General features: G+C 62.7%; 53 protein-coding genes and 3 tRNA genes. 16 read left to right on the top strand and 40 right to left on the bottom strand.

Annotated features, from left to right (window positions below; translation table 11 throughout):
• Positions 1-157: 157 nt before the first annotated feature.
• From DFS13_RS15200 to def, 9 genes are all read right to left on the bottom strand, one after another.
• A tRNA-Phe gene (locus DFS13_RS15200) sits at positions 158-233 on the bottom strand.
• A 60-nt stretch (positions 234-293) separates the two neighbouring features.
• The gene (gene esaR, locus DFS13_RS15195) at positions 294-995 is read right to left on the bottom strand and encodes a response regulator transcription factor EsaR (RefSeq protein WP_006495385.1); all 702 of its coding nucleotides are present in this window, start codon (positions 993-995) and stop codon (positions 294-296) included.
• On the bottom strand, positions 996-3410 hold the full coding sequence (gene esaS, locus DFS13_RS15190; protein ID WP_034178451.1) for a sensor histidine kinase EsaS: 2415 nt from the start codon (positions 3408-3410) through the stop codon (positions 996-998). It abuts the gene before it with no gap.
• Positions 3400-3990 carry a DUF4390 domain-containing protein gene (locus DFS13_RS15185; RefSeq protein WP_006477467.1) on the bottom strand — a complete coding sequence of 197 codons (591 nt, stop codon included), beginning with the start codon at positions 3988-3990 and terminating at the stop codon, positions 3400-3402. Before DFS13_RS15185 ends, esaS begins: the two co-directional genes overlap by 11 nt.
• On the bottom strand, positions 3987-5378 hold the full coding sequence (gene rsmB, locus DFS13_RS15180; protein WP_006485768.1) for a 16S rRNA (cytosine(967)-C(5))-methyltransferase RsmB: 1392 nt from the start codon (positions 5376-5378) through the stop codon (positions 3987-3989). Before rsmB ends, DFS13_RS15185 begins: the two co-directional genes overlap by 4 nt.
• A 220-nt stretch (positions 5379-5598) precedes the next feature.
• A complete protein-coding gene (gene htpX / locus DFS13_RS15175) occupies positions 5599-6456 on the bottom strand; it encodes a zinc metalloprotease HtpX (protein ID WP_006485774.1) in 858 nt (285 codons plus the stop codon).
• Between the two features lie 99 nt (positions 6457-6555).
• Positions 6556-7197, bottom strand: a complete 642-nt coding sequence (locus DFS13_RS15170; protein WP_034201221.1) for a LysE family translocator — start codon at positions 7195-7197, stop codon at positions 6556-6558.
• Positions 7198-7317: 120 nt separating this feature from the next.
• On the bottom strand, positions 7318-8310 hold the full coding sequence (fmt, locus tag DFS13_RS15165; RefSeq protein WP_105866524.1) for a methionyl-tRNA formyltransferase: 993 nt from the start codon (positions 8308-8310) through the stop codon (positions 7318-7320).
• Positions 8311-8344: 34 nt separating this feature from the next.
• On the bottom strand, positions 8345-8848 hold the full coding sequence (gene def, locus DFS13_RS15160) for a peptide deformylase (protein ID WP_006485794.1): 504 nt from the start codon (positions 8846-8848) through the stop codon (positions 8345-8347).
• Positions 8849-9033: 185 nt separating this feature from the next.
• Here def and dprA point away from each other — a divergent pair, with 185 nt between their 5' ends.
• The 3 genes from dprA to DFS13_RS15145 all read left to right on the top strand — a co-directional run bounded on the left by dprA (position 9034) and on the right by DFS13_RS15145 (position 13554).
• Positions 9034-10347, top strand: coding sequence for a DNA-processing protein DprA (dprA, locus tag DFS13_RS15155; RefSeq protein WP_166677916.1), 1314 nt, complete (start codon positions 9034-9036; stop codon positions 10345-10347).
• Between the two features lie 36 nt (positions 10348-10383).
• Positions 10384-10764 carry a thioredoxin family protein gene (locus tag DFS13_RS15150; RefSeq protein ID WP_006485786.1) on the top strand — a complete coding sequence of 127 codons (381 nt, stop codon included), beginning with the start codon at positions 10384-10386 and terminating at the stop codon, positions 10762-10764.
• A gap of 192 nt (positions 10765-10956) precedes the next feature.
• The gene (locus DFS13_RS15145; RefSeq protein WP_012492332.1) at positions 10957-13554 is read left to right on the top strand and encodes a DNA topoisomerase III; all 2598 of its coding nucleotides are present in this window, start codon (positions 10957-10959) and stop codon (positions 13552-13554) included.
• A 122-nt stretch (positions 13555-13676) separates the two neighbouring features.
• Here DFS13_RS15145 and DFS13_RS15140 read toward each other — a convergent pair whose 3' ends face one another.
• A complete protein-coding gene (locus DFS13_RS15140) occupies positions 13677-14726 on the bottom strand; it encodes a LysR family transcriptional regulator (protein ID WP_006485796.1) in 1050 nt (349 codons plus the stop codon).
• A gap of 427 nt (positions 14727-15153) precedes the next feature.
• Here DFS13_RS15140 and DFS13_RS15135 point away from each other — a divergent pair, with 427 nt between their 5' ends.
• Positions 15154-16167 (top strand): D-2-hydroxyacid dehydrogenase family protein, encoded by a 1014-nt coding sequence (locus tag DFS13_RS15135; protein WP_006495391.1) that lies wholly within the window; start codon positions 15154-15156, stop codon positions 16165-16167.
• A 50-nt stretch (positions 16168-16217) separates the two neighbouring features.
• Here the strand turns inward: DFS13_RS15135 and DFS13_RS15130 are convergent, their stop codons facing one another.
• Together DFS13_RS15130 and DFS13_RS15125 are read right to left on the bottom strand one after the other, a co-directional pair.
• Positions 16218-17084 (bottom strand): patatin-like phospholipase family protein, encoded by an 867-nt coding sequence (locus DFS13_RS15130; protein ID WP_006491411.1) that lies wholly within the window; start codon positions 17082-17084, stop codon positions 16218-16220.
• Between the two features lie 8 nt (positions 17085-17092).
• Entirely contained in the window at positions 17093-17497 is a 405-nt protein-coding gene (locus DFS13_RS15125) for a PaaI family thioesterase (protein WP_034190217.1), read from the bottom strand.
• A gap of 190 nt (positions 17498-17687) precedes the next feature.
• Between DFS13_RS15125 and DFS13_RS15120 the strand changes: the two genes are divergently transcribed.
• Both DFS13_RS15120 and DFS13_RS15115 read left to right on the top strand, forming a co-directional pair.
• Positions 17688-17763, top strand: a tRNA-Lys gene (locus DFS13_RS15120).
• 306 nt (positions 17764-18069) lie between these two features.
• Complete coding sequence (locus DFS13_RS15115) at positions 18070-19266, top strand: Fic family protein (protein ID WP_106352133.1); 1197 nt, start codon at positions 18070-18072, stop codon at positions 19264-19266.
• Positions 19267-20160: 894 nt separating this feature from the next.
• Here the strand turns inward: DFS13_RS15115 and DFS13_RS15110 are convergent.
• Both DFS13_RS15110 and DFS13_RS40315 read right to left on the bottom strand, forming a co-directional pair.
• Positions 20161-20898 carry a hypothetical protein gene (locus tag DFS13_RS15110; RefSeq protein WP_012431368.1) on the bottom strand — a complete coding sequence of 246 codons (738 nt, stop codon included), beginning with the start codon at positions 20896-20898 and terminating at the stop codon, positions 20161-20163.
• Positions 20895-21041, bottom strand: a complete 147-nt coding sequence (locus DFS13_RS40315; protein ID WP_012431367.1) for a hypothetical protein — start codon at positions 21039-21041, stop codon at positions 20895-20897. Before DFS13_RS40315 ends, DFS13_RS15110 begins: the two co-directional genes overlap by 4 nt.
• Before the next feature lie 338 nt (positions 21042-21379).
• Between DFS13_RS40315 and DFS13_RS15105 the strand changes: the two genes are divergently transcribed.
• Both DFS13_RS15105 and DFS13_RS15100 read left to right on the top strand, forming a co-directional pair.
• Positions 21380-21464 (top strand) — tRNA-Arg (locus DFS13_RS15105).
• Positions 21465-21748: 284 nt separating this feature from the next.
• Positions 21749-21940 (top strand): hypothetical protein, encoded by a 192-nt coding sequence (locus DFS13_RS15100; RefSeq protein WP_012431366.1) that lies wholly within the window; start codon positions 21749-21751, stop codon positions 21938-21940.
• Between the two features lie 383 nt (positions 21941-22323).
• Here DFS13_RS15100 and DFS13_RS15095 read toward each other — a convergent pair whose 3' ends face one another.
• Genes DFS13_RS15095 through DFS13_RS15080 form a run of 4 tightly spaced genes read right to left on the bottom strand, consistent with a single transcriptional unit; the run spans position 22324 to position 25871 of the window.
• Positions 22324-23136 carry a metal ABC transporter permease gene (locus DFS13_RS15095; protein WP_012431365.1) on the bottom strand — a complete coding sequence of 271 codons (813 nt, stop codon included), beginning with the start codon at positions 23134-23136 and terminating at the stop codon, positions 22324-22326.
• A 2-nt stretch (positions 23137-23138) separates the two neighbouring features.
• The gene (locus DFS13_RS15090) at positions 23139-24059 is read right to left on the bottom strand and encodes a metal ABC transporter permease (protein ID WP_012431364.1); all 921 of its coding nucleotides are present in this window, start codon (positions 24057-24059) and stop codon (positions 23139-23141) included.
• The gene (locus DFS13_RS15085) at positions 24056-24859 is read right to left on the bottom strand and encodes a metal ABC transporter ATP-binding protein (protein WP_223274387.1); all 804 of its coding nucleotides are present in this window, start codon (positions 24857-24859) and stop codon (positions 24056-24058) included. The genes DFS13_RS15090 and DFS13_RS15085 overlap by 4 nt, the downstream gene beginning before the upstream one ends.
• Before the next feature lie 22 nt (positions 24860-24881).
• Positions 24882-25871 carry a metal ABC transporter solute-binding protein, Zn/Mn family gene (locus tag DFS13_RS15080; protein ID WP_012431362.1) on the bottom strand — a complete coding sequence of 330 codons (990 nt, stop codon included), beginning with the start codon at positions 25869-25871 and terminating at the stop codon, positions 24882-24884.
• Between the two features lie 101 nt (positions 25872-25972).
• Between DFS13_RS15080 and DFS13_RS15075 the strand changes: the two genes are divergently transcribed.
• Entirely contained in the window at positions 25973-26959 is a 987-nt protein-coding gene (locus DFS13_RS15075; protein ID WP_012431361.1) for a GTP-binding protein, read from the top strand.
• A gap of 1127 nt (positions 26960-28086) precedes the next feature.
• On the opposite strand, the gene DFS13_RS15070 is transcribed toward DFS13_RS15075, so the two are convergent.
• The 6 genes from DFS13_RS15070 to DFS13_RS39900 all read right to left on the bottom strand — a co-directional run bounded on the left by DFS13_RS15070 (position 28087) and on the right by DFS13_RS39900 (position 32922).
• The gene (locus DFS13_RS15070) at positions 28087-28668 is read right to left on the bottom strand and encodes a hypothetical protein (protein ID WP_012431360.1); all 582 of its coding nucleotides are present in this window, start codon (positions 28666-28668) and stop codon (positions 28087-28089) included.
• An 863-nt stretch (positions 28669-29531) separates the two neighbouring features.
• Positions 29532-29894 (bottom strand): hypothetical protein, encoded by a 363-nt coding sequence (locus DFS13_RS15065; protein WP_039364538.1) that lies wholly within the window; start codon positions 29892-29894, stop codon positions 29532-29534.
• Between the two features lie 7 nt (positions 29895-29901).
• Positions 29902-31164, bottom strand: a complete 1263-nt coding sequence (locus DFS13_RS15060; protein WP_039364540.1) for an MFS transporter — start codon at positions 31162-31164, stop codon at positions 29902-29904.
• Between the two features lie 107 nt (positions 31165-31271).
• Positions 31272-32078, bottom strand: coding sequence for an endonuclease/exonuclease/phosphatase family protein (locus tag DFS13_RS15055; RefSeq protein WP_012431358.1), 807 nt, complete (start codon positions 32076-32078; stop codon positions 31272-31274).
• A 17-nt stretch (positions 32079-32095) separates the two neighbouring features.
• Entirely contained in the window at positions 32096-32659 is a 564-nt protein-coding gene (locus DFS13_RS15050) for a Chromate resistance protein ChrB (RefSeq protein WP_012431357.1), read from the bottom strand.
• Positions 32656-32922, bottom strand: coding sequence for a hypothetical protein (locus tag DFS13_RS39900; RefSeq protein ID WP_134163151.1), 267 nt, complete (start codon positions 32920-32922; stop codon positions 32656-32658). Before DFS13_RS39900 ends, DFS13_RS15050 begins: the two co-directional genes overlap by 4 nt.
• A 492-nt stretch (positions 32923-33414) precedes the next feature.
• On the opposite strand from DFS13_RS39900, the gene DFS13_RS15045 reads away from it, so the two are divergent.
• A complete protein-coding gene (locus tag DFS13_RS15045; RefSeq protein ID WP_223274388.1) occupies positions 33415-33645 on the top strand; it encodes a hypothetical protein in 231 nt (76 codons plus the stop codon).
• A gap of 773 nt (positions 33646-34418) precedes the next feature.
• On the opposite strand, the gene DFS13_RS15040 is transcribed toward DFS13_RS15045, so the two are convergent.
• From DFS13_RS15040 to DFS13_RS15015, 6 genes are all read right to left on the bottom strand, one after another.
• Complete coding sequence (locus tag DFS13_RS15040) at positions 34419-35549, bottom strand: FAD-binding oxidoreductase (protein ID WP_012431356.1); 1131 nt, start codon at positions 35547-35549, stop codon at positions 34419-34421.
• A complete protein-coding gene (locus tag DFS13_RS15035) occupies positions 35542-37179 on the bottom strand; it encodes a methionine--tRNA ligase (protein ID WP_083772027.1) in 1638 nt (545 codons plus the stop codon). The genes DFS13_RS15040 and DFS13_RS15035 overlap by 8 nt, the downstream gene beginning before the upstream one ends.
• Before the next feature lie 47 nt (positions 37180-37226).
• A complete protein-coding gene (locus DFS13_RS15030) occupies positions 37227-38288 on the bottom strand; it encodes an FAD-binding oxidoreductase (protein ID WP_012431354.1) in 1062 nt (353 codons plus the stop codon).
• 2 nt (positions 38289-38290) lie between these two features.
• Complete coding sequence (locus DFS13_RS15025) at positions 38291-38659, bottom strand: cupin domain-containing protein (RefSeq protein WP_012431353.1); 369 nt, start codon at positions 38657-38659, stop codon at positions 38291-38293.
• Between the two features lie 37 nt (positions 38660-38696).
• Complete coding sequence (locus DFS13_RS15020) at positions 38697-40022, bottom strand: lysine N(6)-hydroxylase/L-ornithine N(5)-oxygenase family protein (protein WP_012431352.1); 1326 nt, start codon at positions 40020-40022, stop codon at positions 38697-38699.
• A gap of 115 nt (positions 40023-40137) precedes the next feature.
• Positions 40138-41529, bottom strand: coding sequence for an MFS transporter (locus DFS13_RS15015; protein ID WP_012431351.1), 1392 nt, complete (start codon positions 41527-41529; stop codon positions 40138-40140).
• 116 nt (positions 41530-41645) lie between these two features.
• On the opposite strand from DFS13_RS15015, the gene DFS13_RS15010 reads away from it, so the two are divergent.
• Entirely contained in the window at positions 41646-42401 is a 756-nt protein-coding gene (locus DFS13_RS15010; RefSeq protein ID WP_012431350.1) for a helix-turn-helix transcriptional regulator, read from the top strand.
• 27 nt (positions 42402-42428) lie between these two features.
• Here the strand turns inward: DFS13_RS15010 and DFS13_RS15005 are convergent, their stop codons facing one another.
• The 3 genes from DFS13_RS15005 to DFS13_RS14995 all read right to left on the bottom strand — a co-directional run bounded on the left by DFS13_RS15005 (position 42429) and on the right by DFS13_RS14995 (position 45122).
• Complete coding sequence (locus tag DFS13_RS15005; protein WP_012431349.1) at positions 42429-43097, bottom strand: glutathione S-transferase family protein; 669 nt, start codon at positions 43095-43097, stop codon at positions 42429-42431.
• A 67-nt stretch (positions 43098-43164) separates the two neighbouring features.
• Positions 43165-44604, bottom strand: coding sequence for an FAD/NAD(P)-binding protein (locus DFS13_RS15000; RefSeq protein WP_012431348.1), 1440 nt, complete (start codon positions 44602-44604; stop codon positions 43165-43167).
• Between the two features lie 56 nt (positions 44605-44660).
• Entirely contained in the window at positions 44661-45122 is a 462-nt protein-coding gene (locus DFS13_RS14995) for a nuclear transport factor 2 family protein (RefSeq protein WP_012431347.1), read from the bottom strand.
• 1151 nt (positions 45123-46273) lie between these two features.
• On the opposite strand from DFS13_RS14995, the gene dinB reads away from it, so the two are divergent.
• Complete coding sequence (gene dinB, locus DFS13_RS14990; RefSeq protein ID WP_012431346.1) at positions 46274-47431, top strand: DNA polymerase IV; 1158 nt, start codon at positions 46274-46276, stop codon at positions 47429-47431.
• Positions 47432-47633: 202 nt separating this feature from the next.
• On the opposite strand, the gene DFS13_RS14985 is transcribed toward dinB, so the two are convergent.
• The 3 genes from DFS13_RS14985 to glyA all read right to left on the bottom strand — a co-directional run bounded on the left by DFS13_RS14985 (position 47634) and on the right by glyA (position 51223).
• Entirely contained in the window at positions 47634-48293 is a 660-nt protein-coding gene (locus DFS13_RS14985; RefSeq protein ID WP_012431345.1) for a hypothetical protein, read from the bottom strand.
• Between the two features lie 1170 nt (positions 48294-49463).
• The gene (locus DFS13_RS14980; RefSeq protein ID WP_012431344.1) at positions 49464-50078 is read right to left on the bottom strand and encodes a LysE family translocator; all 615 of its coding nucleotides are present in this window, start codon (positions 50076-50078) and stop codon (positions 49464-49466) included.
• Positions 50079-50116: 38 nt separating this feature from the next.
• Positions 50117-51223 carry a serine hydroxymethyltransferase gene (gene glyA / locus DFS13_RS14975; protein WP_223274391.1) on the bottom strand — a complete coding sequence of 369 codons (1107 nt, stop codon included), beginning with the start codon at positions 51221-51223 and terminating at the stop codon, positions 50117-50119.
• A gap of 239 nt (positions 51224-51462) precedes the next feature.
• Here glyA and DFS13_RS14970 point away from each other — a divergent pair, with 239 nt between their 5' ends.
• A complete protein-coding gene (locus tag DFS13_RS14970) occupies positions 51463-51924 on the top strand; it encodes an Lrp/AsnC family transcriptional regulator (protein WP_012431342.1) in 462 nt (153 codons plus the stop codon).
• Positions 51925-51990: 66 nt separating this feature from the next.
• Here the strand turns inward: DFS13_RS14970 and DFS13_RS14965 are convergent, their stop codons facing one another.
• Entirely contained in the window at positions 51991-53208 is a 1218-nt protein-coding gene (locus DFS13_RS14965; RefSeq protein ID WP_012431341.1) for a tyrosine-type recombinase/integrase, read from the bottom strand.
• A 54-nt stretch (positions 53209-53262) separates the two neighbouring features.
• A complete protein-coding gene (locus DFS13_RS14960; protein WP_175895004.1) occupies positions 53263-53982 on the bottom strand; it encodes a hypothetical protein in 720 nt (239 codons plus the stop codon).
• A gap of 119 nt (positions 53983-54101) precedes the next feature.
• Between DFS13_RS14960 and DFS13_RS14955 the strand changes: the two genes are divergently transcribed.
• Positions 54102-54320 carry a hypothetical protein gene (locus tag DFS13_RS14955; protein ID WP_012431339.1) on the top strand — a complete coding sequence of 73 codons (219 nt, stop codon included), beginning with the start codon at positions 54102-54104 and terminating at the stop codon, positions 54318-54320.
• Between the two features lie 103 nt (positions 54321-54423).
• Here the strand turns inward: DFS13_RS14955 and DFS13_RS14950 are convergent, their stop codons facing one another.
• Positions 54424-54852 (bottom strand): hypothetical protein, encoded by a 429-nt coding sequence (locus DFS13_RS14950; protein WP_012431338.1) that lies wholly within the window; start codon positions 54850-54852, stop codon positions 54424-54426.
• A gap of 365 nt (positions 54853-55217) precedes the next feature.
• On the opposite strand from DFS13_RS14950, the gene DFS13_RS14945 reads away from it, so the two are divergent.
• Both DFS13_RS14945 and DFS13_RS14940 read left to right on the top strand, forming a co-directional pair.
• Positions 55218-55514, top strand: coding sequence for an H-NS family nucleoid-associated regulatory protein (locus DFS13_RS14945; RefSeq protein ID WP_012431337.1), 297 nt, complete (start codon positions 55218-55220; stop codon positions 55512-55514).
• A 272-nt stretch (positions 55515-55786) separates the two neighbouring features.
• Entirely contained in the window at positions 55787-56665 is an 879-nt protein-coding gene (locus DFS13_RS14940) for a hypothetical protein (RefSeq protein ID WP_012431336.1), read from the top strand.
• Between the two features lie 53 nt (positions 56666-56718).
• Here DFS13_RS14940 and DFS13_RS14935 read toward each other — a convergent pair whose 3' ends face one another.
• Positions 56719-57573, bottom strand: coding sequence for a hypothetical protein (locus DFS13_RS14935; RefSeq protein ID WP_134163152.1), 855 nt, complete (start codon positions 57571-57573; stop codon positions 56719-56721).
• Between the last annotated feature and the right edge of the window lie 98 nt (positions 57574-57671).

Raw genomic sequence — 57671 nt, 5'->3', positions numbered from 1 at the left:
AGCCTGCCATGCGCATGAAGCGATGCGCTAAGTCATTGAGCGGGCACGGATTTTATCATGCCCCGGCGAATGCTGCCGGGCCCGCGGCCCACGACACGCGATACCCACCACAAACGAAAAACCCCAAGAACCTTCCGATTCTTGGGGTTTTAAATGCTGGTGGCCTGGGACGGAATCGAACCATCGACACGCGGATTTTCAATCCGCTGCTCTACCAACTGAGCTACCGGGCCAACGAAGAATGAAAGTATATCGAGCTATTCGCCCCCGAGCAAGTGCTTTCGCAAAATATTTTACAGCGCGCCTTCGGACGGCTTCTTGCCGAGCTCGACGCCGAGTTGCTTGAGCTTGCGATACAGGTGCGTGCGCTCGAGGCCCGTCTTCTCCGCGACGCGCGTCATGCTGCCGTTCTCGCGCGCGAGGTGATATTCGAAGTACGCGCGCTCGAACGCATCGCGCGCTTCGCGCAACGGGATGTCGAACGGGATCGCGGCCGTCTGGCCCGCGAGGCCGAGCGCCGACGCCATGTCGTCGCCGAGCGTCGGCAGCGCCGCCGCGGACGCGACCGCCGCCGGCCCCGCGGCCTGCCCGCCGCCCGCCTTCGCCGCCGCGTTCGCGGACACCGGCGCCGCGCCGCGGGCGAGACCGTGCTCGACCGACTTCAGCAGCTTCTGCAGCGCGATCGGTTTCTCGAGGAAATCGAGCGCGCCGATCTTGGTCGCCTCGACGGCCGTATCGATCGTCGCGTGCCCGGACATCATGATCACGGGCATCGTCAGCAGCCCCTGCGCCGCCCATTCCTTGAGCAGCGTGACGCCGTCGGTATCGGGCATCCAGATATCGAGCAGCACGAGATCGGGCGCCTGATTCAGCCGGTATTCCCGCGCGGCCTGCGCGTTCTCCGCCGCCTCGACGACATGTCCTTCATCGCTGAGGATCTCCGAGAGCAATTCCCGGATGCCCATTTCATCATCTACCACCAGGATGGTTGCCATTTACGCTGCCTTTGTCTGCTCACTTGCTTTTGTCTTGGCGGGTGTCGTCCCGTCCTGTGCGCCCGGTTCGGCGCCTGGCGTATCGCTCGCCATCTGCAGGAAGAGGATCGACACCTGCGCACCCTCGACGGTCTCGCCGTGCATGCGATTGCGCAGATCGATCCGCGCGCCGTGCTCGTCAACGATTTTCTTGACCGTGGCCAGCCCGAGCCCCGTGCCCTTCGCCTTGGTCGTCACGTAAGGCTCGAACGCACGGGTCAGGATGCGTGCCGGAAAACCGGGCCCGTTGTCGGACACGGTAAGACGTACCGCGACGCGCGTTTTGCCCTCGGCGTCGGGGTCGCCATATTCTACTGTCTTGGTTTCGATCAACACACGCGGATGCGCGGACTCCGCGACCGAATCCTGCGCATTCTGCAGCAGGTTGTGAATCACCTGGCGCAATTGCGTCGCGTCGCCGCGAATCACCGGCAGCGACGGCGCGAGCTCGGCGACGATCGGGCTCTTGCCCTCGCCGACGCCGTACAGCCCGAGCACCTCGCTCGCCAGTTCGTTCAACTGCAGGTTCGCGAGCACCGCCGGCGGCGTGCGCGCGTATTCGCGAAAATCGTCGACCATCCGCTTCATCGCGGCCACCTGGTTCACGATCATCGTCGCGCCGCGCTTGAGCACGTCCGCGTCGGGTGGTGCGAGCTTGTCCGACAGCTTCATCTGCAGCCGCTCGGCCGACAGCTGGATCGGCGTCAGCGGATTCTTGATCTCGTGCGCGAGCCGCCGCGCGACCTCGCCCCACGCGACCGAACGCTGCGCGGAAATCACGTCGGAAATGTCGTCGAACACGACCACGTAGCCGGACGTCTGCGGATCGTCGGCCTGCCCTTCGACCGTCGACACGAGGCGCGTGCCGCGTACGAGCAGCGTCAGCGGATCGGTTTCGCCCGGCACCTCGATCGCGAACTGCTGCTGCCAGTGGCCGCGATCACCGCTGCCGCCGTCGGACGCCGCCTCGCGATCGGCGAACGCCTTGCGCACCATCGCGCCGAACCCGGCGGCCACGCCGATCCGGTCGAGCGTCGTGCCGATCAGCGTGTTGAACGGCTGCCGGAAGATCCGCTCGGCGCCGCGATTGGCCGTCGTCAGCCGGAACTGGCGATCGAGCACGAACACGCCGGCCGTCAGGTTCGCGAGGATGCTCTCGAGATACGTCTTCGAATGCTCGAGCGCGATGCGGTTCTTCTCGACCGCGAGCCGCGCCTCGGACAACTGGCGCGTCATCGCGTTGAACGACTGCGTGAGGAAGCCGAGCTCGTCGCGCGTCTTGATCTCGCGCTTCGGCGTGTAGTCGCCTTCCGTGATCTCCTTCGTACCCTGCGCGAGCAGGAACAGCGGCCGTGCGAGCTGCTGGCCGAGCGCGAGCGCGAGCATCATCGCGATGAAGGTCGCGAGGAACAGCGCGAGCGTCAGCGTGCCGATGTACATCTTGCGCAGCCCCGTGCGGCCGAGCGACTTTGCCTGGTACTCGCTGTACGCGCGCTGCACGGCGTCCGCGTTGTGCGCGAGCGTCGGCGGCACCGGCTGCGTGAGCTGCAGGAACCGCTCCGCCGGCTGCAGCAGCGACGTCGTCGCGTCGGGAATCGGCCGCACGACGCGCAGCCGCAGCGCGCCCTTCGCGCCGTGTGCGCGCGGGTCGCCGTCGACTTCGCCCTCGATCGCCGCATACGCGCCGTGTTCGCGCGCCTGGCTCAACATCAGCGGCGTCGGCAGGTCGTCCGGAATCAGCGCCGCGAAATTGCCCGACGCCTGCGCGACGATGTGCAGGTCGGGCGCGGCGCCCGAGCCGCCGCGGCTCGGCTCGACGATCGTCGCGTCCTGCACGCCGAACTGGTCGCGCAGCCGCAGCAGCGTGAGCGTCGTGCCGTTCGTGTTCGCATCGACGCTCGCGAGCTGGTCGGACATCAGCCGCGCCTTCGTCTGCAGATCGGACAGCGACGCATCGAGCATCCCGCGGCCGAGGTTCAGGCCGGCCGTCAGCGCCGTCTCGACGTTCACGTCGAACCACGACTCGATACTGCGCGACACGAACTGGTACGACACGATGTAGATGATCCCGCCCGGCACCACGCCGACGAGCGCGAAGAACACCGCGAGCTTCGCGAGCAGCCGTGTGCCGAACTTGCCCTTCCTCAGGCGCACGACGATCATCCCGATCAGCCCGAGCACCACGAGCAGGAACACGAGCGCGACGACGATGTTCGTCGCGTACAGCCACGAGTAGTAGCGATCGAAGAATTCGGTGTTCGCGCTCGCGGCCGCCAGCAGCACGAGCAGCAGCAGCGCGGTCAGCGCGACGGTCGAAACGATCACGCGGACGAGGAGGCTCTTCCCGCTGGCCGCGCGGCGTACTTTATTTAGCACGTTCGGTCACCGTGAAGTTGAAGCGCTTCCAGTCCGACCCGAGCGTCCAGTCGCGATTGTTCACCGCGTCGACCTGGAACGGCTTCGGCATCAGCGCCGTATCGAGCTGCATCCGCACCGACGCCGTGTAGGTTTCGCCGGCACGCACCTGGTTACGGTCGATCACGTGCCACGACGTGATGTGCCGTACCACCGCGAGCGCATCCTTCAGCGACGGGAAGCCGAGCTGCAGGCCGCCCGTCGACACGCGGTACTCGCGCGTGAGCGGCTGGAACGACAGGCGGATCGTCTGCGTGACCGCCACCGGCTGCTCGTCGAACCAGTACCAGCGCGCGCGGCTCAGCTCGAAGTCGGTCGTGAAGTAAAGCGGGATGCCCTTGTTGACGGCATCCTCGAGGTTCGGATTCAGCTCGAAGTCGAACCGTGCGTCGAGGCTCCAGCCGCTTCCGTCGGACTGGAGCGACGCGCGTTGCACGGCGATCGATTCGGCATGCGCCGGCCGCACGACGGCCAGGCACAGCGTCAACGCGACCAGCAAGACGGCCGCGAGCCGAAAGGGAAAAAGGTGTTTGATCGTCACCGTTTCTGAAACCGCGCGTAGAAAAATCCGTCGTGATCGGTGTTCTGGTCGAGTGCGCCGGCGGCCGCCCGTCCCTGCACGCCGCCCGGCAGCAGTTGGCCGGGGGCGTCCAATCGTACCGCATCTTCACAGGCCGCTTCAAACCAGCGGGCCTGCCCTTCGCCTTCTTCGGGGAAGATCGAACAGGTCACGTAAAGCAGTTCGCCGCCCGGCTTCACGAGCGGCCACAGCGCCGACAGGATGCGACGCTGCTCCGCGACCAGCGCCGGGATGTCGGCCTCGCGGCGCAGCCAGCGGATGTCGGGGTGCCGCCGCACGATGCCGGACGCCGAGCACGGCACGTCGGCCAGGATGCGATCGAACGGACGCCCGTCGTACCACGCGTCCGGCGCGCCCGCGTCGCCGACGCACACGTTCGCCGCGAGCGACAGGCGCACGAGATTCTCGCCGATGCGCGCCGCGCGCGTCGCGTCGCTTTCGAGCGCCACGACTTCCGCGTCGGCGAGTTCGAGAATATGGCCGGTCTTGCCGCCGGGCGCCGCGCACGCGTCGAGCACGCGCATGCCGTCGCGCGCGCCGAGCCATTCGGCCGCGAGCTGCGCGCCGGCGTCCTGCACCGACACCACGCCGTCGGCGAAGCCCGGAATGCGGTCGACCGGCAGCGCCGACGCGAGCCGCACCGCATGCCGGCCGATCGCGACCGCTTCGATTCCGCTCGCACGCAGCGTGTCGAGATACGCATCGACGTTCGCGCGACGCGCGTTCACGCGCAGCGTCAGCGGCCCCTGGCGCTCGCCGGCCGCGAGGATCGCCTGCCACGCGTCGGGCCATGCGCGCTTCACCGCATCGACCCACCACGCACGGTAGTTCCAGCACGCAACCGGATCGTCCTGCATCGCCGCGACGAGTGCGTCGCGCTCGCGCAGGAAACGGCGCAGCACCGCGTTGACCATCCCCTTCGCGAACGCGAATTCGCGCCGCGCACCGATGACGGTGACGGCCTGGTCGACCACCGTGAACGCCGGGTACGCAGCTTCGTCAGGCGGGTCGAGCAGCAGCGCGAACGCGCCGGCGAGCACCGCGTGCACGTGCGCGGGCGGCGCCTTGCTGACGAACTTGCCGATCAGCCAGTCCGCGCTGCCGAGGCGACGCATCGTCCGGTAGGCGACGTCCTGCGTCGCGCCGCGTGCGAGCGCCTGCGCGCCGGACGGCATCTGCGCGAATACCGTCGACAGTGCCGCCGGCAACGCGGTGCCGCGTCGCACCGCATCGACCGCCTGCGCGGCCGCGTCGAGCGCGAAGCCGAGCGAATCGGGCGCCAGGTGCAGCGCAGCCAGGCGCGCCGGGCGGCCGGAAGAAGTCGGAGCGGAAGAACGGGGTCGTGTCATCGGTACGGAATCGGCAAGCAGGCGCGGCAAACAAATGCGGCAAACGGCGGGATCGCAGTCGCCGGATGGCCCGGCGATCCCAAACCGCGCATTGTAGCGTGCGACCATGCTGCCCCTTTGGCCCCTTTACGGCGAGCGCAAATGAAACACCCCGCAGCACGGCGCATGCGGGGTGGCAAGGGGGCCTCCGCGCGACATCAGCCGCGCGGTACACCGGAGGTCAATCGAAGCGGCCGGTGCGCGCCATCTCCATCAGGCGCGCGATGCGTTCCTCGGTGGCCGGGTGCGTCGAGAACAGGTTCTGCAGGCCGCCGCCGTGCAGCGGGTTCATGATCATCATCTGCGCGGTGGCCGGATGGGCCTCGGCCGCCTGGAACGGAATGCCCGCCGCATAGCGATGAATCTTGTCGAGCGCGGTGGCGAGCGACTGCGGATCGCCGGAAATCTGCGCGCCGCCGCGGTCGGCCTCGAACTCGCGGGCCCGCGAAATCGCCATCTGGATCAGGGCGCCCGCGATCGGCGCGAGCAGCGCGACCGCGATACCCGCGATCGGATTGGCCGGCCGGCCGTTCTCGTCGCGCCCGCCGAAGAACATCGCGAAGTTCGCGAGTGCCGAGATCGCACCCGCCATCGTCGCGGTGATCGTCGAGATCAGGATGTCGCGGTGCTTCACGTGCGCGAGCTCGTGCGCCATCACCCCGCGCATCTCGCGCTCCGACAACACGCGCAGGATACCCGTCGTCGCGGCGACCGCCGCGTGCTCGGGGTTGCGGCCCGTCGCGAACGCGTTCGGCGCATCCTCGTTGATCAGGTAGACGCGCGGCATCGGCAGGTTCGCGCGCGTGGCCAGCTCGCGCACCATCCGGTAGAACTGCGGCGCCGTGTTCTCGTCGACTTCCTGCGCGTTGTACATGCGCAGCACCATCTTGTCCGAGAACCAGTACGAGAAGAAATTCATGCCGAGCGCGAACAGCAGCGCGATCGTCATGCCGCGCGAGCCGCCGATCATCCCGCCGATCACGATGAACAGGGCCGTGATCGCGGCCATCAGCATCGCCGTTTTGACCCAATTGAACATACCCACTCCTTATCCGTCAGGGGACCGCCGCGCATCACAGGGCGCGGCGGAAAATTGTAAGCGATTTGTTAGATAAGGTCTTGCCGGAAAAATTCAATCTCAGCGTTGCGACGTTGCAAGACGAAGTCCGAGGCCGACGAACGCGCTGCCGACCGTGCGGTCGAGCCACTTCTTGACGCCCGGCTTGCCGGAAAAGCGCTGTGTGACGCTGCCCGCCACCCACGCGACCAGGCTCGTCCATACCGTGCTCATCGCGACGAACACCGCGCCGAGGGTCAGGAACGCCCATGCCTTGTGCGGACTGTCGGCCGAGACGAATTGCGGGAAGAACGACACGAAGAACAGCACGACCTTCGGATTCAGCACGTTGGTCCAGAAGCCCTGCATGAACAGCTGGCGCAGCGGCTTGGCGGCCGCGGCCTGCGCGGCTGCGGCGCCCGACGGCGCGGCGGCCTGCTTCGCGATGATCATCCGCACGCCGAGATAGATCAGGTAGGCGGCGCCGACCAGCTTGATCACCGTGAACGCGGTGGCCGACGCGGCCAGCAGCGCGGTCAGGCCGAACGCGCAGGCGAGCGCGTGAACGCAGCAGCCGGCCGAAATGCCGAACGCCGACATCAGCCCCGCGCCGCGCCCCTGCGCGACGCTGCGGCCGACGATGTAGGCCGTATCAGGGCCGGGCGTAATGTTCAGCAGGAAAACCGCGAACACGAAGAAGCCGAAATGGGTGATGCCGAACATGAAAACCTCGAAACCGGAGAGCGCAGGGAAATTCTACGCGCGCCTGCCGCACCGCGCGACTCGGCCGTCCGGCCAGTTGCGCCGGGCCGGCAGACCGGGTCGAATGGCACTCAGGCCGTGTCAGTCGACGTCGGGCAGCGCGAACCGCTGGCCCGCGGCGAGCGGCGAACCGGCGAGGAATTCGCGCGCGGGCAGCCGCTTGCCGCCCGGCTTCTGCAGCTGAGTGACGCGCAGCGCGCCGCTGCCGCATGCGACCACCACGCCTTCCGGCGCGGCTTCGACGATCGTGCCGGGCGCCTCGTTGGTCATCGTGCCGCGCGCCGCCACGGGCTCGGCCGCCCACAGCTTGATGGCCGCGCCGTCGAGTGTCGCGACGCCGCCCGGGAACGGATCGAATGCACGCACCTGGCGCGCGAGTACGTCGGCCGGCTTGCGCCAATCGAGCGCCGCTTCGTGCTTGCCGATCTTTTCCGCGTAGGTCACGCCGTCGGCGGGCTGCGGCGTCGCCGGCAGCGTGCCGTCGCGCTCGAGCCGAACGAGCGCGTCGACGATCAGCCGCGCGCCGTCGGCGGCGAGGCGGTCGTGCAGCGTCGCGGTCGTATCGTCGGGCGCGATCGCGATGCGCGCCTCCTCGATCATCGCGCCGGTGTCGAGGCCGACGTCCATCTGCATCAGCGTGACGCCCGTCTCGGCGTCGCCGGCCTCGATCGCCCGATGGATCGGCGCGGCGCCGCGCCAGCGCGGCAGCAGCGACGCGTGGATGTTGATGCAGCCCGCGCGCGGGATGTCGAGCACCTCCTGCGGCAGCAGCAGGCCGTACGCGGCCACCACCATCACGTCGTGCGGCGTCGTGCGCAGCAGTTCGATCGCGTCGGCCGCCTCCGCCGGGTACTTGCCGGCGCGACGCAGCGACGGCGGTTGCGCGACGGTCATCCCGTGCTCGACGGCGTAGCGCTTCACGGCACTGGCCTGGAGTTTCATCCCGCGGCCGGCCGGGCGATCGGGCTGGGTAAGCACGAGCGGCACCGGGAAACCGGCCTCGTGGATCGCGGCAAGGGCAGCCGCGGCGAATTCCGGCGTGCCGGCAAAAATCACGCGCAACGTATGGGTCATGACAGCGTTCGGGGTCGGGCTGGGTGCACGCGCATCACATCGCGCGTTCGAGTTTCTTCATCTTCGTCTTGATACGCGTCTGCTTGAGCGGCGACAGGTATTCGACGAACACGCGGCCCATCAGGTGATCCATCTCGTGCTGGACGCACACGGCGAGCAGGCCCTCGCAGTCGAGCTCGAACGTCTCGCCCTGCTCGTTGAGCGCACGCACGCGCACGTGGTCGGGACGCTCGACTTCGTCGTAGATGCCGGGCACCGAAAGGCAGCCTTCTTCATAAGTCTGCTTCGCGTCGCTCGACCACACGATTTCCGGGTTGATGAACGCGCGCAGCTCGTTCTTCTCCTCGGAGACGTCGATCACGATCACGCGCTCGTGCACGTCGACCTGCGTAGCCGCCAGGCCGATGCCGGGCGCCGCGTACATGGTCTCGGCCATGTCGGCGACGAGCTTGCGGATCCGGTCGTCGACCTTGTCGACGGGCTTCGCGACCTTGTGCAGCCGCTTGTCGGGGTAATGAAGAATATTGAGCAAAGCCATGGTGTTCGGTATTCGGTGGAGCGGCGTGCCGCATCGGCCATCCGGCCGGCTGGCGTCGCCGCCGGGATGCAATGAAGATGAGGCGGATGCGTGGCATATCAATGCCGCGGATCGCGCCTCCTGCAATCGGCCGGGCGTCTGCGCGCACGGCCCTGTCGAGTATTTCGGATGATGAAAATTTTATCATGGCGCCACGCGCTTCGCTGGCCGCCGCATTCGAGGGCCGCCTCATGTCGCCGCAAGCGCTGACGCCCGCCGCGCTGCGCGCATGGCTGCAGTTCGCGCATGCGCCCGGCCTCTCGCCTGCCGTGCTGCAACTGCTGCTCGCGGCATTCGGCTCGCCGGAGGCGTTGCTGCGCGCGTCCGACGAGGCGATCGCCACCGTGAGCAGCCCCGCCGCCGCGCAGGCCGTGCGCATGAGCGAGCGCGACGATCTCGATACGCGCACCGCCGCCGCGCTTGCGTGGCTCGACGGGCCGGGCAACGTGCTCGTCACGCTGAGCGATCCGGCCTACCCGCCGCGGCTGCGCGACCTGCACGATCCGCCGCCGCTGCTATATGTAAAGGGAGGGCTCGAGCTGCTGCACGCACGCGGCCTCGCCGTGGTCGGCAGTCGCCATGCGACGCCGCAAGGGCTCGCCGACGCCACGCAGTTCGCCCGCACGTTGTCCGACGCGGGCCTCACGATCGTCTCCGGCCTGGCGCTCGGGATCGACGGCGCCGCGCACCGTGGCGGGCTCGACGGCCGGTCGGGCACCGTCGCGGTGATCGCGACGGGCGCCGATCTCGTCTATCCGGCGCGGCACCGCGCGCTCGCCCACGAGATCGCCGCACGCGGCGCGATCGTGTCGGAATGGCCGCTCGGCACGCCGGCCCGCGCCGCGCATTTCCCGCAGCGCAACCGGCTGATCGCCGCGCTCGCGATCGGCGCGCTCGTCGTCGAGGCCGCCCCGCGCTCGGGCTCGCTGATCACCGCGCGGCTCGCGAACGAATTGGGGCGCGACGTGTTCGCGATACCCGGTTCGATCCACGCCCCGCTCGCGCAGGGCTGCCACGCGCTGATCCGCGACGGCGCGAAGCTCACCGCGGCGCCGCTCGACGTGCTCGAGGAATACGGGCTGGGCGAACCGGCGGCGCGCGCAACGAGCGGCGCAATGCGAGCCGGCAATCAGGGCTCGAACACCGACGCGCTCCGCGAACCTGAAACTGCCGGCATCGCGCAAGCGAATCGCACGGCGGCGACCACCGCACCGGCCTCAATCGAAGCCGCTCCACCAGGCAATCCGTCGGAACGAGCGGTGCTCGCCGCCCTGGGATACGGCCCCGTGACATACGAATGGCTGGCCGAACACAGCGGCCTGTCCGACGACGTGCTGCATGGCGCGCTGCTCGCGCTGGAACTGGCCGGCCGCGTCGCGAGCGTCGCCGGCGGCCGCTTCGCGCGGCTTGACGCAGCGCCCACCCCCTCCACGCGGGGCGTGCTACATTCCCCAGCATAGGGGCGGCCCGGCCGCCGACGCTACCCAAGGAATGCCATGCCCGCGCTGAATCTCGACACCGATGCCGATCGGATCGCCGAGCGCCTCGCCGATCCCGGCACGTTGCTGGTCGCCTGCCTGTGCGCCGAGTGGTGCGGCACGTGCCGCGACTACCGCACCGCCTTCGACCAGCTCGCCGACGCGCATCCGGACGCCTGCTTCGCCTGGATCGACATCGAAACCCATGCCGACCGGCTCGACGATCTCGACGTCGAGAACTTCCCGACCATCCTGATCGAGGATGCCCACACCGCGCGCTTCTTCGGCACGGTGCTGCCGCACGCGGCGATCGTCGAGCGCATGCTGTCCGACCTGAGCGCGGTGCCGGGTGCGCCGCACGCACCGAAATTGCGCGACGTCCTGAACGTCGAAGCCTGAATTCGCGGCCGGCCCGGCGGTTTTGCGCCCGTTTGCGCGCGCCGCCGCGTCGGACGCTTGCCGCCGTTGCGGCCCCCCTCTATGATGAGCCGCTTTTTACACGCCGAGCCGCCGTCGCTGCGGCGTGTGCTATAAAGCGGTCGTAAAAGGGACCCACAACCGGCGAACCCGGTCTACCAACACACACCTGTCATGTCCAAAGCACTGATCATTGCGGAAAAGCCTTCTGTCGCGAACGACATCGCACGCGCTTTGGGCGGCTTTACCAAGCATGACGAGTATTACGAGAGCGACGATTTCGTCCTTTCGTCCGCTGTCGGCCACCTGCTGGAAATCGCCGCCCCGGAAGAGTACGAGGTCAAGCGCGGGAAATGGAGCTTCGCGCATCTGCCCGTCATTCCCCCGCATTTCGACCTGAACCCGATCGCAAAAAGCGAGTCGCGCCTCAAGGTGCTCACGAAGCTGATGAAGCGCAAGGACGTCGACCGCCTGATCAACGCATGTGACGCGGGGCGCGAAGGCGAGCTGATTTTCCGCCTGATCGCGCAGCACGCGAAGGCCAAGCAGCCGGTCCAGCGCCTGTGGCTGCAATCGATGACGCCGCAGGCGATCCGCGACGGTTTCGCGAACCTGCGCAGCGACTCCGACATGCAGCCGCTCGCCGACGCCGCACGCTGCCGCTCGGAAGCCGACTGGCTCGTCGGGATCAACGGCACCCGCGCGATGACCGCGTTCAACAGCAAGGGCGGCGGCTTCTTCCTGACCACCGTCGGTCGCGTTCAGACGCCAACGTTGTCGATCGTCGTCGAACGCGAAGAGAAAATCCGCCGCTTCATCCCGCGCGACTACTGGGAAGTGAAAGCCGAATTCGCGTGCGCGGGCGGCTTCTACGAAGGCAAGTGGTTCGACCCGAAATTCAAGCGCGACGAATTCGATCCGGAAAAGCGCGATTCCCGCCTGTGGAGCCTGCCGGCCGCCGAAACGATCGTCGCCGCCTGCCGCGACCAGGTCGGCACGGTGTCCGAGGAATCGAAGCCGTCGACGCAGCTGTCGCCGCTGCTGTTCGACCTGACGAGCCTGCAGCGCGAGGCGAACAGCCGCTTCGGCTTCTCCGCGAAGAACACGCTCGGCCTCGCCCAGGCGCTGTATGAAAAGCACAAGGTGCTGACCTACCCGCGTACCGACGCGCGCGCGCTGCCGGAAGACTACCTGTCGACGGTCCAGTCCACGCTCGAGATGCTCAAGGAGAGCCACAACTACCTGCCGCATGCCAAGCAGGTGCTCGACAAGGGCTGGGTGAAGCCGAACAAGCGGATCTTCGACAACTCGAAGATCAGCGATCACTTTGCCATCATCCCGACGCTGCAGGCGCCGAAGTCGCTGTCCGAGCCGGAGCAGAAGCTGTACGACATGGTCGTGAAGCGCTTCCTCGCGGTGTTCTTCCCGGCCGCCGAATTCCGCGTGACGACGCGCATCACCGAAGTCGCCGGCCATCACTTCAAGACCGAAGGCAAGGTGCTCGTCGAACCGGGCTGGCTGCAGGTGTACGGCCGCGACGCCGAAGGCGCGGACGCGAACCTCGTGCCGGTGCAGAAGGACGAGAAGGTGAAAACGGACGAAATCGCCGCCGTCGCGCTCGTGACCAAGCCGCCCGCACGCTACTCGGAAGCGACGCTGCTGTCCGCGATGGAAGGCGCCGGCAAGCTGGTCGAGGACGACGAGTTGCGCGAGGCGATGGCCGCGAAAGGTCTCGGCACGCCGGCGACGCGCGCGGCGATCATCGAAGGCCTGCTCGGCGAGAAGTACCTGCTGCGCGAGGGCCGCGAACTGATCCCGACCGCAAAGGCATTCCAGCTGATGACGCTGCTGCGCGGCCTCGGCGTGAAGGAACTCACCGCGCCCGAGCTCACCGGCGAATGGGAATACAAGCTGTCGCAGATGGAGCGCGGCAATCTCGGCCGCGACGCGTTCATGCAGGAAATCGCCCGCATGACGCAGCAGATCGTCAAGCGCGCGAAGGAATACGATTCCGACACGATCCCCGGCGACTACGCGACGCTCGAGACGCCGTGCCCGAACTGCGGCGGCCAGGTGAAGGAAAACTACCGCCGCTTCGCGTGCACGAAGTGCGACTTCTCGATCTCGAAGATCCCGGGCAGCCGGCAGTTCGAGATTCCGGAAGTCGAGGAGCTGCTGCAGAAGAAGGAAATCGGGCCGCTGTCCGGGTTCCGCAGCAAGATGGGCCGCCCGTTCTCGGCGATCCTCAAGCTGTCCTTCGACGACGAGACGAAGAACTACAAGCTCGAGTTCGATTTCGGCCAGGACCAGGGCGGCGAGGAAGGCGAAGCGCCCGACTTCTCCGCGCAGGAACCGGTCGGCGCGTGCCCGAAGTGCAAGGGCCGCGTGTTCGAGCACGGGATGAGCTATGTGTGCGAGCACTCGGTCGCGAACCCGAAGACCTGCGACTTCCGCTCGGGCAAGGTGATCCTGCAACAGGAAATCACGCGCGAGCAGATGGGCAAGCTGCTGGCCGACGGCCGCACGGATCTGCTGCCGAACTTCAAGTCGTCGCGCACCGGCCGCAACTTCAAGGCGTTCCTCGTGAAGCAGCCGGACGGCAAGATCGGTTTCGAGTTCGAGAAGAAGGAGCCGAAAGCCGCCGCCGCGAAGAAGACGGCCAAATCGGCGACGAAGGACGCCGAAACCGTGACGGAAGGCGCCGAGGAGAAACCGGCACCGGCCCGCAAGACCGCCGCCCGCAAAACCACGGCGCGCAAGACGGGTTCGTGACGGCCCGGCCGCCGGGCGGCGCGTCCGGCGCCGGCACGCAGCCATAAAAAAACGCGGATCGAACGATCCGCGTTTTTTCTTTGTGCCGGCTGGGGCGCTGCCGGGCCTGGGCCGCCGAGCCGTTACAGCGGCGACGGCACCGCCACGCGCGTGCGCGGCGAACGCGCCAGACGCGGCTGCAGGTTCGGATCGGTCGATTCGGGCTGCTCGGCACGCATCTCGACGCCGATCGGCGGCAGCGTCGCGCCCTGCGCGGCCCACTGTTCGCCCATCATCGCGTCGGTCGAATGGCTGAAATGCTCGACGAGATGGTCGATGAACGTGCGCACCTTCGCCGGCAGATGGCGCCGGCTCGGGTAGGCGATGTTGATCTCGACCTGCGGCAGCCGGAAATCCGGCAGCAGCCGCACGAGCGCGCCGCGCGCGATGTCGCTGCCGATCAGGTAGCTCGGCAGGATCGCGACCCCCATCCCGAGCAACGCGAACTGGCGCAGCATCGCGGTGTTGTTCGCGACGATCACGTTGGTCGGGCGCACGCGCACTTCGCCGTCCGGCCCCGTGAACACGCGCTCGTCGCCCCAGTATTCGGTCGGCAGGCTCAGCGCCGGATGCTCGGCGAGCTGTTCCGGATGCGTCGGCACGCCGTGCTTCTCGAGATAGCTCGGCGTCGCGCACACGGTCATGCAGCCGGTGGTCAGGCGCCGCGTGACGATGCTCGCGCTGCGCATCTGGCGCGTGACGACGATGCCGACGTCGAAGCCTTCCTCGACGAGATCGACCTGCCGGTCGACCAGCGTGAGATCCGGCACCACCTTCGGGAAATTCTCCGTGTACGACTGCAGCACGGGCGCGAGGTTGTGCAGGCCGAACACGACCGGCGCAACGATGCGCAGCGTGCCGACCGGCTCGTGATTGCGTGCGACGACCATCTGCTCGACATCCTCGAGCTCGTCGAGGATCTGGCGGGCACGCTCCAGATAGACCTGACCCGACTCCGTCAGGGAGAGGCTGCGCGTGGTGCGGTTAAGCAAACGCGTGCCGAGCCGGCCTTCCAGATCGGCGACGTGGCGCGTCGCGACCGCGTTGGAGATATCCATTGCGCTCGCGGCCCGCGCGAAACTGCCGAGATCTGCAACCTTGACGAACACGCGCATCGACTGCAAATGATCCATAAACGACTCCTGCCGCTGTTACAACTTCAAAAAGATGAAGCAAATGCGTAATTCTCCTACGACAGCGGAAATGATGCAGAGTTGCTCAACAAGGGGCCGGTTGACGATAAAAATAGTCAAAAATCCTCGCCTTCCGCGGATAGTTGATCCAATTATTCTGCTTGGAGCAACAATTGGGTGAACCTCGTCGAGGAAGTGGCCGAATCAGGAAGGACCTATTTGATGCGACACAACAGCGCACCCCGTCGCACGGCGCAGGAGCGGCGCCGGGTGTGGCCGGCGCCGATTGCGGCGGAGCGTAACAACCTGTTAAAAAGACACCACGAAGGCGGCCGACGTTGCATCATGTCGGCCCCGGCCGGGCGGGACGGGCGCGCAACGTGCGCCACCGCCACGGCCGCTTTCAACGCGCGACACCCCGTTCACCATGAAAATTGCCATCCTCGACGACTACCAGGACGCCGTCCGCAAGCTGAACTGCTTCGAGATGCTCGCCGGCCACGACGTAAAGGTCTTCAACAATACGGTGCGCGGCCTGGGACAGCTCGCCAGCCGTCTGGCGGAAGTCGAGGCGCTCGTGCTGATTCGTGAACGGACCCCGATTACCTCGCAGCTGCTGTCGAAGCTGCCGAACCTGCGCATGATCAGCCAGACCGGCCGCGTGTCGAGCCACATCGATCTCGACGCGTGTACCGACCGCGGCATCGCGGTGCTAGAAGGCACCGGTTCGCCGGTCGCGCCGGCCGAGCTGACCTGGGCGCTCGTGATGGCCGCCCAGCGCCGCATTCCGCAATACGTCGCGAACCTGAAGCAAGGCGCGTGGCAGCAGTCGGGCCTGAAGACGTCGGCGCTGCCGCCGAACTTCGGCCTCGGCCAAGTGCTGCGCGGCCAGACGCTCGGCATCTGGGGCTACGGGAAGATCGGCCGGCTCGTCGCCGGTTACGGCAAGGCGTTCGGGATGAACGTGCTGGTATGGGGCCGCGAGCATTCGCTCGAAGCCGCACGCGCCGACGGCTACACGGCCGCCGCCAGCCGCGAAGCGCTGTTCGAGCAGAGCGACGTGCTGTCGCTGCACCTGCGCCTGCATGACGACACGCGCGGCATCGTGAAGCAGGAAGACCTGATGCGGATGAAGCCGACGTCGCTGCTCGTCAATACGAGCCGCGCCGAGCTGCTCGAGGAAAACGCGCTCGTCAACGCGCTGTCGCACAACCGTCCGGGGATGGTCGCGATCGACGTGTTCGAAAGCGAGCCGATCCTGCAGGGCTACAGCCTGCTGCGGATGGAAAACGTGATCTGCACGCCGCACATCGGCTACGTCGAACGCGAAAGCTACGAACTGTATTTCAGCGCCGCATTCCGCAACATTCTCGCGTTCGACGACGGCGACATGTCGAGCGTCGCCAACCCGGAAGCGCTGATGCCGATCCGCAAGCGCTGATCGCACGGGCCGCGCGCGCCGCGCGGCCCCACCGTTTCATTCCCCGCTCGTCAGGCGGCCACGCGGCCGCCCGTCATCGCGCCGACGCGCGCAAGGAAGTGCTCGCCGTCGCGCCGTCCGAGATCGTACGCATGCCGCATCTGCGACGGGCTCGTGTAGTCCCAGCTAGAAATCGGTACCTTGCTCGACGGCTGCACATACAACCGCCGCTGGTCGCCATGCGCGACCGTGAACATCTGCGGACGCGGATACAGCCGGGTGACGAGCACCAGCACGTCGCCCGGCGACGGATCGAGCGCATCGACCGGCACGTTGTCGACCATCCCGCCGTCGAGCACCGGCCGGCCGCCACGCCGCAGCACCGGCGTGAACGGCGGCGTGCAGGACGACTGCAGGATCAGGTCGGCGAGCTCGTCGACTTGCGTGCAGGCCTGCGCCCGCACGAATTCGGGCCGGAAACCGAGCGTGCGCCCGAGCGTCGGGTGCAGCGTCTTGCGCACGTACTTCTCGATGTTGTATGCGACGAGGCCGGCCGCGACGGCGCTGCGCGCGCCGAGCCAGCGCGGCACGTGCGACACGCCGATGCGGATCTCCGGCGCCGTGGCGAGCTTCGCGAACGGCTCGCCGTAAATGTCGAGCAGCGCCTGACGATAGATCCGGTAATGCGGAAACACGGGCTCGCGCCCGAACAGGTTGCCCCAGTACGCATTCTTCCGGTTGTGGCGCAGCGCTTCTTCGTAATAGCGCATCACCCACGCGGCGTCGCGTGTATACAGCATGCACGCGGTGGCCGCGCCGGCCGAGATGCCGGTGATCACGCGCGGGCGCAGGTCGAGGGCCGGCCGCGCGACGTCCCAGAAGCCGGCCTGCCACCAGCAGCGATTGCCGCCGCCCGCGAATACGATCTGGTCGAACATCGCGCCGCTCAGTTGACGAGCGCGTAGGTCGACGTCGCGTGAACGGCCATCTTGCCGTCCTCGTCGAACAGCTCGACTTCGCCGAACACGAGGTTGCGGCCCATCCGCAGCACGCGCGCGGTGACGAGCACGTCGCCCTTGCGCACGGGACGCATGAAGTTCGTGTTCAGCGACACCGTCGTCATCGGCCGGAATTCGCCGAGCGCCGACGAGATCGCGACCACCATCGCGGTGTCGGCGGCCGCCGTGAACACCTGGCCGCAGATGATGCCGCCCGAATGGCGGAACTCGCCGGAAAACGGCAGGCGCAGCGTGACGCTGTCATCGCCGATCGACACGGGGACCAGACCCAGCGAGCGGACCCACGGGGCCAGCAGGCGATCCAGCAATTCGCGGACTGCGTTTTCGTCCATCTTCGGATGTCCAGAAAACGTTGCGCGACCGCCGCGCAACGCGTGTGGCGTCATCATACCGGGAGCGCGCAAACTGCGATCGCTCGTTACCGCGCTGACAGCCGCGGTTGTCTTGACGAAATATTTTCAGGAAATTTGCACAAAGGGCTTGCCATGTCCTGAAAACCCCGGCATAATCTTTCTTCTGTTGGGGGCGTTAGCTCAGTTGGTAGAGCAGCGGACTCTTAATCCGTAGGTCGAGTGTTCGAGTCACTCACGCCCCACCAAAGAATTCAAGGGCTTAGCGAATGCTAAGCCCTTTTTCTTTGCCCGAAATCCGGCAAAGGTTCAACAAAGGTTCAACGGCCCAAAAATACCCCTTCAAAGGGTCAACGGGTTCAACCAAACCCGCATCCTGACTCCCGCCTTTCGGACACGCACATGTCCTGCCCGCTTGCTCCTATCTGGCGCGCGAGTCAATAGCTGTCCATCCGCGTCCAGTGCCGCCTATTTAAGGCCACTTACATTAGCCCCCCCGTTAATTAAGTCAGGCGTCCATTGTTTAATTAGCATCCGACGGCGATAATCCGCCCATGACTGATGAAACGACGACACATTCCCGACTCGGTCGCTTTGTGCAGACTACCGTCGGCGGGGAGACCATACGTGCCTTCGTCCCGCCACGCCTGCCTCCCGAACCGCCCATCGATGTCATGAGCCTGCTGGACAAGCTAAGTCTTGCCGAGCGCGCGCTGGGGCGACTGGACGGCATCACAATGCTTCTCCCCCGCCAAGAGCTCTTCCTCTACATGTACGTACGTAAGGAAGCCGTTTTGTCGTCGCAGATCGAAGGTACGCAGTCCACCCTAACGGATCTTCTGCGCTTCGAGACTGAGGCGCAGGCTGGTCAACCGGTCGACGATATCCGCGAAGTCTCGAACTACGTGGACGCGATGATGTACGGTCTGGACAGGCTGCGTGATCTACCCCTGTCACTTCGCCTGATTCGCGAGATGCACGCCCGCCTGTTGCAAGGTGGTCGTGGCGGGACCAAGAGCCCAGGGGAATTCAGGAGATCACAGAACTGGATTGGCGGTACCCGCCCGGGAAATGCGCTGTACGTGCCCCCACCAGTCAACGAATTGAGCCACTGCCTGGATGCGCTCGAAAAATTTATGCACGATGAAGGCACACGTCTACCCGCACTTATCAGGGCCGGACTCCTCCATGTACAGTTCGAGACCATTCATCCGTTCCTTGATGGCAATGGCCGGATCGGTCGCCTGCTTGTTACTCTTTACCTCAACGTCCACGGGGTGTTGCGGTCCCCGCTGCTATATCTCAGCCTGTATCTCAAGACACATCGCGCGGATTACTACCGGCTCCTTCAGGAAGTTCGCGAACGCGGGGCCTGGGAACCTTGGCTCGAGTTTTTCCTCACCGGCGTTGCGGAAACGGCTAATCAGGCATTCGAAGCCGCTACACGGATCGTCAGCCTGTTCAAGGAAGATCGGGAACGCATCACGACCGAAAGCGACCGTGCGGGATCGGCGCTACGCGTTCATGATCTCCTGCAGGAAAATCCGTTCCTTACCGCAAACATTCTCGTTGATCGTACGGGGCTATCGGCCCCGACCATCAACGCTGCACTTGCCGATCTCGAGCGGCTTGGCGTTGTGGAGGAAGTGACCGGTCGGCGACGCGGGCGCGTGTTCGGTTATCGCCGGTATCTCGCCATTCTCGGCGAGGGTACTGATCCCCTCCCCGCGCCCAACGCGACCGCCGACTAGGTCGCCCTGCGGCCAAACTGGCTACACAAGCTTGGGCTTCGGTCGCTGGCGTCTGCGGCCCCTTTCGTAATAGGTCGGCGATCTTGATCAGTTCCTCGCCTTCTGCCTCCACGGCGACGATGCTCGTGGAATGACGCGTCGCCGTGACCTTCGCATACTGGAAAAGAAGCTCGAAGGCCTCGATTGCCATCAGCCCCTTTTTTCCGGGGGACACCTCAAATGGCAGCTAGCTAAGTAGGCTGTCGCCGCCGCGGGCGACGGGATCAATTGTCACGGACGGAATAACAGTTGTGCGGGCTTGATCTTGACACTGATCGCGGCCGACGGGCAGCCAGCCAGCGCGACCAGCGCCGGGCACGCCAGCAGCAGGAGTGCGCTGCGGAACCGCGGGCAGGAAGGCCGCGCGGCTGACTCCGGCAGTGACAATCGGGACATAGCGCAGAACAGGCGACAAAGGCGAGTTGGGACGCATGGCCCTTGGTGAAGCGCGCCCATGATGGTGCCCTCTGGATTGCTTTTCGTGCGGCTTCGCACTACGCATCTAGGCGTTTGCGGCACGCATCTGCGGGCAAGCTATCTGGGGTGATTGCCCGCGCCCGTGCGTCCACGCACGGGCGGCACCGGAGCAGTACACCCCGGTACGCCTTTCAGCGGCGGGTTTGTGCCACCCTGTAGTGATCGATTTTCAAAGTGCGGCTGGCGCCACAGTCGTGCTACTACGTGGCAACGTTTGTGCGACTGACGTCGGGCCAGATGTCGCACGTGTCCCAGCCCGGCCAGTTCCAGACGTTCATCATCCGGACAGCGGAGACGTTCAAACGGCTGGCCGCTGCCGAAACGGGCCGTTCTTAGTTGGCTACCCACACCTCCTGACGGCGCCTCATGCCCTTCCCTTTATTGATCTTCCGCCACCGCTCGGGTATCCGGGAAACTCGTGTAGCCGGTCAGGTAGTAACAGTTCGCCCCCGCTTTTCGCTTCCGAAAGCCTGCCCCCGAACCGGGATCGATCCGGGCCAGAAATTGTGTAGCCACCAGGAGTGCATTCGCTGCGGGAATGTTGCGTTCAGAAACGCCGGTTTTTTCAAAAATCGTCTCGAACGCGGCCTCCGAGTACAGGTGACTCCGGTCGCGGATGAACGCGTAGTAGTAGTAGAGCTTGAGCGCGTCCAGCTCGCACCGGCTGCGAAGGTGCATCTGTACCAGCGGTCGGAAACTGTCGCCACCGCCGGAAACCAGCGCTTTCCCGGGCAGCTTGGCAAATTGCCTGTGTGACGATCCAAGCAGCGCATAGTCACTCGCCCTGGCGTTTCCCAGACGTTCGATCATCCGTTTCTCGACGAGGACCGACAGCCCGTTTGAGACCAGTTTTCTTGACAGCCCCGCCATCACCTCAAAATCGTCGTAGGTGAGATGTGCAACCGTATCCTCGGCGGGAGACAGCGAAGGATCGGCTGGCACCCTAGTCACCAGGTCTTTGAGCTGATGTTTTGCCTCGGAGGCGAGGTGACAGATGACGAAATACAGCATCAGCGCCGCCGTGCCCGCCGCCCTCTCCGTGCGCCACGTAAAGCTCTTGAGCCGTTCGTCCCCGCACCAATCGACGGGCATCTTTGACCACGGTTTCACCTTCATCCCTTGCTCCCATGCGTCACCATGAGTCCAATCACCACCAGCGCAATGATGATGGCGATGATCTGCAACAGCGGCATAAGGGCGGCGGACTTGTCCGCCAGGAGTTCAATGGATTCAGCAATCGTTTTGATTAGTTCGCTCATGGGAGCCTCAACCGGAACTGGGACACACAGCGAATTTTTAACTATCCCACAAACTTCTTTCTAGATGGAGGTGCACGCAATATACATTCGATTCCTTTATAAGTAGTTGAAATTAAAAAAATAATTCATATTTTATCTAGTTTATAGGCCCACCGAGTTAGTTCACGAACGCCCAGTTTTCCTCCGTCCGGGCCCGTTCCGGGGGCGTCAGCCCCCTTCAGGGCATGGACCCTGCCTCGCGCGCCCGAATGCCATGCATTCAGACTATTGACATGGTTATGCGATTGTGATAGTGTTCCCCCAATCCTTTCGAGACTGTCACTTCGCTGTGAGTCTCCAAGGGTGTCCGAGTGGTTTATGGTGCCAGCCTGCGAAGCTGGTACAGGTGAAAGCCTGTCGTGGGTTCGAATCCCATCCCTTCCGCAAAGGGCCCTGTCAAGTGAGCATTTTGTGTTCTCCTGACAGGGCCCTTTGCGGTTTACTCCTCCCGAACCTTCCATGTACGTGTCTTGGCCAGCCCGAATACCTCGAAAGTGCCGGCCGCGCAGTCGCGTTCCAGTTTTTCGATGTGCGTGAGGCGTATTCAGCCGAAAAACCCGCGCTCCGTGAGCGGCGAACCGGTAACATGAACCCGGACCTCCCGCTTTCCCGTGACGGTCGCATTCAGCAGCGTGAGCAGACTGCCGTCCTTGCTGAGGATACTGAAAATGAGCAATGCTAAACGCAAGGCCGAGGCGAGAGCCGAAGCGCTGCGCGTGGCCGGCGAAGAGCTGGGCATCGACACAGCGAGTGCGGACGATGAAGCGCTTGATCTGCTGCTAGATTGCGGCGCGGACCACCTGCGGGACTGGAACATCCCCGTCCCCGAGAATTGGCTGGGAGGCGCGAGCGCGTCGTAACACGACAGTGCATAGAACCCGGCTCACGCGAGCCGGTTTTTTTACGCTACCCTACTTTCCTTGACGTTGTGCGCCCCGTCCTATCGTTCGGTTAGCGGCGTGGCGGTCAATGGCTTAAAAATGCCGCATGTCGCGCAATCCGTTTACGCTGGTCGACGCCGACTGGCCCTTATACCCCATAAGCGCCGCTTTGGTCAGACGGGATCGAACGACCGTAACGGGTCGACCTCGGGCTGCCGCATCAGGTAGTAAGCCGACCACTTCGAGCCGTTCGCATCGGCAATTCGAAAGATTGTCACCATTGGCACATGTTGCGTACCTTCGCGTCCCCGGATACTGGATGCGGCAACGTGAACGGCATATCCGAACAGTCGGAAACACGCCTAAAAGCGAACAACGACGCGAGCGGCCGGTCGTTGCGCCCGTGTCCATGCCCAGCCCAGTCCATATAACATCGCGCCCATCGCGCCGACGAAGAAGCCGACCGGCCAGTCCGACACATACGACAGTGCGATGGCAACCCAGACGGTCACGAGCGAAAACACGACAGAAAGGAATACCGCAGGTCCTGGACGGCTACAGCACGACCGGGCGGCACACGCCGGCCCCACCATCAGACTGAACACCAGCAGGGCACCCACTACGGGCAATGCCATGGCTGTGGCGAGCGCCAGGATAGCGAGAAACGCGAATTCGACCCACTGGCTCGATACCCCCTGCGCCTCGATCAGTTCGGCCGACACCGAGCCGAGCAGCAGCGGACGGAACAGCAACGCGACGAGCACCAGACACGCCGCGCTGATCAGTGCGACTGCCAGCAGATCGCTGTCGCTCACGCCCAGTACTTCACCGAAGAGCAGCGCATAGACCGCCTGCGAGTACTCGGTTGTCGTGCTTAAAAATAGCGCGCCGAGACCCAGCAGCATCATAAGACACAGGGCTGTCGCCACCTCATGCCGGCCGCGGCGCCCCAGCCAGGCGATGCCCACGACACCAGCAGCAGCGGCCATGACCAGGCCCACGAGTGGATTGACGCCCAGCAGGCTCGCCGCCGCCGCGCCCGGAAACGTACCGAGCGGCAACGCATGCGCTGCGAACGACGCGCCCCTGACCACCACGAAGAAGCCAACGCAGCCCGCGACCACAGCCACGATCGTCGCCACGAGCCAGGTATTGATCATGAAGCTCGCGAACATCGTCAGACCTCCGCCTGTGAGGGCGCGCCGAACCCGGTGTTCACGTCCCGGCCGCGCCCGGTGTTCCGCGTCCACCAGCCAGCGGCGACATAGAACACAAAAATGAGTGTGACCACAAAGAAGCTCACCGGCCAGCCGTGGCCCGGCGTCCAGTAGTAGCTGTCCCAAGCGAGCAGGATGCCAAGCCAGGTCACGAGCAGCCCGATCAGCGCGGACAGGAGGACCGCCCATCCCGGGCGCTTCACCATGCGCAGCGCAATCGCTGCCGGTCCGATCAGCAGCGCGGTCGACAGGATGGCACCCACCGTAATGGCGGAGAGCGAAACCGCCAGTGCCAGGGCGAGCAGATGCAGCAGGCTCACGAGCCGTACATGGACGCCCTGGACAGCAGCGAGTTCGGGATCGACTGAACTTAGCAGCAACGGGCGGTAGAGCGCTGCAATCAGGATCAGCGAACCGGCCCCGACGGCAAGCGCCGGCGCGATGATTGACGCGGGAATGGCAAACATCGAACCGAACATCACCGTGATGGCGGCACCCGTCGTGCTGTGCGAGGTGACATCGAGATACAGGAAGAGCGCAGTCAGCCCCAGCCCCGCACCGAGCACGACGCCGGTCACGAGATCGCGCTCACGCGCCCGCCGGATCCGTACCAGCTCCATACCCGTGGCCGCCAGCACCGCCATGACGAGAAAACCCAGCAGCGGATTGACGCCCAGCAGGAACGATGCCGCGCCGCCTGCGCTACTCACATCCGCGAGCGCATGCCCGGCAAAGGACTGCCCCCGCATCACCGTAAAGACACCGATCACGGCCGACACGAGCGCCGCACCGCCGCCCACTACGATCGCCGTATGCACGGGACCGCTCGTCAGGAAACCTGGCCCGACAATCGATGTGAAGAAAATGTCCGCGACCGTCATGGAATCCGCGCCACATGAACGGGATCGTGCGGGTGCTGCGCACGGCTTTTATCCGGACTGCCCGCTGCGATGACGAGCACACGGCCATGCACCCGGACGACATCGATGTGGTAGCCGTACAGCCTGCCCAGCACCTCGCTGCGCACCACCTCCTGCGTGGACCCGCTCGCCGCATGTCCGTTGGCGAGATACACGATGCGGTCCATCACCGGCAGCAGCGGGTTCATGTCGTGAGCCGACAGCAGCACGGCAATCCCCTGTTCCACGCACAACCGGTGCAGCAGCCCGACAATGCCCGCGACGCTGCGCACGTCGAGGCTGGCAAGCGGCTCGTCAAGCAGCAGCAGGCGCGGTTTGCGAATCAGCGCATGTCCGATCAGTACCCGCTGCTGCTGGCCACCGGAGAGGTCGCCCATACGCTGGTCGGCGAAGGACTGGGCCTCCACCGCCTGCAGTGTTGACTCGACTGCCTCGCGGCGCCTGCGCGAAGGCAGCGGCAGCCCGATACGTCGCCCGTCAAGGCCCAGGGCAACCAGGTCGCGGGCCCGCAGCGGCAGGTACGGGTCCAGCACGATCTGCTGCGGCACATAGCCGATGGATGCCCGACCGCCCGCTCCGTTGATGCGGATACGGCCCGCATCGGGCTTCTGGAATCCGAGGATCGTGCGCAGGAGGGTCGTCTTGCCCGATCCATTCGACCCGATCAGCCCGCAGAACTGGCCCGCCTCCATGGTAAAACCCACGCCATGCAGAACGGTATGCCCGGGGAACGAGACACTCACACCCTCGACAACCAGCACCTCACTCCCGTGACACATGCCGTTATTTCCCTGCGTGCAGCACTTCGGTCGACCCCTTGCCTGTCACAGCCCTGTCGAGGGCGTTGACCTCAGCCACCATCCACGACTGGTACGTGAAGCCCGGTGTCGGCATGGTCTCGTAGACACCCACGACCGGGATGCCATTCTTCTTCGCCAGCGCAAGGAACGACTGCGTGAGTGCATCCGTGACCTGCTGGTTATAGACGAACACCTTCACCTTGTGGTCCGTGAACAGGGCGTTCTGCTTCGTCACGTCCTGCGGCGACGGGTCGGTGCCGTTCATGATGGCCGCCTGCATGCTGTAGGGCGTCTGGATGTCGATGCCTGCCGCCTCCAGCATGTAGTCCGCAACGGGCTCCGTCACGGCAACGGGAGTACCCGCGTGATGGGCCTTGAACGCAGCAATCGCCGCAAGCCAGGGCTTGAGCGACGCATCGAACTTCTTCGCGTTGGCCTGGAAGTAGCCCGCCTGCGCTGGATCCAGCGCGGCAAGGTCCGCCGCAATCTCCTTTGCGACGGCCGGCATCGTCTTCGGGTCGTACCACAGATGCGGGTTCGGCGTGCTGTCGGACAGACCGAGCAGGTGCTGGACGTCGATCACCTTGCGTCTGGCATTCGGTGCCGCTGCGATGATCTTGTCGGCCCAGGCGTCGTATCCGACGCCGTTCTTGACCACAAGGTCAGCGGACGCGATTTCGCCTGCTACCTTCGGGTTGACCTCGAACGTATGCGGATCGGTGTTCGGATCCGTCTCGATCGCCGTCACCTGGACGTACTGGCCACCAATCTGCGAAATGACATCCGCATATTCGTTCTCGACGCCGATCGCCTTGATCACGGCCGGGGCCGCCGACGCCGTGTTGACACAGCCAAGAAGTACGGCTGCAGCGATCACCGCGTGGGAAAGGGCCGGTATCCGGGCCTTCGCCGCAGTCGCGTGCAACAGGTGACGCCGGGTCATATTCGCATCGATCTCGTGGTTTTCTTTCATCTGGTTTTCCTTTCGTCAGGGGTTATGGCCACCTAAATGAAATGATATAACATTACATATACAGAGAACACTTTTTAACTCTCACGAGTCCAGGAGCTACCATGCAAGCCCCCGCCGAACTGTCGCGTATCCCCGTCACCATCCTCACCGGTTTCCTGGGTGCCGGCAAAACCACCCTGCTCAACCGGATTCTTACCGAGCACCATGGTGGCCGGGTTGCCGTCATCGAGAACGAATTCGGCGAAGCCGGCATCGACAACGAACTGCTGGTCCAGGACGGCAACGAGCAGATCATCGAGATGAACAACGGCTGCATCTGCTGCACCGTGCGCGGCGACCTCGTGCGGATCCTCTCGACGCTTGCGGCCCGGCGGGACGCGGGTGAACTCGGCTTCGACCGTGTGATTGTGGAGACCACGGGTCTTGCCGATCCCGCACCCGTTGCCCAGACTTTCTTCGCCGACGAGGCCGTGCAGGAGCGGTACCTGCTCGACGCCATCGTCACCGTCGTTGACGCCCGCCACGGTGCCGACCAGCTCGACGAGCATCATGAAGCCCAGGAACAGGTCGGGTTCGCCGACCGTATCCTGGTCTCGAAAGCGGACCTCGCCGGCGAAGCCCAAACCCAGGCGCTGATGCAGCGGCTGCGACAGATGAACCCGCGCGCGCCCATCCGCGAGTCACACTTTGGCAAGACCGATCTCACCCAGCTGCTGGACACCCGCAGTTTCGACCTCGATGCGATCGTCGAGATCGAGCCGGACTTCCTGCAGGACGTTTCGCACACGCACGATGACGACGTGACGTCGTTCGTCTACCGCAACACCGCGCCGCTCGACCAGGAAAAACTCGAAGCCTTCTTCAGCACCATCGTGACGATCTACGGTACGTCGATGCTGCGCTACAAGGGCGTGCTGAACGTCGCGGGGGCCGACCGGCGCCTTGTCTTCCAGGGCGTCCACATGATCTTCGGCGCCGACCTGGGCACACCGTGGCGGGCGGACGAGCGCCGCGAAACGAAGATCGTTTTCATCGGCAAACAGCTCCCGGTAGAAGTCTTCAAGGCGGGGCTCGACGGTTGCGTGTAGATCGGACGGCTCGCCGGGAGACCGGTGGTCCATCGGTCATGCGGGTAGCGTGCCAGCCAACAGACCTTAAGCCCGCGCACTCCGTATCAGCGAGACGAGGCATGCGCCACAGGGGAGCGAGGTGATGATACTGATCCGCAAACCGTCAAGGGCGGCCAGCATGCGCATCCTGATATCTCGCCAGACCGGCCGCGCACCGTCCGTCGGGCAGCTTCCCAAGGCCGGGATGCCTTCGTCGGTTTCGCTCCACGTCCCGTTGGCCGTCCGAACGATGACCCGAAGTCGCTGCGCGGGTCAGGGCTCCGAAAAAGTTGTCCACCAGGTCTTATTTCGGGATGCAGTCTGAACGGATCGCTGAGCTCGGCCGTGTCGTCCAACGCTGAATAGGCCCACTATCGTTTACAGCTTTCATCATATAGATGTAAACGTAGTAGCAGTTAACAAGGCCGCCTTTATTATGTGGAAAACCGCGAATAATCGCTGTGAATCAAGGTTTTAGGAACTTTAGAACTCTGAGGATTCTTTGGGAACATCGAACATGAGCCAAGGATAAGTTTACGGGGCGCAGAACAAACGACAGGTTATGCAGATTCCGCCCACAGTTAGCCAAGGTGATGTACAGGAGTTAGCCACAACCATCTGTGGATAACCTCCACGTCCTGTCGACTGATTGCCGGCATGGTTTCCGCTGAGAAAGATGGTGTGTGGTCATCGCTACACGTTGACGTCCTGGTCGCGCCTGCCGTCATCAGTCAGACCCAAGCCACCCTTGCTGTCAACGGGGTGGCTCACGCGACGAGACGCACGGATGCCGGACCTTCCTGGCGGCGACGACGCAGGCTCGGGACGGAAGGCGTTTCACCCGGCAGGTGATGAGGACTGTGCCGATCCTGCGACATGAGCACGTCATGAGCGCAGACCGCCGTCCTGACTTCGTGCAGCCACGGCAAGGACGGATTGCCTGTAGGATGCACGTATGGAAAAGCACGACGGCGAGCTACGAGGTGGGGAGTGGACTTACCGAGCTGAAACAAATTAATCAAAAGTCCGCGCTTCGAAAGACACGCGATCGTGCGGATTCTATGGGGCAGCGCTTGCGCTGCCCCGTTTCGCACATCGTGAGATTTTCAGCGAGCCGTGACCGGAGTGAAAATGACTGACACGTCCAGATCCCGGTGCGCGCCGTTCGCATCATTTACCTGGTGCAGAATCTGTAGCGGCTGACCAACGCGGTCCAGCACGCTAGAGCCGTCAGAATCACTCGCCCATGACGCCTCGGAGATATTCCCGCACTTGCCCGAGTTGAAGTCGTGATACCCGAGGAGCTTGCTTGCGGCAACGTCCTGCTCGAACCCGACCTGACCGTTCTTCGAGTACAGCAACGGTGTGATCTTCACCACAACTCCGTCGTGGATGTCGCGAGGTGCGGGGTTCAGCGTGCAGGGGCCATCATACTTCATCGATTTATGGACACCGGATAGATTACTGAATGTCGCCGTTTGCCGAATATCTACATCCTTTTCCTGCGTGAACGACCCGTAGAACGAAGACGTAACCTTGACGGTCACGTGAACCTGCTGGTCGGTCGATTCAGCAGGATTCGACGACTGCTGCGCAAAGGCTGCGACGGGAGGAAGCGCGGCAAGAGCTACTGCCGAAAACAGAAATTTCACAAGCACCTCACTATCTGGGTTTTCGATGAACTGCATACCGGTTTACGACAGTATTACTTCCAGATTTAGGCATATTCGGTAAAAAATGGCGCGTGGGTTATTAAAAATATATACGTAACGCATATCGAAATGATGATAACCAGCGAGAATACCGTCGAGAATTTTTGTGTGTAGGGAAAAGGAAATGCGCAAAGATTTCCCAAAGGTGAACCTGCTTTGCCGACCAGACACCAAGATTCATTTACTTTGGGAACTTCCAAAAGGACAGAAAATGACGGCTCGGAAATTCGAGTGGATGGCATCGGCGCAAAATCACTGTCCTTGCCATGATTAAATGCTATGCCGTCTTTGTCGACCGAGCGTAGCTATCAATGTTCCGTCGGACTGCTGCGTGTGCTTTCCGCGGCACCATCGCTGCGTGAGTTGATAATCCGCCCCGCAAGTGCGCCCGCACTCATAGCAGACGCCAACAGGGACTGGCATGTGGGACGCTACTGCCGTCCCATCGCAGTAACACCTATCGACAATTTTCATATGCTAATGCCGCCCGAAACCCGGCTTCGCAATATCGTCACGATGTTTGTTTATGGGCGATCCTTCCTGCTGCGGCACGAGCCAGACGCGACCGCGGCATGCTGACCGGTGCGAAAGCATGTTGGCACGTCTTCTCAATCAGGAGAGAGGCGTGTGTTTTGTTCGCTCTCGCCAGCAACTCCACTTCCTGCTTGCGCTGAAATAACTGGGCACCGGCACTTCGGCGAAGCAGCGCGTGGACGACCTGGATTATGAGCGTGCCGCAGCTTTGTGACCATATTCGGCAAGGCACCTGGGACCTCGCCGGGTCGCTACATGGCGGACAGACGCATGTGGGGCCCGTGACTGAAACTAACAACCTCTCACTAGCGCACATATCCGGCGGACGAATGTAGAACGCCGCGCCTGAACAACCTGTTGAGGGGCTCGGAGAAATATCGGAAGACGATTTGGGCGACAAGTGCGGCGGCGGCCAGATAAAACACCAGCCAGAGCGGCTTCGCATACAGCCCGACGTACTGGCGCGTTACGTATTCATGCAAGATGCCGAGCACGACAATGTGGAGCAGTTGAAGCTCATAGCTGCGCTGTCCGAACCAGCGGATTCGAAAGGCCGACGGCTTCGCGTTCGACTTCCAAATTACCTGTGCTCGGCGATATGTATCGATCAGGCTCGGGTCTTTGCCGCAAAAATCGAAATTCCCGATGCACCCTACCGTCGAAGACACAATGCCGTCATGCCCGTCTTTCCAGGCGGGCGAGCGCGATGGTTCCGGCGATCATCAGCACAGCCGCCAGCGCGAAGCCAAGCATTGGGGTGGCGGCTGTCCATACCGTGCCGACGATCGCGCTTGAAACGAATTTTGTCGTACCGTTCACGGTGCCGAGCGCACCATAGCTGATGGCGAGCGTATCGGGCTGGACCATTTCCGCAGTGACCGTCGATTCCAGCGCTTCCTGCACGGCGACATACAGCCCGGCGACCAGAAAAATACCTGCCAGCAAAGGCACGCTGTCGATGTGCCACCAGAACGCGAGCGCCATCAGCGCTGCCGTGAGCGCGCCCAGCACGTACCCCGCAACCAGCACGGGGAGATGGCCGGTCCGGTCGGCTGCCACGCCCACCGGATACGAGACCGCAACCTGAACGACATTGCGCCACACGTAAAGCAGGCCCGCCACCTGTGCGGCCTCGATCGTGCCGAGTCTCGGTGTGAGCAGGGTCGTCGCGGCCAGAATCAGCAGGCTGTGGGAGAAATCGCCGATGCCGAAAATGCCAACGGCCCCGAGATAGCGCCTGAACCGCCGTGGCAAGGTGCGCAGCGAGCTGAAAAATCTGAGCGCCGGATTCGACGAACGCTCTGGGTCCCTGACCAGTGTCAGAAACGCCAGCACGGCCAGCACGCCTGGAATCACCGAGGCCCACAGGGCCAGACGGAACGGGCCTGTGGCGCCGAGCCAGGGCAATGCCTTTGCCCAGCCCAGCAACGCGACGCCGAGCAACGGGCCGAGCACGGCACCGATCGTATCGGCCGCCCGGTGAAAGCCGAACGCCCGGCCGCGCGTTGCCGGCGACACGGCCTGAATCACGATCGCATCGCGCAGCGGGCCGCGCAGTCCCTTGCCAAACCACGACACGATGCGTCCAAGCAGCAGCAAGGGCCAGCCCGCCGCCAGCGCGATCAGCACCTGTCCGACCGGTGTCAGGCCATAGCCGAGCAAAACCAGCAGCTTGCGATGCCCCAGCCGGTCGGCGATGTAGCCCGAGACCATCTTCGTGAATGCGGCCACGGCATCGGCAATGCCTTCGATGATGCCCAGCATGGCGGCTGGAACGCCGAGTACGGCCAGAAAGCCGGGCAGGATAACAGTCGTTGTCTCATAGCAGAAATCGCCAAGCGCACTCGTAATCCCCGCGCCCGCCACGGTGCGGTTAAGCCAATTTTTTGGCGACTCGGCGGGTACTGCAGTCGCAGCGACTTCGTTGTTTTCACTCATGTCGTGATCCCTTCTCTTCGCCTGTTCGCTACCGACACGTGGAGTCAGCGGCATCAGATACGGTAGGTGGCGATCCTGGCGGTCGTGGCCCTCGTGCCTGCCCATGACTACAACTCGAATGTCGCGAGCACGGGGTAATGGTCGGAGGCCGTGTCGGTGATGCTGTTGCGGATGACCTGATAACTGCGGGCCTTCGCGGCGAGCCCGCTGGACGCCAGCAGGTAGTCGCAGCGCATGGTGGCGAACTCGGCATCGCGGTAGGCCGCTGTGGGAACCGTCGGGACACCGGCCGCGTCCAGTTCCTGGCCGAGGTCGACCCAGCCGGCCGCTTCCAGATGCGCGAGCACGCTGCGGTCGATGCCCTGCAGGTCGTCGGCCACATAGCGGGCACGGTGGTGCGGCGCAAGTGCGGCCCAGTCCTCCGGCTCGGAGTCATGCGGCGAAGCGGAATTGAAGTCACCCGTGACGAGCGTCAGTCGCTCGGGGGCAGCATGGACAGCCAGATAGGCGGCTTCCCGGCGGCGAATCTCCGGCCCGTTCGGGCACAGATGGGCGCTGATGAAGGTGACGGGCAGTTCGCTGCCGGGGACCGCGACCCGCAGTGTCGCGAGCGTGTGATGGAAGTTTGCACCGTCGGCCTCGAAGCCCAACGGGCGCAGCGGCTCGCGAATGAAGATGGCGATGTTCTGGCCAGTGCGCGGTGCAACAGCCAGAAAGCCGCGCATGGCAATCTGCTGTTCGAGCGCGTGGAGCCACGCACCGCCGTTCGCATCGAAGCCCTTTGCTTCCTGCATCAGGAAGACGTCGGGCCGAAGATCGTTGATCAGCCCGACCTGAGCCTGCGCGCGGCGATCATCGCCGCCGTCGCGGCCGGCGAACAGGGTGTTGTAGGTAAGAACGGTCAATGTGGTCATGGCGAGCCTGCTGTTTGTTATTGCGGTCGGGGTGGCGTGAGGTGGTTTTCGTCGTGTGCCTCGAAAACACGCTGGGCATAGGTGTCGAGCAACGCTTCGCATTCCTTCAGCCGTGTGGCGGCTTCGGCAGCCAGGGGCGCGCCGTAGAAGTCGAGCTTCACGATCTTCTCCAGCCACGACTCGAGCTTCCTGAAATCGACGTCGTTTTCCTCAAGCTCCGCATAGGTGAAGTGGCTGTCTGCAGTCTCTTTCGCAATCTCCGCCTCGAAATCCCTGCACTTGTCGAGGAATTCGACGTACTCCTCGTTGCGATCCGCCTTGAAGCGGCCGACGACCTTTTCCTCCTGCCCCCGATCGAGGGCGACGGTCTCGAGCAGGACAGACTCGCCCGACATCCCGTCGATCTCGTTTTCGATGATCTTGAGGCGGCGGATATGGTCGTCCGTCCTGGGCAGCAGGCAGACGCCGCTTTGCAGATAGACCGCACCCATGCCCTTGAGCTTGCGCCAGAGCGCAACGCGTTTCCTGGCGGGTTCGGCGGGCACCTTGTAGGTCAGGAGTAACCAGTTCTGAGTGTTCATGCCGACGATTCTAAAGTAACCATCGTTACATTACAATAGAACGGGCAGAACGGTAACTTATCTCGAAAATTTTTGTGACATGACAATTTCCCCGGTTGTTCAGGACCATCAAAGGATGGACCATGGCGGAGAGCCGCCGTGGCAGCACGAATTACCGGAATTTGCAGCCTCCATGGCCAGCTGGTGGAACTGCTCAGCAGAAAAAAATATTTCACTTTTTTTGTTACTACGGTTACAAGCATATCCACAATGGAGTGGATCATTGCCATGCTCCGAAGCCCCTCCACGTCCATCCGGGCGGGAGGGCGGCGCCTCCTGAAATCGGCGGGAGGTCGGCATCTTCCCCACGGGGCCTTCCTGTTCTCCCATAGGCGCGGCCGGCCGTATGGCCCTGGCTATAGCCTCTGCCCGAGCGTCCAGCATCGGACGTGAAGTGGCGGCTGAGCCGCTTCGCAGAGGGCGCCACAGCAGCGGATGTCCACGGGGAGACCCTTGTGGACCAGTTCCAGCATGGGCAGGAAACGGAATATCGGGAGTTTCTGCACCTCGCAACGCGGTTGCAGAAAGACATCGAGCAATGGAAACAACAACCCGCAAGAACCTCGGCGCACCGGAGACGCCTGGAAGCGTGCGGAAGTACGCTCGCTGGCTGACTGGCTGATCGCTATTCGTCAGGTTGACTTTTTTCGATGCGCCTTCGGGCGTCATGGCAACGGCCAGCCTGGACGCATCCAACGCCGGAAATCGCCGCATGGGTGTCGAGTCTGCGCCAAGCATTCGGTGACGCGATCATCGACAAGGCTATCCAACGGGGCAAGGCTGGAGAACCCGCCTTCTTCGCCCGGGAAAACCGCCGTCAGGTCGGCACGCCGATTCCCGCGCCAACGAATTCGTGGATGATTGATCGCGCCATTCTTGATCGCCACTTCCGCCACGGATGTAATGGATCCTGTGTCGGCACCGGGCAGCGTTGCCCGACGCGGTAAGATGGCCGGCGTCTGAAGGAGAATGCCTTGTACCGCTGCGTTGCCCTGCTGCTTCTACTGTCAGCTGCGTTTCCTGCCCTGTTCAGCTCGGCGGCTGTACATACGAGTCGCTATGTCGAAGTGGAATCCTCCTGAAGTCCGACTGAAGCCTCGTCCGGCTGGCATGGTCAAGCGGCATGCTCACCGTCCGTCGTCCGCTTGGGCGGCCGTTCGCACGCACCAGCGCCTGGCTGAAATGGCGTCGATGCCTGCGGGAAGTACCGCAGGCACGTCTGGGCGGCAGCCGGCCATCCGGACGCCAGCTATCCCGCCGAAGGCCGGTCCGGACGGACAACCATTTGCGGTCTGAGGTAGCGGAAGCCACTGCAACGGGCGAGGAAATTATCTATATGCGGTGATATTACCGAGCGCCAAACACTTGATTTCAATGACGGATTCTTTAGTAACGTTTTGTGCTGAGAATACCGTCCTAGCCATCAGACGAATGACCAGAAGTGAGCGGGGACTTCGACGGAAAATACCCCACTATCGTAGTCCTCGGAAAACTCATGACCACACGCTGCTCCGCCAACGCTCCAAGTTGCGAACACCTTCATTGGTAGATGCAAATGGCTCGGATCAACCCGCAACGGACCTCCAGATACCGCCTAGCGGACATTCCGCACGATGATCCACAGCGATCTCTCCCGCGGTCGCTGCGTTCCGAGGAAACGCAATCTGTCGCGCGAAGTTAGCTGATTCGATAGTCACAACCTCAACGGCACCGGCCAGCGTTAGTCGAGAAATCGGCTAACTTCAAACTGATCGAGATCAGCATGCATTTTTCCTCCGGCGATCAATGCAGCGATTTCCTGTCCAAATACCGGCGCGAATTTGAATCCGTGTCCCGACAAACCCGCGGCAACAATCAGCCCATCGACGCGCGGATCAACTCCCACGATCGGGTTCCCATCCGGGGTATCGTCAAAAAATGACACCCTGCTGCCAACCGGCGACGCATCCGAAAGCCGGGAAAATCGCTGCGCGGCGCGTTCGCAATATCGCCGGCTCACATCGCCACCCATCTGGGGGCGATGCGCGTCAGGATCGACCGGTCCACTGTCGTCCGGAGCGAGGGAGCCGATCATATAAATGCCAGGGCTATCCGGCCGCAGGTAGAAACCGTGTTTCCTTTCGCTATACCCAGGCAGTTGCGCTTCTTCCGCCTGCGCCTCGATCCTGCAGATGGCCACGCCTTGTCTCGATGCGGTAATGGGCAGATCGGCGCCGCAAGTCGCAGCGAGAGACGCCGCCCAGGGGCCTGCAGCATTGACCAGGACGGCGGCGTCGATCCGGCCGCGATCGGTTTCCACGCCGGTTACCCGCCCATTGAGCGTGTGAATCCGGCACGCGGTGCGGTGCTCGTCGATGACCGCGCCGAACCGCTGCGCGCCCTGCGCGAAAGATTGCGCTGTTGCGCGTGCGTCGCAGTAGCCCGCATCCTGCTCGTATACGGCGCCAGCGAGACCGTCGACCTGGAGGTCGGCGATTAAAGCTCGCATCTGCGTCGGTGAGTAGAGCGCCACGCCGATACCGTCCGATTGCTGCTGATGCACCTGCACACAGGTACGTCCCCACTCGGCTTGTGTCACGCCTGTCAGAAAACCAGTACGCTGGTAGCCGCACTCGCCGTCGAACATCTCGGCCCATTGCCGGTAAATCCGCAAGCCACGCGCCGCGAGTCGAGCCAGCGCGGGGTTCGGATAGTACTGACGGACAATGCCTGGAGAATCGCCGGACGAGCCGGATGCGATTGTCCCGCGCTCCAGCAACCTTACCGTCAAACCGGCCCGCGCGAGATGCCACGCGACGCTGCTTCCGGTCGAGCCGCCACCTATCACCACGACGTCGGCTGTCTCACGCATGGCTTGCCACTCCGGCGAGCGAAAGGCCGGCCGGCAAGCATGGACTGAGCGATTCCAGCGACAGCGGTGAGAACCATGCGCGGCAGTTGCCTTGCATATGCGGTGTCGACACGCAACGCACCTCGCGCCGCAACGGCATTCCTTCATGTCCAAGCGCGCGCCACAGTTCGGAAGACAGACGGGGCATGATCGGTGCGGCAAAGTACGCGAGGCCTTTGAGCCAACCGTACGCCTCCTCTGGATTCCCAAGATCGACCTGTGGCAGGCCATCCCATGCAAGCAGCACGGCACATGCAGCGCGCGCGGAGACGGCATCGAGCCGGAACGCGTGATCCAACGCACTTGACGACGCCTCGAATCGCCCAGCCATTGAAGCCGACATGGACCACTCGCGCTGGGGACTTCGCGCCAGCGTCTCCCACGCAGCGTCGATCCGCGCTTGCATCGTGCCTGCCAGGTCGTCGTTGACGAAGCGGATAAAGTCGCCCACGTCGAAGTTGCTCGTCTGCTCCTCCGGACTTTCGCGAGCCAGAAAGCAACGTACTGCATCGCTCGACGCAGGCGTCATGTCGACGATATCGGCAGCCCAAACCACATGCAGCCTGCTAGTCGAAAACTTGGAACCCTGAAGGTTATAGAAGTAGTTCGTCAACACGTGATCGAACGGCTGACGCTCCGGCAATGCATTCATTACCGCCACCGAGCCCGCCAGCAGCAGGACGGCATTGTCGATGCCAAAGCTGACCAACGTCGTCACATCGCTGCCGCGGGCCATCGGATGAGCGTCACCGCCCTCCATCTGAGCGTAGCGCTCGCCGCACGTCAAGCCGTACTCCCACCCCGCCTCGAACAGGACTCGGGGATTGCCCCACCGGTCCGCTGGCCAGGCGACGCCCCAATCACCAGGCGCGGTCAGCCTGACCAGGCCACGCTCGCGCGCTAAAAACCGCAGCACCACTGCGATGAACTTCTCGGGCGCACCGGCGCATTGCAGCCGTCGTAGGAGTTCCGCTTCATCCGGCACGCGCAGGAAGATGTTTTCCGTCTCACGCCATTCCAGATCAGCATCGCCCATCCGCGGTCCGGGATTGAGCATCGACTCAGGGCGAAAGTGGGCACCGCAGGCCTCGCAAAAATAACCGGCCGCCGGGGCTTCGCACTGCGGGCATTGGCCTGTCAGCCATGCGCCCACGAGGTACCGGCCGGTCGCGCGGCTGTACAGCACCTTCTCGACGATGGTATCGGTATGACCGCTCGCCACAAGCATCTCGACAGCGCGCCGTGCGGTATTGGCGTGGCTAGGTGCATGCGACCCTTGCACCAGATCGAGAAAATCGTCGACTTCGATGTCGAGCGCCGCCAGATCGCGGGCAATCTGCGCGTGATAGTCACGACAGACTTCCTCCGGCGGGCGGGTCTCCTGTAGTCCCTTCCAGAGCACGTACGAGTCGAAGCCATCAACGGCGGACACGACGCGCACATGATGACCTTGACTGCGAAGATAGCGGCACAACATGTCCATCCGCAGATAAGGCCCGGCGATATGGCCGAGGTGCAGCCGGCCGTTCGGTGTCGGCGGTATGGGCATCAGAAAGAACTTCCGCGCTGAAGAGATCACAGTAGCGTCCATGTGTACATAGATTTGACAGAAAGCAGGAAGAGCGCGAGGGAATTGCCTCAGGCTTCGATCAGGCGCAACGCTTCCTCCGCGATCCCCGGCGCTAACCGGAAGCCGGCACCGCTGCCAGCGCCAGCAAAGACCGCCGGGAGGCAGGGGTCGAGCGAGACCAGCGGTTCCCCTGTCGACGTGTAGGCATCGCAAAACACCCGGCCACCGCAGCAGACATCGGCCAAATCCGGCAGATATCGACGCAAGACGGCCTCGGCTACGTTACGGTCGCGGTCGCTAATTTCGAGAGCGTGCTTACGAGGCCGGCAATCCCATTCGTCGCTGCGAAAACTAAACAACCATTGATTGCGCGCGGGCAACGGCATCAGATAGGCGTCGTCTTGTGGAAAGAACACAGCTGCAGCGTCAGGCTGCGGCGCGCGATCGACGTGCAAGGCGACGACTTTCTTGATCCGCACGTCGTGCGCGTCGGCGAATGCTTCGAAAGGCTGCTCGATGATCCAGGGCCCGACGGCAACCACGGAACGCGCGGCGTGGAGCGCACGACCGTCCGCCAGACATAGCTCCGTACCTCCTGCGGACGGCTGCATCTTTGTCACGGCAGCGCCTTCTACACAGCTTACGTTCGCCGAACGCAGACTCGCGCTGATCAGCGACCTGGCGATGAGCCCTGGATCGTGACTGATCGCCGTGCCACCGCGCAGCACAGTCTGCACGGCGTCGAGACGCACCGAAAGACCGAGCCGGCTTTCCAGTTCGGCCTGTGGGATCGAACCGCCACCTATCGAGAAGTCGACCGCAACCGTGCGCACCTCGTCACTGGATTGCGCGTCGGTAACCCAGAACACGTCCGCCCGAGTTGTGTTCAAACCCAACGGCGCCTGCACACTGCCGTAAAGGTCAGCGCTGATTGCCGCCAGCTTGCGCTCACGCGCTGAACGCCCCGTGGCGAGCAGCACGCCAGCCGAATGCGCGGTAGCTCCATCGCCTACCCTGTAGCGATCGACGAGTACGATGCGCCATCCTGGATGCCGTAGAGTCGCCAGATACAAGGTCCACGCGCCGACTATGCCGCCGCCGACGATCGCCAGGTCGTATCGGTCATTCATCATCACTCCCACCACACGGAGAAAATCTGCGCTTCGACATCGCCGCTATTTCTCGCGAAGTGGGGGTTCCACGATTCGAAAAATACCGCCTGCCCGGCACCCACGTGATGCCAGGCGTCGCCGTAAAAGACGTCGACGGTGCCCGCGGAGATGAACCAGATCTCACGGACAGCATGCTTGTCTTCCAGCGTCCCGCAACCGGGCCGTATCGTGAACCGCGAAGTGCGCAACGGCGCCCCGGCCATCGCGTCGACGAAGCTGTGCATGAACAGCTTCACGCCTTCAATATTCACGGCTTCCTGCCATTCCGGTATGACGGGAAAAGGTGCCACCACCGCGTCCGCCGATGCGACTTCCAAATGATTTTCCATAGCCATCCTTAAACAAATTCGCAGCTGACCGGGCAAGTTACGAAGCCATTCGCAGGCTGGGGCTGGCTCCTTGGCTGGAATGGCTTCGCGCATCCCAGCTCACGAAGGGCGCCGGCACTTCCACGTCGTACACGGCGCGATGGGCGACACTATTGATGATCCGCGCGCAGCGCCACGGAATCAGGCCGAGATTGGGATCGGCGATACCGCGCTGGCTGCGCGCGGCGTTTTGAACGTAAATCCGGCAATCTTGCGGGCCGTCCCATCTGATCGAGTAATCCTCGTCCACGACGAACTCGCCCTCATTCGTATCGATCCGCCCGGCGATAGGATCGAGGAAAGCCGGCATACGGTAGTCGTAACCGGTGCACAGTACGACGACGTCGGCATCGAGCGCTTCGCGAATGCCCGAATGTGCATGCTTTAATTCGAGCGCCCAACCGCCCTTGTTGCGGGTGACGTCAACCAGTTCGCGGCCGGGTTGAAGATGGAGGTCGCAAGGATGCCCAAGCACATTGCGCAATTCATACACGCGCCGATAAATCGATTCGAGCAGCGAAGGTGAAATGCCGTCGCTCGCCAGCTTCTGCTCGGCGAGCAATTGGCGCCGCTGTGTTTCGGACAGACCGTAGAAATAGTCGCTGTATTCAGGTGTATAGAGTTCGTTGGTAAAGCTCGACTCGTCGAGCGGAAAGAAATTCCAGCGGCGCGATACCCAGGCCACGCTTGCCGGCATGGCATCCGTATTGGAAATGAGATGCTGGAAAACCTCCGCGCCCGTCTGGCCCCCGCCCACCACGACCACGCGCTTGCTCTGAACCGGATTGTTATTGAGCAGATATTGCGACGCATGTAGCAACGTCGTGCCGAGCCACGGCTTGGCGCATGCCGGCACACTCGGCTGCTGGCCCGTACCGAGCACGACGTTGCGGGTGGCTTGGGTTCCACCCGAGCCCTTCACGACCAGGAGGCCGCCTTCGATGTCGACCGACTCGATGTCACTGTCGAATTGCAGGTCCGGAATCTGTTCACAAGCCCAACGATAATACTGGTTGAATTCGCGCCGCAGTACCTGCGGGAAATTCGCGTTCATGAAGCACAGCAGGCGCTTATGCTTGACCAGAAACGACAGGAACGAGAGCTCGTTAGTCGGATCGACGAGGCTCACCAGATCCTTCAGATAAGGCACCTGTAGCGCTGCCTGCGGGAGCATCAGGCCTGAATGCCACTGGAACTCGCTACGCTTGTCGAAGAATCGGCCTTTGATCTGCTGATGCGGGCGTAACAAAGCCGCGAGGCTCAAATTCGCCGGCCCTATGCCGATTCCTACCAGATCCATTACCGCATCTGACGTAAGGTGCATGGTTTAAATCCTTTTGATTGGCGGAAACAGAGCTTCGAAAAGGCGCAGAGACGCCATGTGCGGCGCGAACGCTGCGCATGCCAGCTTGCTGTGGGTACAAGAAACGCGATGTCGGCTACGCAGTCTCACGCGCGTAACGGGTGGCCAGTACCGAGGCGAGACTCCATAGAAGCGCTGCGAGCAGTGACAGGCCGATAGCCAGATAGACCGCGACACGAACCCCGCTATCCAGTGGCTGGATGGCGCTCATCAGCGCGCCGAAGATCGCAACCCCGAATGCGGACCCCGTTTGCCTGCTTGCATTGAGAACGCCTGCTGCAACGCCCGCGCGCGCCTTATCCACCGCAGCCATCAATGCGGCGGTCGCCGCTGGTGTAATCACGCCGGCACCGAAGCCGACGGCCGGGAAACAGAGTGCAATCCGCCAATAGGGGGCATCTTCGGCCAATGCAAGCAGCCCGACGAAGCCCAGTGCATAGAGCAGAAAGCCGCCGCACACGAGCTTGTGTGCACCATAAGCCCTATTCAAAGCGCCTGAAGCGAAACTGCCGACTGTCACCATCACCGTCAAGGGCAAAAACGCGAGACCGGTCCGCAACGGCGGCCAACCGCGCGCGGACTGAAAATATAGGCTCAGCAGAAAGAACAATCCGTAGAACACCAGACCCGAGATCATCGACGCAAACGCCGATGCGGAAAATGTCGGATGCCGAAAGAAGTACAGGGGCAGCATGGGTTGTCGGCGCCTGGATTCAACCAGCGCGAATGCAATCCATGCAACGATCGCGGTCGCGACGCCGGCGCGGATGACCGGCACATGCCACCCCAGCTTCGCGCCTTCGATCAGCACTGCCACCGACGCACCCAGCGCGACGATGGCGAGCACCTGCCCGGCCAGGTCCAACGGCCGGTCGGACACGGCAGGACGTGCGGACTCGATTCGCGTGGTGAGCCAGACGCCGATTAGCGCAATCGGCACGTTCACCAGGAAGATGCTCCGCCAGCCCAACAGATGAATCAGCAAGCCGCCAACGAGCGGCCCTGCCGCCATCGCGACGCCGCCGCATCCGGCCCACACGCCGATCGCACCGGCTCGCTGCTGCGCAACCGGAAACGCACTATTGATGAGTGTCAGCGAACACGGCACCAGTAATGCCGCACCTATTCCCTGTAAAATCCGTGCAGCGACAAGAATCTGCAAGTCCGGTGCGAATCCGCATAATGCCGATGCGCAAGCGAAAATCAGCAGTCCGGCCAGATAGACCGATTTTGCACCGATCCGGTCGCCCAATACTCCGCTACTCAGCAACAGGCTCGCAAATGTGAGCGTATAGGCATTGACCACCCATTGAAGACCCGTGATATCCGAGCCCAGACTCGCAGCAACGGGCTCCAATGCGACGTTGACAATGGATGTATCTAATATGACGACGACGTAGCTGAGACTGGTCGCCGTTAATACCCGCTTTTGATGTTCATTTTCATTATTCACGAGCCCAAACCCCATTTATCAATTCTCTGTTGACTATAAGCCGGTGTGAACTGAGAATGCTTCGGAGCGTATCGAAGTGTGTAGTCTAGGATTTTCGTTAGCTAAAACGCATTAATCCGGGAGGCTGAAAGATGAGTCAGCACAATATCTCAACCGTTGCACATTTGATCGCGGAGCCGGTTCGGGCTGTGATTCTGATTACGCTAGCAAACGGCAACGCCTTGTCGGCGAGTGCACTTGCCGAAGCGGCGGGCGTGACTGCGCAGACTGCGAGTTCACACCTGGCCAAGCTGCTCGACGGCGGCCTGCTGACCGTCGAAAGCAAAGGGCGGCATCGTTATTTCCAGCTCGCCGGCGCGCACATTTCGCATGCGCTCGAAAGCCTCGCGTCGATCGGCCCCGTCACTCCAGCCTGGAGAAACACCCCGAACCGCTCGGCCCGCGAACTGCGCTTCGCGCGCTGCTGCTACGACCACCTCGCGGGCCAGGTCGGCGTCGCCGTCACTCAAAGCATGCTCAGACGAGGCTTCGTCGTCGAGGCCGGCGATCGCCAGTACGCACTCACCGCTTGCGGCAACACATGGCTGCAGGAACTCGGCGTCGATGCTGCCCCGCAGACCTCGGACCATACGGGGCACGCCCGGCAGTGCCTCGACTGGACCGAGCGGCAATACCACATCGCGGGACCGCTGGGCGCCCGTCTGATGGACGCTTTTGTTGCATGGGACTGGATGCGCAAGTCGCCCGTGGCGCGCTCGGTCACGATCACGTCCAAGGGGTGGGATGCGCTGGAAAAGCACTTCGACATCCGGCGTAATATGGGTGAAGCAGCTGCGCTGCTGCCGCAAACCGACCGTCCAGTCGAGGAGCAACCTGCGTTCGCATGAGACCACCGCAGCGCGGCCGAAGTGTGGCTATGCAGCTCGTGCGCGCGCCGCGGTGGCGCTTTGTATCTCGGTGATTCGGCGCTCCAGATCTTCGCCGGTGGAACGCCACGCGGGAACGCCATCGATCAGACGCTTGTGCCATGCCATCAGATCAGGATAGGCGTCGAATGGCGCGCGCGTGCGCGGAATGTGGCTAAACGGCGCGGCCAGATCGATATCGGCCAGCGTCAACGTGTGACCCACCACGAAGGGGCGATCGCGCAGATGAGCGTCAAGCACGGCGGCATAGCGATGGATAGACTTTAGCGCATCGCCGACCAGCGCCGCGTCTTCCGGATGTCCCTGAATCTGTTTGATGAAGCGTTCTTCGATCAGTATGGAGGGGCCACGACGGAAATGCTCGGCGGCCCAGAACATCCACTTGAGGGTTTCGAAACGGGCGGCGCCATCGGGCCACAGAGCGGAGCCCGCCTTCTCGGCCAGGTAAATCATGATGGCCGAAGCCTCGAACAGCACCACATCGCCGTCGACGAAAGTGGGGATCGTCCCGTTAGGATTCAGCGCCAGGTATGCCGCAGTGCGATTTTCTCCCGCGAACAGATTGACGAAGATGAATTCCACGTCGAGCTGCAGGTGCCGTGCTACGGTCAGGACGCGTCGCGTATTGCTCGATCCCCGATCGCCATAGAGCTGCATGTTGATCCCCTTGAAAACGCGCGAGCTGGCTGCAGCCGGCGGTTAATGACCCTTGCGGTTGAACTCTTCAGATCGAGCGCCATGCCGCCGTTATCTGGTTAGCCTGGCGAACCGACTGGTAGACCGCATTGACCATAGGCGCCGCGAGATAGGAGGCGATGCCCGCAGTCCAGATACGTTCGGGCTCGCTTGCTTCGGGCAGCCAGACGCGAAGATCCGGCGATACGCGTGGCGCTGTGACAGGCAACAGAGTATCTGCCGTCAACGCGAGCGAATCGTATGTTGCATGGAAACGTGGCCTGTGAAACCCCGTCGCGCAGATGACGGCGTCGAAGCTGTCAAGTGCGCCGCTGCTCCACTGGACACGCCAAAACTCGTCCCGACGCAAGCGCTCGGGCACGGCCGGCATCACCTGCAACCGGCCATCGTTGATGTAACCCAGCAGCTTCTCTGCGGTGCCGAGTGGCATTGCAAACAGATACCGGCCGACTGCGGTGGCGCAGTTGCCGAGCGCCTGGCTCCGCGCCTCGGGCGTGCCGTCGCGCAACAGCTGCTCCGCAAGGTCCATATAACGCACCAGGATGTTCTGCCAGTCCGTCGCGCCATGCCGGGCCAACCCGGCTTCTTGTGCGAGCCGTTCCGCCGCATTTGCGGATCGGTCGATCTGACTGCGCAACGGCCGACCGGCGACAGCCTCGGTCGATCGTGCAACTTGCCGCAGCAGACGCCGATAAAGCAGTGGGCTCGATAAATCGAGCCGCGCAAATGCTGCTTCGTCGATTGCGATGGGACATTCTCGCGGTGTCGCGGTGCGTACGGCAGGCAACCGGCCCGATGGGGACGCCATCACCACGGAGTGCCCGGCGCCGCATGCGAGCAGTGCCGCGTCGACCGCCGACAGTCGGCTGCCGACGACCAGAATGCGGGACGGCATTGCCAGATATTCCATCACGCGCCGCTCGGGGTACAGACATTCGAACAACGCCGGCGCGCCGATATGCGGTCGCAGCGCCTCCGGCAGGAACGGTGCACCGCTACCCGTGCAGATCAGGACATCGCTCGCTTCAAGCGAACTACCGTCGTCGAGCAATACGCGATACCGGCCTGTGGGCTGCTTCTCGATCCTCCGCGCGGCCCTCCTTAGATGACGATGCTGGACGCCAGCGTCGCGCGCCAGCATCCGATAGTGCGCATAGCGGTCGGCAAGGTAATGTGAAACGTGAAAACGCGGAACAAACGCGTCAGGCGAAACGTCGATTGCCTGCGCGTGAAGGTAGTGCAAGAAATCGTATGAATCGTCGTCGAGCAGAGACATCGTTTCGACGGATGTATTACACAGGAGCGCGGGCTCTGTCGTGGCAAAGGCGATTCCATTGCCGACGCCACGCGGATCGACGATATCGATGCGCGAAACGCTCCGGTTCCTGACTGCGCTGACAAAGGCCGCGATTCCCGCTACGCCCGCTCCAATAATGACAACCTCGCGCTTGCCCATCGCATCGAACATAGCCTTCCTTTTGCCCGGAACGGATGATTACCTCAGTGCATAGGCGGATGATTCTTTCACGCCTGCGCTGGATCGCCGTAGGCTGAACTCGCGTCGATGCGTGTGAGTGCAGGCGTCAACAGCCGCACGCCGTACCACCCCCAATAGACACGATGGCATTGAATCAGGCCGTGCTCAATCTCCATCATCTCCATGAGATCCACCTGTTCACCCTTCGGCGCTTCGCGAGGGTATTCCCACGTCAACTGCTGACCATTTGCGAAAAATGTGCCGGTCCGATACCACTGCCCCAGGTCGCCCGGGAACTTGCGAAGACTGTCTTCGAAGAATGTCTTGATCGCGATGCGCCCACGGATCAAGCCCGACTGACGTTCAGGATAGACGGCCAGCGCAAGCGGTGTTTCGAGGAGAGCATCTGTTGCATATAGCGCGGCAGTGCCGGCCAGATCCCTCTTGCGCACTGTGTCGTGCCAAGCCTCATAAATATGGGAGATGGTGGGATCGATAGTCTGGTTCATTGCACCTCCGCATTCAGATATGTTAGCGCGCCGCACCATGTCATTCGCTGCACACCGAGTCCAACTATAACGGCACGCAGTCGGCTAATGCTTCGATACGTATCGAAGTGTGCCGGAGCCGAGTGAGCGCGAATTTCGGCTTCTGGCAAGCATGATGGGAACGCCGTTCACAGGCGATGTTCATGGCCCACGTATCACAACGCTCCATCAACGGCGCTGTACGATGATATGGCGATAGGTGGCTGGGCGGCACGGCCCAAAAAAGCGGAAGGCGATTGACGAAGTGTTGTCTTTGACCTCGACCACAACTTCATTGAGTAAAGCAACATTGGTAGTAAGAACGGGCACTGATGATGGCGATTACACTCCGGCAGTGGTGCCAAGACTTGAAGCGGATCATCGTGCTCGCACCGTGGACGAAATTCACTCCTCTTTCTCGACTTGACGGCCTGGACGCCTGGGTCACATGTTCCGGCACGGCGAGCGGTCGATAGGCATTCTGCCTCGTTCAAGTTAGGGGCTGCGGGGCGATCGTTGACGATCTAGGCCAATCGGCTGAAGGGCCGATATTGGCGACGTTGTTCGTGCGATCGTCGAGCAGTAGCGGAAAGCCCGCGTAACTTATTCCATGAATCCGGACGTCTTCGGTTGTCAGCAGAAGCCTCACAGGCCTCGCTCCCGCAATATGGCCACCGCGGCCTTGAACCCCGAACTGTAGAGGTGCATCGCGAGATCTACGGCGCCGGCACCACCGATGCGCGAGCGCGTGTCGAAGAATCGCGAACCGGCTGCCACCGGTTCGAAGTGTCGGGTGCCGACACAGACATGCCAACGCCTGGAAGTCCGCGCCTTTACGGGAACGAACGTAGTGTCGATCACCGCATATGGAGCGATTATCCGGACGACATCCCCTACGTCCAACTTCTGCAGCGCTCCAGTTCTACGTCACTCGTTCTGGTCATCATCCCTCCCGGCTACCCGCCTTTTATAAAAAGGCTACTGCTCGACCACTATGCACGCCAGCACGGAAAATAGACAAGAGGTGCAGTAACAGGTTACGGTATATAAACCAACTGCTTCGAAGACGAGGGACAGCGCAACGCACGAACGCTCATGGGTCTCCTGGGTGATTCTGCTCTGCCCACAACATCATGAATGATAGAACGCGCCGGATTGCGCACCTGGACATGGACGCATTTTACGCGTCCGTCGAGTTGCTTCGCTATCCCGAGCTGCGTGGCAAACCCGTCGTGATCGGCGGCGGACGCAATGCGACGCCGAAAATCCTGGCCGACGGTACACGCCGCTTCGCACGGCTGCGCGACTATGTCGGCCGCGGCGTCGTGACCACCTCGACCTACGAAGCAAGGGCGTTCGGCGTATTTTCTGCGATGGGCATGATGAAGGCTGCGCAACTCGCGCCTGACGCCATTCTCCTGCCTACGGATTTCGAATCGTACCGACGCTATTCCCGGCTATTCAAGGACGCAGTTGGCGCGTTCACGGATCAGATGGAGGACCGGGGCATCGACGAGATTTACATTGACCTCACCGCCGTGACGGGTGAGTCCCGCGAGCTTGGGGACCGGATCAAGGCGGCCGTACGTCAGGCGACCAGCCTCACCTGCTCTATCGCGATCGCCCCGAACAAGCTGCTCGCCAAGATCGGATCCGAACTGGACAAGCCGGACGGTCTTACCGTTCTCACGATGGCGGATCTCGAGTCGCGGATCTGGCCGCTGGCCGCGAAAAAGATCAACGGGATCGGCCCGCGCGCAACCGAGCGTCTGGCAGGGATCGGAATCGCAACCGTGGGAGAGCTCGCCGCAGCGGATCCTGGTCTGCTCCAGGAACACTTCGGGCGCACGTATGCGGAGTGGTTCGCGCGGGTCGCGCGAGGTATCGACGATCGCCCTATCGTGGTTGCGTCCGAACCAAAGTCCATGAGCCGCGAAACGACGTTTGAGCGGGACATGCATGTGAATCGGGACCGCGTGACCCTGACACCGGCACTCACGCGTCTTTGCGAGCGGGTCGCCGACGATCTTCAGCGCAAAGGGTACGGTGGCCGCACCGTGGGTCTGAAAATCAAGTTTGCCGACTTCAGGATTGTCACGCGTGACCTGTCGCTGCCCGAAGCAGTAACCGATGCTGCGGCCATCCGGCGCGCAGCGGGCGAATGTCTGAAGCGCGTGCCACTGGATCGGCGGATTCGACTTATCGGCGTGCGCATCGGTTCGCTCGAGCGAACATCGGACAGCACATCCGCAGTGTCGCCAGCGCAGCACGAATTGCCTTTTGATCGCTAACGTTGGCCCCTTTAAACGACACCCTGTTTGCCGGCTTATCTCAGGACGGGGCGCATATCCGCCCGGTTGGACAGGTGGGCGTGAAGTATGTGATAGCGCTGAAATCTGGCGAATCACGCTCTGATCGCTGGAGGCTAGTCAGAGGCGCATGGCCAGCACATAAACTGGGACGAGACGGGCGCACTGCACGGGAGGGACGGGCTCACCCACCGCGTCTCCTTTGTCGATCACTATGCTTGCGGACATTGTCGGCCAATTCGGAGATGATCTCGGTGGCCGCGCCAATGATCTGGCTGAAATCGAATCCCGCCCGCGTCATCTCCCGATAGAACGATTTCGCAAGAATCTTTGATACCTGACCGGGGTTTTCTATCGATTGTGTGACAATATCCCCGATCGTCTGGTCGGTCGACTGTCTCAAAGCTATCTGAGCGAACGGAGAGACACTGAGTTTCTGCAGACGGTCCGCCTCGACCACCTTTCCGATGAATATGCTGAGTATGCGCAGTACGTTCAGGTCGTGGTTAGTGAACTGCGGCCGGCCTTGGGGGCCGGAAACTTGCACAAAGCCGGCAAACTTGCCGCGTAGCGTAAGAACGGAAAACATCCTGTGTCGGGACTCGCAATATTCGACGATCGCCGTCTTCGCCGAAGCATGGATTTCGCCGAAAGACGCGACGTGCCCAGCGCAGACCTCAGCGATCCGCTCATCGGCAGAAGTTGACACGATGCATTGCTTCGCACCAAGCGCCTCGGCGACCAGCAGCTCTGCTTCCTCCGGCACAAATATCGCTGACTGTAGGACCGTGCTCCCGGCTGTCCGCGTCTCGCGTTCTTCACGTCTGTGCTCCGAACTCTTCATGTGCGTTTCTCCCGGCGAACGACGATCTTACTTCACAGGCCGCGCCCGCGCATCCCATGCTCTCGAACCGGATCGCGCGAATGATCCTGCGGCGAATATAGCTTCGGGAGAGCGATCGGCGTTAAAGCCCAAGGGGGACGAGTAGCAGTCGGGCACCTCCGCCCTGTGCGATCTCGACGGTTTCGGGATTGTCGCCCAGGAAACTCCGCTCACTCACGGCGGGACGTCGGGCAGGAATACGGTTCGGCTGAACCGATCCGCAGGCCAACGGTATCCGCCATTGTGACGAAGCAATCTGACAAGGAGCTCGGTGATCGGGCCCGACAACCCAGGGTCAGGATCGCGCGCAGAAAAGAAAGGGGCCCCGGCGCCGTCAGGAGACGGGCACCGCCCTGTACACCCGGCTCCCTTATGCACCGCGACACGTCGTTGGTCGCTCGAGGCCGTGAGCTATCAGGCTTGGCTCCAGACCGCAGCACCACCCGAGGATGGTTGCCACGCGAACGACGCACCGGGGGAGACGCCACCGGACGCACGGCAGCGGTATGCACTGGAACTCGTACACAACGTCCTGCTCAACACCTGATACTGCATACTCGCATGGATCTGGCATCACGTCACGGTCGCCTACGACGACGGAAAAAATCCAGAAACGTGTACCATGAGCATGGTGATTCCTGTGAGTCGTCCCGGGCGAAGGCCTATGTGTTGGCGCATGCAGCGTCGCTACGAGCAACAACGCAATGCAGGCAGTACCTGCGACTGTGCATTCGGTGAACTCCATAGATACCCGGTCTGGACAATTCGAAAGGGCCGCACTCGATCATGCCTGAGGGGCACCCTTAAAGTAACGCCGAATTTTTATCAGGAATATCTCTCCGCATACCAGGGCGCAGTCTGTTTGTGGCGTGTTCAGCGCATCGTGCGAGCGCGGAAGGTTCCCCCCCATTGATGGACACGAGGTCACACACACGGTAGATTGCCATCTCTCGGCGGCCCCGCTTGCGCACGCATAGAACACACGCGGAACCCGTACCTCCCGGAGAGCTTCTAAGCACTTCCCAAAGTGGCCCTCCATAGTAGAGCCTGACGGTATTTCCAGTGTTCATCGTCACAGTCACCACAAATGGTTCAAACAGACAGGACCCGTACGTCATGCGGGTAGCAAGTTCACGACCTCCACACTGACCACACCACCATCACGAGCATCAATGCAGCCAGGCCAGTGTTTACGATCCGGCTCAATACAGGATTCGTAAAAAAATGACGCAGGTTACTCCCGGTTGCAAGCCAGAGAAAATCAAAGACCACGATCACGGCCATGCAGATTGCGGCTTTGATCAACACGTCCCACTGGTCCGAAATCCCTAGCGCAAACCCGCCGAAGAGCGCGGCAAATACCGCGTAAGCCTTGACATTGGTAATCCCAAGAATGAACCCAGACAGAAAACCCGGCGAAGCAACTTCCTCGGGGTCTGAGTGCGGTGGTGCTGACGCGATCTTTACCGCGAGGTACAGGATGTAAGCTACCGACACGGCAAACAGAACCGACGAAACGACCGGAACAGCGCGCAGCGCCACAAAGACCCCACCTGCGACCAGCGCGATGGCTGGAATCAGGCCCACCACGATTCCGAAATAGAACTTCAACGAACGCCGTAACCCAAATGACGCTCCACTGGCAGCGAGCGCGACCGTAGCGGGGCCAGGGCTTGCAAGCAGAGCGATGGAAGCGAGCGAAAAGGAAAGGACCGGCTTCAGGTCCGTGGCGGCCGTCAACAACATATCACCTCGATATATTCAAATAACCAGTACACGACACATCAACGGGGCGGCAGTCCATGTTCGTGGCAGTAGTAGATCGTGTCAAACCGACCCAGGAAATCGGCGACCTCCGGTGCGATTGCTGTTGCCTCGCTACCATGCAGCACCTTCGCGATCCGTTCGGCTATCCATTCCATCTCGGCTACCCCCATCCCCCGACGGGTGACTTCCACGGTGCCCAGCCTGATCCCGGTCTCAACCCCGCCCGTCTCGACGGAGTCCCAGGGCAAAGGCATTTCGTTACAGATAATGTTTGCAGCCTCAAGTCGGCGTACGGCCGTGCGGCCGCTCCCAGCAGGTCTGGAATCGACAACGATCTGGTGTGTCTGCGTATAACCGCGCTCCGCATAGAGAACGTTAATACCCCGGTCGTGAAGGAACTCCGCCAGCGCCTGGGCGTTCGCGACAACCTGACGCATGTAAACTGGTCCGTACTCGAGCATTTCCGACGCCGCCACAGCGAGGGCAGCGACGCGATTGATCTGGTGGCTACCCGTAAGAACAGGAAAAATCGTTTCGGCAATCGTGTCAGCGAGGCGGTCGGTATTCCAGCAGATGATGCCACCCTGGGGACCACTAAACGTCTTGCCCGATGAACCCGTCATGACATCGGCACCTTCGCCGAGTGGATCCTGGAACAGCCCAGCCGAGATCAGGCCGAGCTGGTGCGCGCCGTCGAAATATACGAGCCCGCCCCATTCAGATACGATGGCCTTGATCTCCCGGATCGGCAGTGGAAACAGCGTGAGCGTCATCCCGAGCCCGGTTACCGCGGGTCGCTCCTTACGCGCTATCGTCGCAAACTCGTCGAGGTTGATGCTCCCATCCTTCACCGAATAAGGAATGTCGATCACTCTCGTCCCGCGCACGCCCGGCGGACCGTTGGTCCGATTGCTGGTGTCGCCGCCCATCTGCAGTGGTGCGGTCATCACCCTATCTCCAGGTTGAGTCAATGCGGTGTAGGCGACAAGCGTGGCCGCCATGCCACCCATCAACCGGTGGTCAGCATAGCGCACGCGAAACGCCTTCTTGAGAAGTTCGACGCATAGCGACTCCAGTTCGTCGATGAACCGCATACCGGCGAAAAACCGGTTGTCCCTGCCGATATGTCCACCGGACGCACGGGTTCCTGCACGACTTGGTCAAGGTGATTCTTGAGTTTCGATTCGCCAAATGAGGTGGCCATTGCAGATCCTTTCGCGTTCGGGAAGCGTCTAATTCTGGGGACTCGTATGCCCGCCTTTATCGTGTGGGCAAAGAGATGGTATCTGGCGAGACCGGGACCGCTCCATAGCGTTTGTAAAGTGATATATTGAAAAATCGCTCATCATGTAAGGCCCGTCGTGTGAAAATCCTTCGATCCGCCAGGCTGCTCTTCGACGATATCGATCGTCATCTGATCAGCAGGCTTCACAACGACTCACGCACTTCCATACGAACGCTGGCAGCGGAGGTCGGACTCTCGGCTCCGAGCTGCAGCGAACGCCTGAAGCGACTCGAAGACTGCGGCGTCATCCGGCGGTTCACCATCGACTTTGACGCCGCGCCGTTGGGCTATACGATCCAGGCGATCGTGCGGGTGAAGTCCCTCACAGGCCAGTTCACCCTGGTTGAAAGACTGATCAAGGAAATCCCCGAATGTGTGACCTGCTACAAGGTCACCGGCGACGACGATTTTGTCTGCCACCTCTATCTGCGCTCGGTTGCCCATCTCGACGAGGTTCTCAAACGTCTGCATGGAAAAGCCGACACGCATACTTCCATCGTGAAGACTGCCCCGCTGGACAGACGACTGCCTCCGCTATAGCGCGGCGCGCCACCAGGAAAGCAACCGTTCCCCCTTGTGCCCGGCTTCTGCACGAGGCACGACGGCCTATGCCGGGGCGCTCGTGCGACCCGCCACGGCCCGTATCGGTTGCGTCGGCGTTGCACTGATGCGCGCGAGAAAGGCGGACAGCGGGCGACGTCCCCCTGCTGTTCCGGCGCCACGCCGCTGTTCGGGGTGACCCGTGAGCCTCCCAGGAAGCCGCTCCCGCGTAGCCATCACATCCCTGCGGCGGCCGCGCTGCCCGGTCGCACGCCGATCGGAGAGCTCCACGTGGGCAAGCGGATTGAGATGCCGGGTTTCCGCAAGGTGATCAGGAGACAGATGTGCATACCGCATCGTCATCGTGAGGCTATGATGTCCCAGCGCGCGCTGCAGGGAGAGGATATTGCCGCCGTTCATCATGAAATGGCTCGCGAAGGTATGCCGCAGCACGTGCGTGAGCTGCCCCTTCGGCAGCACAATCTTCGCGCGCTGCAGCCCCTCGCGGAACGCTGACCATGCCGTGCCGAATATGCGCTCGCCTTCACCGTGGGTCCTGAAGTGCGCGTGAAGGCCTTTCGCGAGTGACTTGCTGATCGGGACTGCACGCGCCTTGCTTGACTTGGTCTTGACGAACTGGATCACGCCGTTGCGTACCTGGGAGATACGCAGTCCCTCGGCCTCGCCCCACCTCGCCCCGGTGGCGAGGCACACCATGGAGACCAGCGTGACATGCACGTTCCGGCCCCTGGGCAACTCGTCGAGCAGGGTCCGCACCTGCGGCAGTGTGAGGAAAGTGAGCTCGTTTTCCTGAATCTTGAACGCCCGCAGATCCTCCAGCGGGTTCGCACGCTTCCATTGCTTGAGCCGCTTCAGCTCATTGAACACGGCGCGCATGTACGCCTGTTCGCGGTTCATGTTGTTCGCTGTAATCCCGGCGGCGAGTCGCTGAGCCCGATACTCCGCAAACATGTCTGCGGTGAACCGGTCGGCGCGCGGATTGCCCATTGCCTCGCACATCGCGAGCAGCCGCCGCTTCGTGTCTTCGCCGGAGTTCAGACCTGATCCGTGCAGCCGGTACCATAGCTCGACGAGTTCCGACAGCAGGCGTGCGTCCTTGCGTGCCGGCACCCACTCGGGTGTCTCCTGGACCTTGGCCTGCACGTGCCGCTTCCAGGCCTCTGCGTCAGCCTTCTTCGCAAACGTCTTTTTCAGCCGCTTTGCGCCCCGTCCCCCAGGCTGCACATTGACCTGCCAGCCGGATTTGACCTGTTTGATCGTCATCTCGACACTCCCATTCCCTCACCGGCCGGATGACGATGCCCCTAGGCTCAGGGACTATCGCTTTCGATTGCCTGGCATCCGGCCTGCAGGCACATAAAAGAGATCCCACACGTCCTGGTGAGCGGTTCGGGCATCCACCCCCAGTACTGCGCTTTGTGCTCCTGGCGCAACCGCTTCGGTGCGTCGTCTGCCGCCCGGGCGGTCCTTTCCGGCGATCCGCCGGCCTCGCACCGCGCGCTCCCCTTCCCGACGCTCCCATAGCTGCTGCAGTCCGGCATATTCCGGCGTGCCCGCCAGCCGGTACGCGACTTCCGCGAGCGGGCTGTCGTGCCAGTGCGCGAGCGGCCGGGTTCTCTCTGCCGCATACAGGCGCTCCGCGTCGTCCTCCGCATTGACCCGCCCTTCGCGGAACAGCCGGTCCGCCAGCTCGATCGACGCGTGAAAATACGCTGACGACTCAGGCGAATCCACGTGCAGGCGTTCGGGGAAGGTCTGCGCGGTGGCGGGTGCAGTATGCCCATTGGTGGCGTCCGTGATGCCCGTCGCGAGCCAGAACGCGTATGACGGGAACAGCCTCGCCAGCGCCTGCAGCATGTCCGATGTCACCTTCTGCTCGCGTGCATAGACCTTGCGCCATCGTCGCGACAGGACGCCCGTGCGCTCGGCAAGCCGCTCCCAGAATCCATGACCGCCCAACAGGGGCCGCCCCGGCTCCTCCTCGTCGTAACTGACACGCGCATCGTCACCAGACTGCTCCCGAAGCAGCAGGATCACACGGTCTTCCAAGGTAGTTGACACGATTCCATTCTCTCCAGTATAACATCCCAAAACGACCATTTATCCTTTTTGGGGATAAAAGTCCTTTGGGGGACTGATGTACTCCGGAGAGTATTATGGACCAGTCTTCCCTACCCGCCGTGGCGGCATTGCCGGTCTACGCCTCGCCGCTGGTCACCCGCGAACGTTTCGCCGAGCTGGTGGGCCTGCCCATCGGCGTGGTCATCGGTTTTGCTAACCGCGGTTACATTCCGACCGTGTCGATCGGGAAATACAGCCTCGTCAATCTCGAACTCCTGCGCAAGCGATGTCTTGAGCGCGAGTTCCCCGATTGATTCCTCTCAGAGCCGGGAATGTGCCAGGTCGTACTCCACCCGGAGACGGGTGCGCCAGCAACCACATGCGCCCGCAGCACAGCGCGGACGCCTTCGACCACGGCTACCTGGTGGGTCCATCGGTGCGATCGCGATCCGGCCGGAGGGCATCCGTCGGCCGCCGGGATCGCAGTAGCGGCGGGCACTCGACCGGCGTGCGATCGACAAACCCACATTCTTGCAGCAGCAAGCAGAAGGCTGCGGGCGCGATGGCCACGTTGCGGCCCGTGCGCACCTGCGCCATTGCCTGCAGAATCTCGCCAAAGTCGGCCAGTAGCCGCCACCCGTCGTCGAACACTTCCAGCCTTGGAGCCAGCACATGGTCGAGCCGGTACCAGCGCACCGCCATTTCGCCATACGTACCGGCGCCCGAGGCCGGTACGGTCCCAAAGCACACCTCGTCCACAAACGGCGTCTCCCGAAGCGTGACTTCGGCATACCAGGCCCGCTTCAGGTGCACGAAATATCGGGAAGATACTTTCTGAGGGTTCACGGTGTCCTCCGTCTACATCCCCCGGGATCCAGTTATTAATATGGATTCCTAATTATACAATCGGCTTCGAATGGCGGTTCGATTACTTAACGTTGACCTGCTTTTATCGCACAGCCCGGCAGGCCACTCTTCTCGTCATTGACCTGCTTTCCGTTTATGGTGTCCGCTCCAGACGCGATCCACCTCCTAAAGTTAGGAGGGCAAAAGGCGCCGCAGGACCGCGTTGCGTTGTCAACATATTGGTAAAATTGTGCGACCGGGAAACGCTGAAACCGCACGTCAGAGGCGCATTCTGGCGCGACTTACTCCGGTGAACCGATACGCATGATTCAGCCCGGTGGGAAAAATCCACAAAGGAGCAACGAATGGCGACTTATCGAGAACTCAAGGCAAAGGCTGAAAAACTGCTGGCCCAAGCCGAAGAAGCCCGGCTTGCCGAACTGCATACGGTCCTCGAGCAGGTGCAGGCCCTTGTCCAGGAATATGGACTGACGCCCGAACAGATCTTTGGGCGAAAGCGCACCCCGCTGAACGGCAGCGCCGCGCAGATACCGACCCCGAAATACCAGAACCCGAAGACAGGCCAGACGTGGAGCGGCCGCGGTCGCGCGCCCTTGTGGGTCAAGGGCAAGAATCGCGAGCGGTTTCTGATTCAGGCGTAGGCGCAACTGTCGCATTGCCGCTGGCGCCGGTCGATACCCCCGCACCTGGCACATGCGCGTCAAACCGGTTCGTGGCCGCATTCCGGACCGCTACGCACCGCGACATCAATCGGTCCCGCTTCCGGCAAGTTCACCCCGTGTGCTGCCGCACCCCGCAGCGACGCCATGCGGTCAACGCGCGGCCATCGCCTCCATCTTCAGGCAGCCTTAACGTCGTGTGTGGTCGTCGGTCGGGAAAGCATTGTCGCCGGACGACATAACGGAGACCCTGCGTGGATCAACTGGACATCTTTGCCAACAGCCGGGACGTCGCACTGCTCAACGATGCACTCATCGCCCTGCAGCGATATGACGATGCCGGTACACGTCGGGTGATGCAGGTACTGGCCGCCGAATTTCCCTGTGACCACCACCTGCCGGTCCTCGAGCTTCTTGTGAACGCAATCGGTGACGATGCCGGTACTGCACCCATTTGCAGCTACGTCGCCGCCATGGAGACTGCCACGCTGCTGACGGTACACGTCCGGGCTGCTGCAATTCAACTACTTGGCCATCGCGATGCCAAGGCGTGGCTGCCGGTGTTATGGAGACGGCTTGCGCACCGGTGTGCAATGCTGGCGTACAGCCCCCGGTATGCCGATTGCCACTCCGCAGCATTCTTGCTGGAGGCTGGCGACTGGGACGCCGCAAGGCGGAAAGTCAGCGCGACCGCATCGTGGCGACGCCTCCCGGCTCCCCTTGCATGGATGACCGAGGCGACCTGGCACATCGAAGGGATGGAGGCCGCATGGCCCATGCTGGCCGAACTCGCGTGGCTCTCGCCCTCCCGCTTTGACACACTCGCCGGCCGCCTCGCGGATTCCTCCCTCGACGCGCTGCTTCTTGCTTTCAACGCGAACTTCGAAGCTAATGGCGACGGCTCTGACCTTGCATGGTTTCCCGTATGGGCATTGATCGAGAAAACCGGCCTTGCGCGATGGCTCGCCCACGCCCAGCCGTCGCGCCAGCTCGCACCCGAACGTGCGATGCGGCTGGTCCTTGATCTTCTGATCCTCGAAAGGGACGGCCGGCAACGGGAATTGCTCGCACGCCGACGGGAACTGCAGGAATTGTCACCCGCCGTCTACAGGGCGTACATGCGCACGCGCTGACGCAGCCGGATATGTCCATTCCAGCCACCCGGCCTACCGGACACTGGCAACCCCTACAGCGATACCGGCTGTGCGCAAGGATCACGGGCGAGGCGATGCGATCCGCCCGGCGCTGCAGTGTCGGACCGGCGATGCCGTTCGCTTTGTCCATCCCGCAGCCGGCCCAGGCCTGTCCTCCATATTCCCTGGAGCAGCACAGCATCAGGGCGTTGACGCGCAAGCAGCCCCAGGAACCCGCGGCTACCCAATTGCGAAAGGTGGGCCTGCCGCCGGGAGAACAGGCATATGTCCGCGTGCATCCCGGGGGCGATCATTCCCCGACCTGTCATGCCAAGCGCGCGCGCCGCATCGACCGTCATCCCGTCGACCTGCTGGTTGGCATCGGCACCGCCGTCGTCCTGATCGAGCATTGCCAGCCACCGCGGCGCGCATTGCCCCACGTACGAAGGTCCGAGTCCGCATTCAAGCGCCACGTGTGCGCGCCTCGCGCGCGCTCCGCGAGGGTGACCCGGCAACCCATACGGACAGACGAGCAATGCGCCGGACTTTTCCACGAGATCCAGATCCCGTCTACCCAGGGCAGCAGAGACAAACAGACATGCAGTCGCATCAAGCAGGCCGAGAAACGACAGGAGCTCGATCTCGCTGCAGTAGAACCGCTCCCGGAAGTCCCTTGCCTTCTCATACGTGTCGCCCAGTGCGACGCCGAGATCCGCGCCGAGTCTCGCAGCAATGGTGGCGGCATCGACAAGCTCCTGGGCCGATACAACCTTCGAGGCGTCAATCAGCGGACGAAGCATGACGCCGGAAAGGCTGCCGCGGTGCGCTATTCTCAGCAACACCTCATTGTCCGGTGCGCCGCCCATCGCGGTATCGCGCCGCCCGCGGTCATTGAGCCGCACGTGCACGGTTGCGTATTCCGGCGAACGTGATCACGCATTTCGGCGGATCGTGATCATGGATTCCGAATGATCGTGATCACCCGTTTCGGTTGATCGTGATCGCT

Source organism: Burkholderia sp. 28_3 (assembly GCF_003253915.1).
Classification (GTDB): Bacteria; Pseudomonadota; Gammaproteobacteria; order Burkholderiales; family Burkholderiaceae; genus Burkholderia; species Burkholderia cenocepacia.
This window is presented reverse-complemented; position numbering and strand designations above follow the sequence as displayed.

Excerpts from the sequence above, each read along its gene's own strand:
- esaR (WP_006495385.1), bottom strand. The coding sequence starts at position 995 with ATGGCAACCATCCTGGTGGTAGATGATGAAATGGGCATCCGGGAATTG.
- rsmB (WP_006485768.1), bottom strand. The coding sequence starts at position 5,378 with ATGACACGACCCCGTTCTTCCGCTCCGACTTCTTCCGGCCGCCCGGCG.
- htpX (WP_006485774.1), bottom strand. The coding sequence starts at position 6,456 with ATGTTCAATTGGGTCAAAACGGCGATGCTGATGGCCGCGATCACGGCC.
- DFS13_RS15170 (WP_034201221.1), bottom strand. The coding sequence starts at position 7,197 with ATGTTCGGCATCACCCATTTCGGCTTCTTCGTGTTCGCGGTTTTCCTG.
- fmt (WP_105866524.1), bottom strand. The coding sequence starts at position 8,310 with ATGACCCATACGTTGCGCGTGATTTTTGCCGGCACGCCGGAATTCGCC.
- def (WP_006485794.1), bottom strand. The coding sequence starts at position 8,848 with ATGGCTTTGCTCAATATTCTTCATTACCCCGACAAGCGGCTGCACAAG.
- dprA (WP_166677916.1), top strand. The coding sequence starts at position 9,034 with ATGGCGCCACGCGCTTCGCTGGCCGCCGCATTCGAGGGCCGCCTCATG.
- DFS13_RS15150 (WP_006485786.1), top strand. The coding sequence starts at position 10,384 with ATGCCCGCGCTGAATCTCGACACCGATGCCGATCGGATCGCCGAGCGC.
- DFS13_RS15145 (WP_012492332.1), top strand. The coding sequence starts at position 10,957 with ATGTCCAAAGCACTGATCATTGCGGAAAAGCCTTCTGTCGCGAACGAC.
- DFS13_RS15140 (WP_006485796.1), bottom strand. The coding sequence starts at position 14,726 with ATGGATCATTTGCAGTCGATGCGCGTGTTCGTCAAGGTTGCAGATCTC.
- DFS13_RS15135 (WP_006495391.1), top strand. The coding sequence starts at position 15,154 with ATGAAAATTGCCATCCTCGACGACTACCAGGACGCCGTCCGCAAGCTG.
- DFS13_RS15130 (WP_006491411.1), bottom strand. The coding sequence starts at position 17,084 with ATGTTCGACCAGATCGTATTCGCGGGCGGCGGCAATCGCTGCTGGTGG.
- DFS13_RS15125 (WP_034190217.1), bottom strand. The coding sequence starts at position 17,497 with ATGGACGAAAACGCAGTCCGCGAATTGCTGGATCGCCTGCTGGCCCCG.
- DFS13_RS15115 (WP_106352133.1), top strand. The coding sequence starts at position 18,070 with ATGACTGATGAAACGACGACACATTCCCGACTCGGTCGCTTTGTGCAG.
- DFS13_RS15110 (WP_012431368.1), bottom strand. The coding sequence starts at position 20,898 with ATGAAGGTGAAACCGTGGTCAAAGATGCCCGTCGATTGGTGCGGGGAC.
- DFS13_RS40315 (WP_012431367.1), bottom strand. The coding sequence starts at position 21,041 with ATGAGCGAACTAATCAAAACGATTGCTGAATCCATTGAACTCCTGGCG.
- DFS13_RS15100 (WP_012431366.1), top strand. The coding sequence starts at position 21,749 with ATGAGCAATGCTAAACGCAAGGCCGAGGCGAGAGCCGAAGCGCTGCGC.
- DFS13_RS15095 (WP_012431365.1), bottom strand. The coding sequence starts at position 23,136 with ATGTTCGCGAGCTTCATGATCAATACCTGGCTCGTGGCGACGATCGTG.
- DFS13_RS15090 (WP_012431364.1), bottom strand. The coding sequence starts at position 24,059 with ATGACGGTCGCGGACATTTTCTTCACATCGATTGTCGGGCCAGGTTTC.
- DFS13_RS15080 (WP_012431362.1), bottom strand. The coding sequence starts at position 25,871 with ATGAAAGAAAACCACGAGATCGATGCGAATATGACCCGGCGTCACCTG.
- DFS13_RS15075 (WP_012431361.1), top strand. The coding sequence starts at position 25,973 with ATGCAAGCCCCCGCCGAACTGTCGCGTATCCCCGTCACCATCCTCACC.
- DFS13_RS15070 (WP_012431360.1), bottom strand. The coding sequence starts at position 28,668 with ATGCAGTTCATCGAAAACCCAGATAGTGAGGTGCTTGTGAAATTTCTG.
- DFS13_RS15060 (WP_039364540.1), bottom strand. The coding sequence starts at position 31,164 with ATGAGTGAAAACAACGAAGTCGCTGCGACTGCAGTACCCGCCGAGTCG.
- DFS13_RS15055 (WP_012431358.1), bottom strand. The coding sequence starts at position 32,078 with ATGACCACATTGACCGTTCTTACCTACAACACCCTGTTCGCCGGCCGC.
- DFS13_RS15050 (WP_012431357.1), bottom strand. The coding sequence starts at position 32,659 with ATGAACACTCAGAACTGGTTACTCCTGACCTACAAGGTGCCCGCCGAA.
- DFS13_RS39900 (WP_134163151.1), bottom strand. The coding sequence starts at position 32,922 with ATGATCCACTCCATTGTGGATATGCTTGTAACCGTAGTAACAAAAAAA.
- DFS13_RS15040 (WP_012431356.1), bottom strand. The coding sequence starts at position 35,549 with ATGCGTGAGACAGCCGACGTCGTGGTGATAGGTGGCGGCTCGACCGGA.
- DFS13_RS15035 (WP_083772027.1), bottom strand. The coding sequence starts at position 37,179 with ATGGACGCTACTGTGATCTCTTCAGCGCGGAAGTTCTTTCTGATGCCC.
- DFS13_RS15030 (WP_012431354.1), bottom strand. The coding sequence starts at position 38,288 with ATGAATGACCGATACGACCTGGCGATCGTCGGCGGCGGCATAGTCGGC.
- DFS13_RS15025 (WP_012431353.1), bottom strand. The coding sequence starts at position 38,659 with ATGGAAAATCATTTGGAAGTCGCATCGGCGGACGCGGTGGTGGCACCT.
- DFS13_RS15020 (WP_012431352.1), bottom strand. The coding sequence starts at position 40,022 with ATGCACCTTACGTCAGATGCGGTAATGGATCTGGTAGGAATCGGCATA.
- DFS13_RS15015 (WP_012431351.1), bottom strand. The coding sequence starts at position 41,529 with ATGGGGTTTGGGCTCGTGAATAATGAAAATGAACATCAAAAGCGGGTA.
- DFS13_RS15010 (WP_012431350.1), top strand. The coding sequence starts at position 41,646 with ATGAGTCAGCACAATATCTCAACCGTTGCACATTTGATCGCGGAGCCG.
- DFS13_RS15005 (WP_012431349.1), bottom strand. The coding sequence starts at position 43,097 with ATGCAGCTCTATGGCGATCGGGGATCGAGCAATACGCGACGCGTCCTG.
- DFS13_RS15000 (WP_012431348.1), bottom strand. The coding sequence starts at position 44,604 with ATGTTCGATGCGATGGGCAAGCGCGAGGTTGTCATTATTGGAGCGGGC.
- DFS13_RS14995 (WP_012431347.1), bottom strand. The coding sequence starts at position 45,122 with ATGAACCAGACTATCGATCCCACCATCTCCCATATTTATGAGGCTTGG.
- dinB (WP_012431346.1), top strand. The coding sequence starts at position 46,274 with ATGAATGATAGAACGCGCCGGATTGCGCACCTGGACATGGACGCATTT.
- DFS13_RS14985 (WP_012431345.1), bottom strand. The coding sequence starts at position 48,293 with ATGAAGAGTTCGGAGCACAGACGTGAAGAACGCGAGACGCGGACAGCC.
- DFS13_RS14980 (WP_012431344.1), bottom strand. The coding sequence starts at position 50,078 with ATGTTGTTGACGGCCGCCACGGACCTGAAGCCGGTCCTTTCCTTTTCG.
- DFS13_RS14965 (WP_012431341.1), bottom strand. The coding sequence starts at position 53,208 with ATGACGATCAAACAGGTCAAATCCGGCTGGCAGGTCAATGTGCAGCCT.
- DFS13_RS14955 (WP_012431339.1), top strand. The coding sequence starts at position 54,102 with ATGGACCAGTCTTCCCTACCCGCCGTGGCGGCATTGCCGGTCTACGCC.
- DFS13_RS14945 (WP_012431337.1), top strand. The coding sequence starts at position 55,218 with ATGGCGACTTATCGAGAACTCAAGGCAAAGGCTGAAAAACTGCTGGCC.